At 39.5% G+C, this 57671-nt stretch carries 54 protein-coding genes (2 of these 54 running past the window's edge); 35 read left to right on the top strand and 19 right to left on the bottom strand.

Annotated features, from left to right (window positions below):
• On the top strand, positions 1 to 663 hold the end of the coding sequence (gene rpoN, locus RI561_RS00965) for an RNA polymerase factor sigma-54 (protein WP_395078339.1). Its footprint begins 843 nt before the window's first position; the window shows 663 of its 1506 coding nt (coding positions 844–1506); the start codon falls outside the window, past its left edge; the stop codon is at positions 661 to 663.
• A gap of 5 nt (positions 664 to 668) precedes the next feature.
• Here rpoN and RI561_RS00960 read toward each other — a convergent pair whose 3' ends face one another.
• From RI561_RS00960 to RI561_RS00950, 3 genes are read right to left on the bottom strand one after another with little or no spacing between them, the layout of a single operon-like run.
• The gene (locus RI561_RS00960; protein ID WP_395078338.1) at positions 669 to 3359 is read right to left on the bottom strand and encodes a hypothetical protein; all 2691 of its coding nucleotides are present in this window, start codon (positions 3357 to 3359) and stop codon (positions 669 to 671) included.
• A gap of 1 nt (position 3360) precedes the next feature.
• Entirely contained in the window at positions 3361 to 3927 is a 567-nt protein-coding gene (locus RI561_RS00955) for a hypothetical protein (protein ID WP_395078337.1), read from the bottom strand.
• Entirely contained in the window at positions 3824 to 5407 is a 1584-nt protein-coding gene (locus tag RI561_RS00950) for a hypothetical protein (protein WP_395078336.1), read from the bottom strand. The genes RI561_RS00955 and RI561_RS00950 overlap by 104 nt, the downstream gene beginning before the upstream one ends.
• Before the next feature lie 194 nt (positions 5408 to 5601).
• Between RI561_RS00950 and RI561_RS00945 the strand changes: the two genes are divergently transcribed.
• From RI561_RS00945 to RI561_RS00925, 5 genes are all read left to right on the top strand, one after another.
• A complete protein-coding gene (locus RI561_RS00945) occupies positions 5602 to 6303 on the top strand; it encodes a sugar phosphate nucleotidyltransferase (protein WP_395078335.1) in 702 nt (233 codons plus the stop codon).
• Position 6304: 1 nt separating this feature from the next.
• Complete coding sequence (gene rfbD / locus RI561_RS00940) at positions 6305 to 7168, top strand: dTDP-4-dehydrorhamnose reductase (RefSeq protein ID WP_395078334.1); 864 nt, start codon at positions 6305 to 6307, stop codon at positions 7166 to 7168.
• Positions 7165 to 7710 carry a dTDP-4-dehydrorhamnose 3,5-epimerase gene (gene rfbC, locus RI561_RS00935; protein ID WP_395078333.1) on the top strand — a complete coding sequence of 182 codons (546 nt, stop codon included), beginning with the start codon at positions 7165 to 7167 and terminating at the stop codon, positions 7708 to 7710. Before rfbD ends, rfbC begins: the two co-directional genes overlap by 4 nt.
• Position 7711: 1 nt before the next feature.
• Complete coding sequence (rfbB, locus tag RI561_RS00930; protein WP_395078332.1) at positions 7712 to 8716, top strand: dTDP-glucose 4,6-dehydratase; 1005 nt, start codon at positions 7712 to 7714, stop codon at positions 8714 to 8716.
• An 84-nt stretch (positions 8717 to 8800) separates the two neighbouring features.
• Positions 8801 to 9277: an EVE domain-containing protein gene (locus tag RI561_RS00925; RefSeq protein WP_395078331.1), complete on the top strand. Its 477-nt coding sequence runs from the start codon at positions 8801 to 8803 to the stop codon at positions 9275 to 9277.
• A 30-nt stretch (positions 9278 to 9307) separates the two neighbouring features.
• Here the strand turns inward: RI561_RS00925 and RI561_RS00920 are convergent, their stop codons facing one another.
• Together RI561_RS00920 and RI561_RS00915 are read right to left on the bottom strand one after the other, a co-directional pair.
• Positions 9308 to 9460: a hypothetical protein gene (locus RI561_RS00920; protein WP_395078330.1), complete on the bottom strand. Its 153-nt coding sequence runs from the start codon at positions 9458 to 9460 to the stop codon at positions 9308 to 9310.
• The gene (locus RI561_RS00915) at positions 9453 to 9626 is read right to left on the bottom strand and encodes a hypothetical protein (protein WP_395078329.1); all 174 of its coding nucleotides are present in this window, start codon (positions 9624 to 9626) and stop codon (positions 9453 to 9455) included. The genes RI561_RS00920 and RI561_RS00915 overlap by 8 nt, the downstream gene beginning before the upstream one ends.
• 136 nt (positions 9627 to 9762) lie before the next feature.
• Here RI561_RS00915 and RI561_RS00910 point away from each other — a divergent pair, with 136 nt between their 5' ends.
• Complete coding sequence (locus RI561_RS00910) at positions 9763 to 10557, top strand: bacteriorhodopsin-like (protein WP_395078328.1); 795 nt, start codon at positions 9763 to 9765, stop codon at positions 10555 to 10557.
• 58 nt (positions 10558 to 10615) lie between these two features.
• On the opposite strand, the gene RI561_RS00905 is transcribed toward RI561_RS00910, so the two are convergent.
• Together RI561_RS00905 and RI561_RS00900 are read right to left on the bottom strand one after the other, a co-directional pair.
• On the bottom strand, positions 10616 to 11554 hold the full coding sequence (locus RI561_RS00905; protein ID WP_395078327.1) for a Brp/Blh family beta-carotene 15,15'-dioxygenase: 939 nt from the start codon (positions 11552 to 11554) through the stop codon (positions 10616 to 10618).
• Positions 11555 to 11683: 129 nt separating this feature from the next.
• Positions 11684 to 12601: a hypothetical protein gene (locus RI561_RS00900; RefSeq protein ID WP_395078326.1), complete on the bottom strand. Its 918-nt coding sequence runs from the start codon at positions 12599 to 12601 to the stop codon at positions 11684 to 11686.
• Between RI561_RS00900 and RI561_RS00895 the strand changes: the two genes are divergently transcribed.
• Positions 12600 to 13448: an alpha/beta hydrolase gene (locus RI561_RS00895; protein WP_395078325.1), complete on the top strand. Its 849-nt coding sequence runs from the start codon at positions 12600 to 12602 to the stop codon at positions 13446 to 13448. The two genes, RI561_RS00900 and RI561_RS00895, sit on opposite strands and share 2 nt — an antisense overlap.
• A gap of 98 nt (positions 13449 to 13546) precedes the next feature.
• On the opposite strand, the gene RI561_RS00890 is transcribed toward RI561_RS00895, so the two are convergent.
• Positions 13547 to 14596, bottom strand: a complete 1050-nt coding sequence (locus RI561_RS00890; RefSeq protein ID WP_395078324.1) for a CNNM domain-containing protein — start codon at positions 14594 to 14596, stop codon at positions 13547 to 13549.
• 269 nt (positions 14597 to 14865) lie between these two features.
• Here RI561_RS00890 and rmuC point away from each other — a divergent pair, with 269 nt between their 5' ends.
• Positions 14866 to 16209: a DNA recombination protein RmuC gene (gene rmuC, locus RI561_RS00885; protein ID WP_395078323.1), complete on the top strand. Its 1344-nt coding sequence runs from the start codon at positions 14866 to 14868 to the stop codon at positions 16207 to 16209.
• Between the two features lie 55 nt (positions 16210 to 16264).
• Here rmuC and RI561_RS00880 read toward each other — a convergent pair whose 3' ends face one another.
• Complete coding sequence (locus RI561_RS00880) at positions 16265 to 16957, bottom strand: RluA family pseudouridine synthase (RefSeq protein ID WP_395078322.1); 693 nt, start codon at positions 16955 to 16957, stop codon at positions 16265 to 16267.
• 318 nt (positions 16958 to 17275) lie between these two features.
• Between RI561_RS00880 and uvrC the strand changes: the two genes are divergently transcribed.
• From uvrC to tkt, 9 genes are all read left to right on the top strand, one after another.
• Entirely contained in the window at positions 17276 to 19117 is a 1842-nt protein-coding gene (uvrC, locus tag RI561_RS00875; RefSeq protein ID WP_395078321.1) for an excinuclease ABC subunit UvrC, read from the top strand.
• Between the two features lie 197 nt (positions 19118 to 19314).
• A complete protein-coding gene (locus RI561_RS00870; protein WP_395078320.1) occupies positions 19315 to 19956 on the top strand; it encodes an RNA polymerase sigma factor in 642 nt (213 codons plus the stop codon).
• Positions 19943 to 20482, top strand: coding sequence for a hypothetical protein (locus RI561_RS00865; protein ID WP_395078319.1), 540 nt, complete (start codon positions 19943 to 19945; stop codon positions 20480 to 20482). Before RI561_RS00870 ends, RI561_RS00865 begins: the two co-directional genes overlap by 14 nt.
• A 138-nt stretch (positions 20483 to 20620) precedes the next feature.
• Positions 20621 to 21418 carry a ParA family protein gene (locus RI561_RS00860; protein WP_395078318.1) on the top strand — a complete coding sequence of 266 codons (798 nt, stop codon included), beginning with the start codon at positions 20621 to 20623 and terminating at the stop codon, positions 21416 to 21418.
• A gap of 15 nt (positions 21419 to 21433) precedes the next feature.
• On the top strand, positions 21434 to 22372 hold the full coding sequence (locus RI561_RS00855; protein ID WP_395078317.1) for a ParB/RepB/Spo0J family partition protein: 939 nt from the start codon (positions 21434 to 21436) through the stop codon (positions 22370 to 22372).
• 73 nt (positions 22373 to 22445) lie between these two features.
• On the top strand, positions 22446 to 22979 hold the full coding sequence (locus tag RI561_RS00850) for a DUF5683 domain-containing protein (RefSeq protein ID WP_395078316.1): 534 nt from the start codon (positions 22446 to 22448) through the stop codon (positions 22977 to 22979).
• A 6-nt stretch (positions 22980 to 22985) separates the two neighbouring features.
• A complete protein-coding gene (locus RI561_RS00845; protein WP_395078315.1) occupies positions 22986 to 23690 on the top strand; it encodes a TIGR00730 family Rossman fold protein in 705 nt (234 codons plus the stop codon).
• A gap of 134 nt (positions 23691 to 23824) precedes the next feature.
• Positions 23825 to 24859, top strand: coding sequence for a tetratricopeptide repeat protein (locus tag RI561_RS00840; RefSeq protein WP_395078314.1), 1035 nt, complete (start codon positions 23825 to 23827; stop codon positions 24857 to 24859).
• 155 nt (positions 24860 to 25014) lie between these two features.
• Positions 25015 to 27015: a transketolase gene (gene tkt, locus RI561_RS00835; RefSeq protein ID WP_395078313.1), complete on the top strand. Its 2001-nt coding sequence runs from the start codon at positions 25015 to 25017 to the stop codon at positions 27013 to 27015.
• 7 nt (positions 27016 to 27022) lie between these two features.
• Here the strand turns inward: tkt and RI561_RS00830 are convergent, their stop codons facing one another.
• The 5 genes from RI561_RS00830 to deoC all read right to left on the bottom strand — a co-directional run bounded on the left by RI561_RS00830 (position 27023) and on the right by deoC (position 32314).
• Positions 27023 to 28162 carry a PP2C family protein-serine/threonine phosphatase gene (locus RI561_RS00830; RefSeq protein WP_395078312.1) on the bottom strand — a complete coding sequence of 380 codons (1140 nt, stop codon included), beginning with the start codon at positions 28160 to 28162 and terminating at the stop codon, positions 27023 to 27025.
• Positions 28163 to 28285: 123 nt separating this feature from the next.
• Positions 28286 to 28843, bottom strand: a complete 558-nt coding sequence (locus RI561_RS00825; RefSeq protein WP_395078311.1) for an SPOR domain-containing protein — start codon at positions 28841 to 28843, stop codon at positions 28286 to 28288.
• A gap of 1 nt (position 28844) precedes the next feature.
• Positions 28845 to 29714 carry an aldehyde dehydrogenase family protein gene (locus tag RI561_RS00820; protein WP_395078310.1) on the bottom strand — a complete coding sequence of 290 codons (870 nt, stop codon included), beginning with the start codon at positions 29712 to 29714 and terminating at the stop codon, positions 28845 to 28847.
• A gap of 162 nt (positions 29715 to 29876) precedes the next feature.
• The gene (locus tag RI561_RS00815; RefSeq protein WP_395078309.1) at positions 29877 to 31376 is read right to left on the bottom strand and encodes an aldehyde dehydrogenase family protein; all 1500 of its coding nucleotides are present in this window, start codon (positions 31374 to 31376) and stop codon (positions 29877 to 29879) included.
• A 38-nt stretch (positions 31377 to 31414) separates the two neighbouring features.
• Entirely contained in the window at positions 31415 to 32314 is a 900-nt protein-coding gene (gene deoC, locus RI561_RS00810; protein WP_395078308.1) for a deoxyribose-phosphate aldolase, read from the bottom strand.
• A 200-nt stretch (positions 32315 to 32514) separates the two neighbouring features.
• Between deoC and RI561_RS00805 the strand changes: the two genes are divergently transcribed.
• The gene (locus RI561_RS00805) at positions 32515 to 32934 is read left to right on the top strand and encodes a DUF1761 domain-containing protein (protein ID WP_395078307.1); all 420 of its coding nucleotides are present in this window, start codon (positions 32515 to 32517) and stop codon (positions 32932 to 32934) included.
• 232 nt (positions 32935 to 33166) lie between these two features.
• Here RI561_RS00805 and RI561_RS00800 read toward each other — a convergent pair whose 3' ends face one another.
• The 4 genes from RI561_RS00800 to RI561_RS00785 all read right to left on the bottom strand — a co-directional run bounded on the left by RI561_RS00800 (position 33167) and on the right by RI561_RS00785 (position 39460).
• The gene (locus tag RI561_RS00800) at positions 33167 to 34321 is read right to left on the bottom strand and encodes an ATP-binding protein (protein WP_395078306.1); all 1155 of its coding nucleotides are present in this window, start codon (positions 34319 to 34321) and stop codon (positions 33167 to 33169) included.
• A 73-nt stretch (positions 34322 to 34394) separates the two neighbouring features.
• Positions 34395 to 36431, bottom strand: a complete 2037-nt coding sequence (locus RI561_RS00795) for a cation:proton antiporter (protein ID WP_395078305.1) — start codon at positions 36429 to 36431, stop codon at positions 34395 to 34397.
• 494 nt (positions 36432 to 36925) lie between these two features.
• Positions 36926 to 38968 (bottom strand): S9 family peptidase, encoded by a 2043-nt coding sequence (locus RI561_RS00790; protein ID WP_395078304.1) that lies wholly within the window; start codon positions 38966 to 38968, stop codon positions 36926 to 36928.
• Between the two features lie 6 nt (positions 38969 to 38974).
• A complete protein-coding gene (locus RI561_RS00785) occupies positions 38975 to 39460 on the bottom strand; it encodes a TspO/MBR family protein (RefSeq protein ID WP_395078303.1) in 486 nt (161 codons plus the stop codon).
• A gap of 261 nt (positions 39461 to 39721) precedes the next feature.
• Between RI561_RS00785 and RI561_RS00780 the strand changes: the two genes are divergently transcribed.
• The 16 genes from RI561_RS00780 to RI561_RS00705 all read left to right on the top strand — a co-directional run bounded on the left by RI561_RS00780 (position 39722) and on the right by RI561_RS00705 (position 56056).
• Positions 39722 to 40180, top strand: a complete 459-nt coding sequence (locus RI561_RS00780; RefSeq protein ID WP_395078302.1) for a single-stranded DNA-binding protein — start codon at positions 39722 to 39724, stop codon at positions 40178 to 40180.
• A gap of 135 nt (positions 40181 to 40315) precedes the next feature.
• Positions 40316 to 41695 (top strand): hemolysin family protein, encoded by a 1380-nt coding sequence (locus RI561_RS00775; RefSeq protein WP_395078301.1) that lies wholly within the window; start codon positions 40316 to 40318, stop codon positions 41693 to 41695.
• Between the two features lie 5 nt (positions 41696 to 41700).
• The gene (gene murB, locus RI561_RS00770) at positions 41701 to 42735 is read left to right on the top strand and encodes a UDP-N-acetylmuramate dehydrogenase (RefSeq protein WP_395078300.1); all 1035 of its coding nucleotides are present in this window, start codon (positions 41701 to 41703) and stop codon (positions 42733 to 42735) included.
• 176 nt (positions 42736 to 42911) lie between these two features.
• Entirely contained in the window at positions 42912 to 43148 is a 237-nt protein-coding gene (locus tag RI561_RS00765; RefSeq protein WP_395078299.1) for a hypothetical protein, read from the top strand.
• A gap of 62 nt (positions 43149 to 43210) precedes the next feature.
• Positions 43211 to 44224 carry a hypothetical protein gene (locus tag RI561_RS00760; RefSeq protein ID WP_395078298.1) on the top strand — a complete coding sequence of 338 codons (1014 nt, stop codon included), beginning with the start codon at positions 43211 to 43213 and terminating at the stop codon, positions 44222 to 44224.
• A gap of 1 nt (position 44225) precedes the next feature.
• Positions 44226 to 44861, top strand: a complete 636-nt coding sequence (locus RI561_RS00755) for a DsbA family protein (protein WP_395078297.1) — start codon at positions 44226 to 44228, stop codon at positions 44859 to 44861.
• 370 nt (positions 44862 to 45231) lie between these two features.
• Positions 45232 to 46218, top strand: a complete 987-nt coding sequence (gene argF / locus RI561_RS00750; RefSeq protein ID WP_395078296.1) for an ornithine carbamoyltransferase — start codon at positions 45232 to 45234, stop codon at positions 46216 to 46218.
• Between the two features lie 12 nt (positions 46219 to 46230).
• Positions 46231 to 47526: an argininosuccinate synthase gene (locus RI561_RS00745; protein ID WP_395078295.1), complete on the top strand. Its 1296-nt coding sequence runs from the start codon at positions 46231 to 46233 to the stop codon at positions 47524 to 47526.
• Positions 47527 to 47573: 47 nt separating this feature from the next.
• Positions 47574 to 48890, top strand: coding sequence for an argininosuccinate lyase (argH, locus tag RI561_RS00740; RefSeq protein ID WP_395078294.1), 1317 nt, complete (start codon positions 47574 to 47576; stop codon positions 48888 to 48890).
• A gap of 358 nt (positions 48891 to 49248) precedes the next feature.
• The gene (locus RI561_RS00735; RefSeq protein ID WP_395078293.1) at positions 49249 to 50739 is read left to right on the top strand and encodes a M48 family metalloprotease; all 1491 of its coding nucleotides are present in this window, start codon (positions 49249 to 49251) and stop codon (positions 50737 to 50739) included.
• An 89-nt stretch (positions 50740 to 50828) separates the two neighbouring features.
• Entirely contained in the window at positions 50829 to 52124 is a 1296-nt protein-coding gene (gene purB / locus RI561_RS00730; RefSeq protein WP_395078292.1) for an adenylosuccinate lyase, read from the top strand.
• 162 nt (positions 52125 to 52286) lie between these two features.
• Positions 52287 to 52505 carry a hypothetical protein gene (locus RI561_RS00725; RefSeq protein ID WP_395078291.1) on the top strand — a complete coding sequence of 73 codons (219 nt, stop codon included), beginning with the start codon at positions 52287 to 52289 and terminating at the stop codon, positions 52503 to 52505.
• A 119-nt stretch (positions 52506 to 52624) separates the two neighbouring features.
• Positions 52625 to 52978 carry a helix-turn-helix domain-containing protein gene (locus tag RI561_RS00720; protein WP_395078290.1) on the top strand — a complete coding sequence of 118 codons (354 nt, stop codon included), beginning with the start codon at positions 52625 to 52627 and terminating at the stop codon, positions 52976 to 52978.
• A complete protein-coding gene (locus RI561_RS00715) occupies positions 52978 to 54285 on the top strand; it encodes a type II toxin-antitoxin system HipA family toxin (RefSeq protein WP_395078289.1) in 1308 nt (435 codons plus the stop codon). The genes RI561_RS00720 and RI561_RS00715 overlap by 1 nt, the downstream gene beginning before the upstream one ends.
• Before the next feature lie 440 nt (positions 54286 to 54725).
• Positions 54726 to 54995, top strand: a complete 270-nt coding sequence (locus RI561_RS00710) for a hypothetical protein (RefSeq protein ID WP_395078288.1) — start codon at positions 54726 to 54728, stop codon at positions 54993 to 54995.
• The gene (locus tag RI561_RS00705; protein WP_395078287.1) at positions 54995 to 56056 is read left to right on the top strand and encodes a hypothetical protein; all 1062 of its coding nucleotides are present in this window, start codon (positions 54995 to 54997) and stop codon (positions 56054 to 56056) included. Before RI561_RS00710 ends, RI561_RS00705 begins: the two co-directional genes overlap by 1 nt.
• A 315-nt stretch (positions 56057 to 56371) precedes the next feature.
• Here RI561_RS00705 and RI561_RS00700 read toward each other — a convergent pair whose 3' ends face one another.
• Positions 56372 to 57671 carry the 3' portion of a class I adenylate-forming enzyme family protein gene (locus RI561_RS00700; protein ID WP_395078286.1) on the bottom strand. It continues 206 nt past the right edge of the window, so only the last 1300 of its 1506 coding nucleotides appear in the window; its start codon lies beyond the right edge, outside the window; the stop codon is at positions 56372 to 56374.

Here is a 57671-nt window from a genome sequence, read left to right as displayed (position 1 = left end):
ATTGAACCCGATTTCGAGGTGTATTGGAAAGGGGAGGGTGAGGGCGGTTCGGATCGCGCTGAATTCGTGATCAACTTGAACCAGAGAAATGCTCCGTCCCTTCGAATCTCACCGGAGTACAAGGAGATGTGGGAGGAGATTAAAGCCAAAAAAGAGAAGAATACCGATGAGGAAACGCATTCCTTTATGAAAAACAAGATCAACTCCGCCCAGTGGTTTATCGAATCTATTAAACAGCGCCAAAATACGCTGATGAATATCATGAAAACGATTGTGGCCCTGCAGGAAGATTTTTTCAAGTATGGGGAAGGAATAAAACCCATGATCTTAAAAGATATAGCGGAACGCATTGGGATGGATATATCTACGGTATCACGAGTGGTAAATGGGAAATATGTGCAAACCCATTTTGGGGTATACGAACTGAAATACTTTTTCAACGAGGGACTCGAAACGGAAAGCGGGGAAGAAGTCTCAAACCGTGAGGTGAAAAATATATTACAGCGATTGATTGACAATGAAGACAAACGAAAACCTTATAGCGATCAAAAGCTGACGGATCTTTTAAATGAAGAAGGGTATAAAGTAGCCCGCCGAACGGTAAGCAAATACCGGGAGCAACTGAATGAACCGGTGGCGAGGATGAGGAAGCAGGTTATTTGAAATGTTTATGGTTTTTCGGGTGATGAATCAACTTTGAGGTTGTCTTCAGATTTGTCTTCCCTAAGTTTTGATGTGCTTTTAGGTTTCAGTAAAAAGTTTAGCCCTTCAATAAAATCTCCCTGAGCCTCTGCTTCTACCTCAAAATTAAGCTTCTCAGGCACGGAGATGACATTTAATAACTCAAGCTGAGTTGAATCAATTTCTAATTCATAGGAACCGGGGCGTACTTCGTAGTCATAAAACAGACCATCAGAAAAAGTTCTCAATTCTTTGCGAGTATTGTTATCCAGGTTGGTTAAAAATAACCTAAGCCCGGCAACTGACCTTCTATCTCCGCTTGATATTTCACGTTGTACCGTTCCTTCTATAACCTCCGACATGTAAAATGGAATTTCTACTTTTTTAAAACGATTTGGGTCTGATATAAATCCAAATTTCTCAAACTCCGGAACTAACATGGGATTATCAATGGCTCCCTTGTTCATCTCAATGTTATAGTAAAAGTAGGGCTGCATCTGTGTATAATAAAGTATTCCATTCTTTTGAATGCTGGATGCTCCTGATCTTTGTATTCGAATAGCGGAATTACTTCGAACTATATCATCTTCATCATCATAGGTGCCATTATCGTTGTTATCAACATACATTTGGATAGCAGCACCGGAACGACCTACTTGGTCACGACTTGTGAAGATGAAATTATTATAATTCGTATCGTAACCTATGGAGCCGCGAATATTTTGCGATAAATTACTGCTACCCCGCAGGTTATTGAAGGTGGTGTTGGATCTTACTTTATCAAAATCTACCACTAAGCTAAACCGAACATTACTGTAATTGTTGATGAAATTTCTGCCGAAAGAAATTTGGAATCGTCCCTTTTGGAACACATTACGAGATATAAATGCTTCAGCTGATTCAATCTGATTTGTAGTGGGCTGATATCTCATTTGTGCCCTGAGAAAAACTCCGCGAATATATGTCGGTAAATTTCGATTTTGGCTAATATTATACGTAGCAGAGGATTCCAGATAAGCGGTAGTAGTTGGATTTAATAGATCAATCTTGCCGGTATAACGGTCACTGTACCCTATTCTAAAATTCATTCTACCGATTCTGGAATTTAAATCGGTTCTGAAAGTGGTAGTGGATGAGTTTGGACGAATTCGGGAAAATGTGGAGGTTCGAATATTTAGCGGGACTCCCCAAAAGTTAAAGGGATAAAACGCACTTGCTATAATTCTTCTATTATCATTTGAAGGATTGTAGATATTGGAGTTACTTGAAAACTCGGTGTAATCAAAATTGAGGCTTGCTGAATTTGGGTAAATAACGTTTAGTGTGCCTCGGTAATAGGCTTCCGATGCCGCTTCTAAGGTGAGGATATAATTAGAGAGAATACGGGAAGAAATAGAGGAGGTGAAGGTGGGCACTGCATCATGGAAGCCTTGGTAATATTCCACCCCGGCTTTGGCGGTAAGCCATTCAGTTAATCCATAAGCGCCATTGCCTTGAGCTGTTAGGTCTTGAGTAGTTTCACCAAATACAGGATTATCCAGTTTACCTGCATTTATAGTGTAGTTAAAGACTCCTTTAGGCTGAAAAGTAAAAGGAATCTGAATTCTTTGAGACCGTTCTATGATCTGTCCGGTAGGACCGTAGATTCTAAGATCTAACTGTGAGGTTCCGTAAGTGATGGGAGTTAAAAATCGATAATTTCCCAATTCACCGGCTTGTTGAAAATCAATGAGGGCATTATTTAAGTATAATTCCACTTCAGATTGTGGAATGGTGGAACCTTGAATCTCAAATTCGTCAAAAAGTCTTCGGGGTTCGATGGGTTCATTTGAAATACGAATGCCGGTATAATTATTTCTTGCAAATCCGTCGGTAGTCGTTTGTCCAACAGTTAGCTTGGTGAGCCAGGGCTGATCCCTGAACATGTGACGCCAGCGCAAATTATCAGTAGCAATATTGTTGAAGTTTTGTGAGTAGCTTCCAAAGATATTTCCTTGCAAGTCTCCTCCAAGTATTTGGAGGCCAAGATTGGTATTAAAGTTATAGACATTGTTACTGCCTAAGCTGGAAGAAAGATTATAATCTATAAATCCGCCATCTAAGAAAGGACGTTCCCGTCCATACTTAAGATCATACTGTTCTTGATTAATAATTCGATTTCTGTTTGCTACTTGCCGACGCTGCCTTCTAATAGCTTGTTCTATAGCGGGAAGTTCCTGCTCAGTCTGGAGGTCTAACGTTAGGTTATTGAAGTTGATGGTAAAATCCAGGGCAAAGGCCTTATAAAAGATGTCGGCGCGTAGATAGGAATCCAATTCTTTTACCAGGTAATCATCAGCCGTGAGTTGAATGGTCTCATCTCCAAAGCGGATGCGATTTTCCTGAAAATCAACGCGGTAGGTAGTTTGATTGAGCCCGAAACGACCCTCAATTACCAAACCGTTTATTTGGTGATCAATGTTAAAAAGAGAAAAGAGCTCGGATATGGGAAGATAAAATTCGTCATTTTTATAATAAGCTATAACAACAGAACTTATGACGCCTCGATGACGAAAGTCGAGGTAAACTTCTACCTCTTCAGTATCATTGTTTTGGGCGTATGAAGGCTCATATAAAGCCCCAAAGCCTACAAGAACAATCGATAATTTTAAAAAATAATGTAGCCAACGTTTGTGCACCTTATGGGATAATTACAGTGGTTGTAGCAGTAACGGGTTCCATTTGGATGAGATCATCAGATGAAATATCACTTCTCTGGGATCGAAAATTTATGCTTACAGTATATTGACCGGATTCTAAATCCGTAATATCAAATTCTTCTCTTTGCGTTCCATCGAAGTAAAGAGAAGTAGAGCGGAATCTTTCTTCAATTGTCTCTCCACCCTGTTCTTGTAAAGTTGTTGTTATGGAACCTAAAAATGGGGAATTTCCAGTTCTTTGATAATCTGCAAGAATTACCAATCTTTTTTGGCCGTTTTCTTCAATAATGGTATTTTGAATTTCATCAACTTCAATTCCTGTAGTTACGTCTCCCTTCTTATAAAAAAGGCCTGTTACTTGTTCTATATTAATCCCCACACGTGCAGTTACATTATCATCAGAGCCAACTTCTACGGGTGGACTTTCCGGGGTAGATGTTGTTTTAATGCGGGCCCAATACGTGCCATCTTGCAGTTCTTGAGAAGGATTTACCCTGAGCCGTACTACTTGTCGTTTTCCCGGCTGTTTGTGTCCCGATAGTTCCACCTCCGGATAGTTCTATTTCAAAACCTGCCAGGGTACCTGCGTTGGCTATAGTAAAATCATTACTTACTCCAGAGCTGTTAAGTCCTGTAGCAGAGGCAATAATATTCTTCGTTCCTGTTTGATTGAAAGAGACAGAATTAAATACAGCTGTTCCACTAGCATTGGTTGTGGCAGTATTACCACTAATATTACCAGAGCCACTGTTTAAAGATAAAGTGACAGTTGTATCCTGATCGGATACATTATTACTAAATTGATCTTGAATTTGAACTTCAACCGGGGGTGATAAGGCTGTATTTCTATTTCCATTGGCGGGCTGAACGGTAAAGGTTAATTTGTCAGCTGCTGCCGGGTTAATCGTAATAGAATTGGATGTAACTGAACTGAATCCGGTTGCAGAGAAAGTAAGATCTATAGTATTTGATACTTGATGGCTTAAATTTGAAAATGTAGCTATACCATTACTAACTGTGATTGTTTTGGTGCCTTGTAATGCACCTTCTCCACTATTTCTTGAGGCGGTAATTTGAGTAAGGTTGTCATCGGTAATAACATTGGTATAGTCATCTTGAATTTCAATAACCGGTTGAGTCCCAAAAGTTGTACCTGCTGTAGCTGTGGATGAGGGCTGTGTAGCTATTATTAAGGTAGTGGCATTAGAGGGTATTACAGTAATTGTGCCCGACTGAACGGTGTTTAATGAGCCCACAGTTGCTTGTATATTAGCAGAACCTACTAAATCTCCGGTAAATGTGGCACTTGTTCCGGATGCAGATAGGTCGCTGATAACAACTCCGTCTGTAGTATTTTGAAGCGACCAAGTAGCTGATTCATTGCGTTTAAAGTTATTAAATTGGTCACGAACATTAGAATATACCGAAATAGAATTTCCTGCCTCAAGGTCTTGTACAGCTACTACCGAGCCAGATGAGTTTGGTTGTGTTTCAACTCTCACTTTATTATCCGCACCGGCAACCATACTGATGGTTCCGTAGTTGGTAGTTCCTCCGGGTGCCGAACTTCCGGCATTTCTGATTTCTCCGCTTGCTAAGGGTGAGCCTTGGGAAGGCCGTATTCTGAGGCCATCAAATTCAATTGTATGGGGATTATTTTTTGGAGGACCTGTACTTGTACCGGACAAGTTAAAAACGATTTCACTTGAGCTTCGACTTGATAAAGTCACAGTAATGTTAGTCTTTTTTGGCGAAGTAACATTAAAAGTTGGGTCAGCTCCACCGGTATCCCATTCAAAGCCATTGGGGACTTGAAGTCGAATATCTCCTGGCTGTAATTGACCTGGTGCAGTTTCTTCGATTAAAATATCATTTAGCGTTCTCCATGCACCATTTCCAGCCGGTGCATTATCAGCAGATATTCCGGTTCCATCAGAAGTTGGTGTTACAGTTTGCCCAAACCCTTGTACATTAAATGCAAAGAATATTAAGACAGCTACAGACGATATTTTTAATACACTTCTCATTCTATGATTTTATTCTATATAAATATAACCACTATTAATGCTCCCAACAGGTACATTAATCAATTCTAACTGCATTTAATATTCATTAATCAAAATGATAAACAATTAAAAAACACTTCAAATTCAAAAAAAGAAAGAGTAGTTTAACAGTAGTCAAAGTTATTATCAGAATACCATAAAACTCAATTCAAAAAATGAAAGGAATTATACTCGCCGGCGGAACCGGTTCTCGTTTATATCCGCTTACTAAAGTTACGAATAAACATCTTCTTCCGATTGGAAATAAACCAATGATTTATCATCCCATCAAAAAGTTAACGGAAGTTGGTGTAGAAGAGATACTTATTGTAACCGGTACGGAGCATATGGGAGATGTAGTAAATTTACTTGGGTCAGGAAAAGATTTTGATTGCCGCTTCACGTATAAGGTGCAGGATGAAGCAGGAGGAATTGCTCAGGCACTTGGGCTCGCTAAAAACTTTGCCGGCAACGAACCTATGATTGTGATTTTAGGGGATAATATTTTTGAGGCATCCCTCCAAAAAGCCGTGGATAACTACGATGGTACCGGCGCACTGATTTTGATTAAGGAAGTTCCTGACCCCAAACGATATGGAGTGGCAGAATTGGATGGAGAGCAGGTAAAATCTATCGAGGAGAAACCGGAGCAACCTAAGTCTAATTACGCGGTAACCGGTATCTATTTTTATGATTCAAAAGTTTTTGAGTGTATTAAAACCCTGAAGCCATCCGGAAGGGGTGAACTTGAGATTACGGATGTGAATAATTTCTATATCGATCAGGGAGCGATGAAAAGCTCTAAAATGGAAGGATGGTGGACCGATGCCGGAACCCCGGAATCTTATAAATTAGCAAATGAGTTAGTCAGGGATTAGTATGAGAATCTTAGTGACGGGCGGCACAGGACAACTTGGCAGTGAATGGGTCCGGTTCCTGAACAAAAAGGAAGTTGAATTTATTTCCTTACCACCTTCTGATTTTGATCTTACCGATCATCAGGATGTACGACGGGTGCTAAACAATCTAAAGCCCGGTTACATTATAAATTGTGCGGCATACACTAACGTTGACCAGGCTGAGGTGGAGAAAGAAGAGGCTTTTGCTGTAAATTATGAAGGGGTGCAAAATCTGGCCAACTACAGTGCTGAAAGTGGAGTTAAACTCATCGAATTTTCAACAGACTATGTGTTTCCGGGAAAGGAAAAAGATCAAAAAAAATTACCCAATGGTTATCCGGAGGATTATCCCACCGATCCCATAAATACCTATGGTGCAAGTAAGCTGGCAGGAGAAAATGCGATTAAAGACTCGGGTTGCGACTATATCATTTGTCGCACCAGCTGGCTGTGTGGTAAATATGGAAATAACTTTGTAAAAACGATGCTTCGTTTGGGAGAAGAAAGAAAAGAGCTTAATGTAGTAAACGACCAGTATGGTTGCCCCACCTTCACTGCAAATTTAGTTAAAAACTGCTGGAATTTGGTTGAGGAAAAAAAATCAGGGATATATCATATAACTTCTCATGGAAAAATTACATGGTTTGAGTTCGCTAAAGAAATTTTCAGACAAACCGGAATGCAAGTACAAGTAAATGGAGTAAGTAGTTCTGAATTTCCCACTAAAGCAACAAGACCTGCTTTTTCCCTGTTAAGTACTAAAAAAATTGCTAACATTCCCGGCGCTACTCTTATTGAGTGGCAAGAAGGTTTAAAACAATTGTTGGGCGAATTAGATACATGAATATAACTGAAACAAGAATTCCAGCTGTAAAGATTATAGAACCTAAGGTCTTTGAAGATGACCGGGGGTATTTCTTTGAATCCTACCGTAAAGAGCAACTTTATGATGCGGGGATTGAACATGACTTTGTACAGGATAACGTCTCCAAATCATATAAAGACACTGTTCGGGGATTGCACTATCAAATTGAAAACCCACAGGCGAAATTGGTTCAGTGTTTAAAAGGATCAATCTTAGATGTAGCGGTAGATTTGAGGAAGGAGTCGTCTTCATTTGGAAATTATGTAGCAGTTAAGTTATCGGATGTGAGCAAAAGAATGCTTTATGTTCCGGTGGGTTTTGCCCACGGTTTTTCTGTGCTTTCTGATGAAGCGATTGTATCGTATAAGTGCTCTGATTATTACAATGCCAAAGGTGAGCGAGGGGTTAGATGGGATGACCCTGAAATTAGGATCAACTGGGATGTAAGCAGACCAATTTTATCCGAAAAAGATCGAAAACTTCCATTATTTTCATCATTAAAAGAAAAGGATTTATTCTGATATGCGAGTAATTGTAACAGGGGGAGCCGGATTTATTGGCTCAAATCTAATTTTGCGTTTATTTAAAAATCATGAAGATTGGGAAATCTATAATATAGATAAGCTCACTTATGCGTCTGATCATTCTTATTTGAAATCTTTGAAAGATTCAGGGCGCTATTATTTCAAAAAAGTAGACCTGGTGAATCGCGATGAAGTGCATGACGTGGTTCAGACTTTCAGGCCGCAGGGGGTTATACATTTGGCAGCTGAGTCGCATGTAGATAATTCTATTCAAGGTCCAGAGCCATTTATTCAGTCCAATATTGTGGGGACGTTCAACATTTTAGAGGAGTGTAGATTGCTTTGGAAAGAAGACGAAGAAGCCTGGAAAAATAATCGATTTCTGCATGTCTCAACCGATGAAGTTTATGGAGAATTGGAGGATGATGGATTTTTTACCGAAGAGACTCCATATGCGCCTAATTCACCTTATTCGGCCTCAAAAGCAAGCAGTGATTTCATTGTTCGTTCTTATCATCAAACCTATGGAATGAATGTGGTGACTACGAACTGTTCAAATAATTACGGCCCCCATCAACATGGTGAGAAGTTGATACCAGTTGTAATTCGGAATGCGCTGAATCAGAATGAAATTCCGGTGTATGGTAAGGGAGAAAATGTCCGGGATTGGTTGTTTGTACATGATCATTGTGATGCATTGGAAGTTGCTTTTCAAAAAGGTAAATCCGGAGAAACATATACTATCGGTGGAAACAATGAGTGGAAGAATATTGACTTGGTGCGTAAGATTTGTGATATCCTGAACGAAGAAGTTGGGAAAGGTCCGGATGGAGACTATAAAAACCTGATTACTTTTGTGACCGATCGCCTGGGGCACGATTTCCGCTATGCGATTGATGCCTCAAAAATCAAAAATGAACTCGGTTGGGAACCCTCCCAAGATTTTGACGGAATGCTGCGCCAAACAATATTGTGGTACATGAACAAATATAATTCTAAATGATTAATGTTAAATGCTAAATGTTGTTGGAAACATTTAGCATTTAACATTTAAAATTGAACATAAACAAAAGAATAAATCGAGATTATGGCTGACGACAAACAGTATTGGCTAATGAAATCGGAACCGAGTGATTATAGTATAGATGACATGGAGGAAGATGGGGAAACCCCGTGGACCGGAGTCAGAAATTATGGGGCACGTAATTTTATGCGTGATGATATGAATGTGGGAGATGGAGTTTTATTTTATCATTCCAACATTTCAACCCCCGTTATTGTAGGAACCATGGAAGTTAGCAGCGAGCCTTATCCTGATCCACTACAGTTTGATCCGAGTTCTAAATACTTCGATGAAAAAAGCTCTGAAAGTGAACCTCGCTGGCAATTAGTGGACGTGAAATTTGTTCAGAAGTTTGAAAACCCAGTCACCCGTGATGCCATGAAAGAAGAAGCTGCCTTAGATGATATGGAGCTATTCCGACTGGGACGTTACTCTATAACACCGGTGCGTGAAAGTGAATGGAAAAAAATTCATGAGATGGCCGGGGCAGAAATTAAATAATCAGCGTACCATTTTCGTATCAAGCTGAGATCATTTTTTGATCTCAGCATTACTTTCTTCGGGAAATGTATCTGTTTCACGCTCATCTTTAAGCTCTTTCATTTCCTTTATAGTTAAACCATATCCAATTAAAAAAAGAAGGGTGGCAAATATACCACTGAAAAAAATTATTGAATCATCCATTTTGCCCACCGTATATATTTTTGATATACATTCCGAAGCCTAAGAGAGAAGGGACCCAAAGTCCTACAAAAAGACCCGCTTCCTTGTCTACAGTGAACCATAAATAGATAGAAAGGATCATTGAAATTAAAGCTGATCCTAATATAAATATGTCCGAAGTTTTCATAGTATGTTAATTTTTAGAGTTCGAGTACCTAATGAAATCTGCGATGTAATCATTCCAACAAGAAAAATGCCCAAAGGAACTTTCACTTAAGATTGAAAGTTGTGTAGTAGTTAACATTAACTATAAAGGAGACGCTATGTTGGAACAACCAACTTTAACTATTGGGCAGTATACATTGGTATACAATATGTTATCATTTGCTATAGCTGCCATGATTTTTTCCGGTGTATTTTTTGTATTAGCCAGAGACAGAGTGGCACCCAAGTACAGAATTTCTTTAGTGGTATCAACGTTGGTGGTGGGTATCGCCGCGTATCATTATCTAAGAATATTCAATTCCTGGGAAGCGGCGTACATGATAACAGATGCCGGTAATTACATTGCATCGGGTAAACCCTTCAATGACGCTTACCGATACATTGATTGGCTTTTAACCGTACCACTTTTAGTGGTTGAACTTGTACTGGTAATTGGCCTTGCCAAGAACAAGCAAAGTAGTATGCTTACAAAGCTTGTGATTGCTTCATTTTTAATGATCTTATTAGGTTACCCTGGTGAAATTCTTCAGGCAGATTCCATGATCTCAATGAGAGGTTTCTGGGGACTAGCCAGTACTATTCCATTCATATACATAGTTTATGTATTATGGGTAGAATTGGGTTCAGCTATGTCAGATCAGAGTGGCAAAGTTCAGGTTCTTTTTAGAAACATACGGTTATTACTACTCGCCACATGGGGTTTTTACCCAATCGTCTATATGGCACCATTTTTTGGATGGACCGGAGCCGAATCAGAGATCGCAATTCAGGTAGGTTATTCAATTGCTGATGTACTTGCTAAAGCGGGTTATGGTGTTATGATATACGCAATAGCCAGAGCTAAGTCTGAAGCGGAAGGATATGAGGTTGGCCAGAAAGCAGTTGCTGGTTAAAGTCTGAATATTCATTAAGAGAGCAAATAAAACCCTGCTGTATATCCAGCGGGGTTTTTTATTCCGTGGAATAAAAGTTCTCATACATTTTTTCAACAACAAACATATGGGGAAGGGTAAGCACACTTATCAAAATAAATAGCAAAGCAACAAGTAGTTCCTGATTACCAAAAGCTTCTAAGATGAAATAAAGAATTCCCAGCCCGGCATATGAAATAATGGAATACAAAAAGGTGTTTTTATAAAACCAAATGAATGAGGTCTCTTGTCCGTATTGACTTATAAATTCCATCATGGTTTTGCTGTGATTAAATGCATGCCATACACCAAAGTAAACTGAAAACGCGAATATAGGTTCACACAACGAAAATATCAGGGATACAATAACTGCATCAAGGGTAAACCAACTGGTTACTAACTGAGGTTCTTTAATAGCTATGATAGCTAAATAGCATAGTGGATATAGCAAAACGAAAAACAGGGTCAAATATCCGGGGCCAATAAAAGCAAAGACGTTATTAACCAGTGAAAATCCTGTTACTTCTTCGATAATAGATGATGAATAGTAAGGGTCGCTGCCAAACAATATCAATCCAACAACTGTTAGTCCTCTTGAATACAAAAGAATGCTCTTCGATATTCCGGAAAAAGAAAACCGTTCGGCATCTGCCTGTCCAAAATGATAGAGAGTCATCATTAAAAAGAAAGCAAAACTTAGAAGAGGGAAAAATATCCAAAAAATCCCATATAAAACTATAACTCCTAAATACGAAAGGTAAAAGATCCATTGGGTTTTAGAATTCTTAGGTACCTTGTAAGCTTTAAATGCTATTATATGATCGAGGGCACCATGAGGCATGCCAATAATTAATATTACCAGTCCAAGTATCCAAAATCTGAACTCATAAATGACATCAGCAAACAGAAGGTTTATAAGAATAGCAAAAGCGCCCGCCAGAACCTGATATTTTAACAGCGATGAATAAGTTTTTCCCAAAAGAATGTTGATCTATTAATAAGTTTCTAAATAACTTCATTACATAGAAATAGGTTCCTTAAAGTGGTTTGATGTCAAGATAGTTAAAGAAGAAAAAAGTACCTGAACTGTTAGGTCCGGTATAACTGATTATAAATAGGAATAACTTTCTTTAGTGCTTTCACCTTTGTCAATTTTATCATACAGTGAATAGAGGTAAAGAACTATGACCCCAAAACCAACACCGGTGACCAGGAGAACAATATTTGCTAAACCACTGGTTGAAAATGCTATTCTAATCAGTACAGTAGTGATCACAAAACCGGTGTTACGAATGATTAAGCTATATCGGTCAGTATATCTGAAGGAGGCAATTAGGATTAATACATCAACGATGATCAGTGCAATGAAGAATTCATTATAAAATATTTTATTGAAATCAGTAATGACTGAAATATTACCTAAACTCAGCTGATTTAGTTCAATAATCCAGGTACTGAAACTATAGATAGAGAGGAAAATGAAAACAGGTACCAATAGTATGCAAAGTAGTTTTTTATAGACTATAAATCCCTCGATATTTGGCGTTATGGTGTGATTTTTACGTTTCACTAGCAGATATCTGAACAGGAATATGAGGAAGAATAGAATCAAGAACCCGGTAATGTCATACGCTAATTCCAAGTTCTGAGTACTCAAAATATTAACATCCTTAATATCAATATTTGAAATATCTTTGAATATTCTTCTTATGACTATGAGGGATACAATTTCATATTGTTTGGCGATGGATACAGAAAACGACCTTGGTAAGTAGTAGATCAGTAAATACACTTCATAAAACAGGATAAAAGAGAAAGGGGTATATATAGCTGAAATTGGGTTTGCAAGAAAAGGCGCTAACTGAGGATGTACTTGGATTACTTCGGTCATGTTTAAGAAAACTGCGCCTAAATGAATAAAGAAACCCAAGGTGGCTACATATAGTGTAGCTAATTCAATTTTTTGTTTAAGTTCTTCGTTGAAGAATTTTTTGAAAAAAATGTCTATAAATTGTTTGCTTTCCATGAAAATACAACCCCAATTCCCCTGTAATTGTTCATTAAATGGAAAAAAAAGTTTTTTAAAATCAAGCCTTATTGTATTGGTAGGCTCTTACATACTTATTTGCAGCTACTTTTATCTGATTCAAGAGTCCATAATTTTTCACCCCAGGGAGCTGCCGGAAAGTGCCGAATACGGTTATAATTTCGACTTTAATGAGCGATGGTTTGAACCGGAATCGAATGTAAAAATTCACGCTATTCATGCATTTACTGATCCCGATTCAGCCAAAGGACTGGTGATGTACCTACATGGTAACCAGGGAGCCAACCGGACCAACGCAGATACATACACCCTCTTTTTAGATAATGGCTACGACATGATATACCCTGATTACAGAAGCTATGGGAAAAGCCGGGGCGATTTGGATAATGAGGATGACTTAGTTGGTGACATTAAGTATGTATTTAAAGAAATGGCGGCAATATATGGAGAGAAAAATATTGTGTTGGTGGGCTATTCGTTGGGTTCAGGAGTGGCGGCTCAGGTTGCAGAAGATTTTAATCCGAAGAAGCTAATTTTGTGGGCTCCCTTTTACAGCCTTGTAGATGTAAAAGACAGTCAATTTCCCTTCCTGCCTGATGCTCTGGTTAAATTCCCACTAAGAACAGATTTGGCAATTCAACAAATTGAGGAGCCCATCCATATTTTTTATGCCGGTGAGGATGAAGTGTTACCATTAGAACACTCTTTTAAACTTACGGATTACTTGAAAGGGGGAGATTCTTATAAAGTGATTCAAGGGCAGGGGCATGGGGGGATTTATCGGCATCCGGAACTGCAAGAGGGTTTGCAAAGATTGTTGGATTGATTTTTTAATCGTGTGGTCGCGAAGCATTTATCTCTGTGGACCGGGTGGCCCACGCTGGCGTTCCCAACCGGGTGGTTGTGGAACGAGTAGAAGAAGACCTATTCCTGAGCATCTAACACATCCAGGGGGTCCTCTGCACTTCCAATGATGGTTTCCAGGGCATCGGTCAATGTTACCAATCCAATGGTACGGCCATTTTCTTGAATGAGGGCAAGTTCCTGATGCTCCTTCTGAAAAAGGTCAATCAGTTTACTAACCGGAAGTTCTTTATCGATAACCAACCGAGGCCAGTCGAAATCATCCAATTCTTTAGCTCCTTCCAGTAAGTCATTAATATTAGCGGTAATCTGAGGAGTGTACAATATACCCTTGAAATCATCGAGGGTTTTTCCAACCAGTGGATATCGGGCATGCATGTTCCTTTTAAGAACTTTTAAATTTTCCATGAATAACCTTTCGGTACTCATACTAACTATGTTTTCTCTGGGAATCATTATTTCCTGTACGGAAATTTTGTCGATGTCGAGGGCATTCAAAATTTCTTTTTGACGGTCATCTTCAAGATTGCCACTTTTTAACAGCTCGGCCATCTTGCTGCGGATATCTTCAGTAGAAGATGATTCCTGACGTAACCAGCTTCGCTCCATTTCAATATTGAATAATTTCAGTGTGGCTTTTCTGATTCTGTCGCCCAGCAAAAGAAACGGATATATAACATAGGTCCACCAATATAAAGAGCGGGCCGTGTATTTAGCCACTGATTTCGCGCGTTCAACACCAAGGTAAGTTGGTGCCTGTTCGCCCCAAATGGTATGAACAAAATTAATAACCACTACAGAAAGGGTGATAGAAATGATATGAGTTGAAATTCCACCTAAGGTTTCGGTAGTGAATAACAATTCTATGATGTGGGTAACAGCCGGTTCAGCAATTACACCAAGTAAAATGCTGGTTGTGGTTATCCCAATTTGGCATGAGGTGAGATATATTTCCAATGTTTTGGTCATTTCCCAGGCACGATCCATTCCATTATTACTACCAAGTTCTCTCCTGTCGTATTGCCTGAGTCGGGTGAGCGCAAATTCAGAAGCTACAAAGAAAGCATTCAGCAACAGAAGTATAAGGCCACTTAATAAGCGAATGGTCATTTCCATGATGTATGACCTGTGCCAACTTTTTGTGTATGTGAGATAACTCAATTATTTTCTATACTTATAACTTGGACTACCGGGAAAGCATTCCGTTTGTTCTTTTAAAACATTTGCTGATACTTTACTAAAAAGAAATTGATACAAAATAGAGATCGATAATCCGGGCCGACATAAGTTCCAAAAGAGTTTGAAAACCATGACAATAACTGTCACCTGTGGGTTTTATATTTGAGCCAGAATAAAAGCTGAATTAATCAAAATAAACTATGGAAATTGCTTTGGTCATTGCCGGGCTTATTATCGGGGGCATTGCCGGATATTTAATCGCCCACTTCAAATCGAAATCTGAAACTTCGCGGCTGGAGGAACGCAATATCAGCCTAAAAGAGCAGCTTGAGGAAGTAGAGGCAGAATACGATCAGCTTCAACAGAAAAGTGAAAAGGACCTTGTCGAAGAGCGTGAGCGGGCCAATGAATTGGATCGAAAGCTGGCCTCCCGGGAAGCGGATTATAAGAACCTGCAAGAACGCCTGAACGAACAGAAAAAAGAATTATCCGAAATGCAGGAACAGCTCACCACGCAGTTTGAAAACCTGGCTAATAAAATCCTGGAAGAGAAATCCGAAAAATTCACCAAGCAAAACAAGGAGCAGATTGATCAGTTGTTGAATCCATTGGGTGAGAAACTGGAGGCTTTCAAGAAGAAGGTGGAGGAGACACATAAAGATGAAGTGGAAGCCCGTGGTTCGCTCAAACAGGAATTAAAGCACTTGATGGAGCTCAATAAAACCATGAGTGAGGATGCTAAGAATCTCACCAAAGCTTTAAAAGGGGACAATAAAGCTGTGGGCGATTGGGGAGAGGTGATATTGGAACGCATTCTGGAGCGTTCGGGACTTACGAAAGGAAGAGAATATGAAACTCAAAAAGGGTTTTCAAAAGAAGATGGAATGGGTCATAACAAACCGGATGTGGTGGTTTATCTGCCGGATGAGAAATTTATGGTGATTGATTCGAAAGTCTCGTTGAAGGCCTATGAAAAATACAGTTCTGCTGAAGATGAAGTTGAGCAACAGCAATTTCTGAAAGAACATGTAAACTCTATTCGCGCCCATGTAAAAGGCTTAAGCGGGAAAAATTATGAGCAAATTCATGGCGCCCAAAGCCCGGATTTTGTGTTACTCTTTGTACCCATTGAACCGGCATTTAGTGCAGCCCTTCAGTATGATTCGAATCTTTATTACGAAGCCTTTGACCAAAATATCGTGATCGTCAGTCCTTCTACCTTATTGGCAACGTTGGCAACCATAGATAGTGTGTGGAAGCAGGAGTATCAAAATAAAAACGCGATGGAAATTGCCAAACGGGGTGGGGCATTGTATGACAAATTTGTGCTATTTGTGGAGAGTATGAATGATATAGGCCAGCGAATTCGTCAAACCCAAGATAGTTACGATGAAGCCATGGGGCGGCTTTCAACGGGGGCCGGTAATTTGGTTCGTCAAGCAGAAATGATCCGGAAACTCGGAGCTAAAACTTCTAAACAACTGCCGGGTAATATTACCGATGAACTTGATGATGAGTTATTAGAAGAGGAGACTGATTCCTGAAAAATCACTTAGATTTCTTCGCATTTAGAGATCATGCTGTTGAAAAGATCTTTTTTCAATACTCAAACATATTCCAGGGCTTGCCGGTGGGTTTGGGAGCTTTAAAAGTCATCAGCTCTTTTAAGGTAGGATGCTCCAGCTCCAGTTTAACAGCTCGTAACGCGATGTCTTTTCCCTTTGTTTCTTGGGGATCTCCATATTTATGATCCCCCCAAAGCGGATGACCTTCCTTAGCAAATTGCACTCTGATTTGATGGGGTCGCCCCGTGATCAGATCTACCTCAATTACACTAAAATTAGCATTCATTTTTATGGTGATGAATTTCAGTCTCGATTCCTTAGCGTTTCTTTTGGGCGATTCATAAGCTTTTACGGTATTAGACCGGTTGTCTTTTTCCAGAAAATGAACTAATTCTCCATAAACCGGAGCCTGTCCCTTAACAAGTGCCCAATACGTTTTATTAATCGTTCGTTTCCGAATTTGATAGGAAAGTCGTGAAGCTGCTTTCGAGGTTTTAGCCAGAACCATCACTCCACTTACGGGGCGATCCAATCGGTGTACTAAACCCAGGTATACATTTCCCGGCTTCTTGTATTTCTCCTTTATGTACTGCTTACACAAATTTAGCACATCCGGGTCTCCGGTGTGATCTTCCTGAGAAAGTACTCCTGCCGGTTTATCAATAACCAGCAAGTGATTGTCTTCAAAAATGATGGGAATGTTGGGCGTAGTCTGCGTTGTTTCCATGGGTCAAAATTAGGCATTCTGAGAACCAAAAATGAGATGATTTGCCACTAAATCGTCTGGCAAATGAATAAAAAATAAAAACAGAATCCGAACAAGAAGTGATCTGATGAATGAATAAGGGTTTTTTATGACTAAGGAATGGAACGCGGATGACTCGGATTGGGCGGATGATCGCAGAAAGTTTATAAGGTGCTCTGTAAATATTTAATTCCGTGTACATCCGCAAGATCAGCATCATCTGCGTTCCATTCGTATGTAGCAACTGGAAAATTTGTGCATCTTATTAATCTGTGATCAAATTTATTTTATCTTTGGGATATGAGTAAAGATGGACAAGTTAATCTCTCTGAGAAAGTAGCCAATTTACCAACCTCTCCCGGTGTCTATATTTACCGGGATTCCTCTGGAACGGAGCTATATGTAGGTAAGGCTAAGCGACTGAGGAACAGAGTGCGGTCTTATTTTCAGGATTCCCGACCGGCGGATGGACGAATCAAAACCATGGTGTCTAAAATTGATGACATCGAGGTATTTGTTACAGATTCAGAAGCCGAGGCTCTTATCTTGGAGAATAATCTTATCAAGCAGTATCAGCCACGGTATAATATTATGTACCGGGATGATAAGTCGTATCCGTACATCTGCATCACCGATGAGACTAAGCCACGTGTGTTTCCTACCCGAACGGTGGTTAAGGATAGAAGTAAATACTTCGGTCCTTATGACAACGTGGGTGCTATGAAGCGAATGCTTGAGACTATACGAAAAGCATTTGGTCTTTGTACCTGTGCCGTCTCTCAAAAAAATATTGACAAGACCAAGAGCGTCCCCAACTGGCATTCCTGCTTCGATGATTACCTCGAAAATTGCTCCGGTGACTGGGATGATGAGATCTATCAAACTACCATCAAGAAAGTAGAACGGATGCTGAACGGACAAACCGATCAACTGATTCGTGAACTAAAAGAGGAAATGCAGATTGCTTCCGATGCATTAGCGTTTGAAGAAGCTGCTCAACTCCGTGATAGTCTGGAAGCTGTTAAGCATTACAGTCAGAAGATGAAAATGGTGGTTTCTAAAAAAGTTGATCGTGATGTGTTTGCCATTCGCAAGGACGAAGAAATTGGTGAGGCTTGTGGTGTGTTGTTCAAAGTTCGGGAGGGGAAGATGATCGGGAAATTCCATCGGTTCCTGAAGAATATAAAAGGTCTTGAAATGGGAGAGATGCTGCAATCATTTGTGGAAGATTACTATACCGGGCAATATATGGCAGCCATTCCTGATGAAGTTTATTTGAGTCATGAGCTGATGGAAACCGAACCTTTGGAGCAATACCTTGAGCAAGAACGCGGAAAAATGGTACCTGTAAAAGTTCCACAGATCGGAGAGAAAAAGCAGCTTATTAAAATGGCACAGGCCAATGCAAAATTACACCTTAATGAAAGGGCACTCGAAAAAGCTAAAGCTGAACGAGATCGAATTCCGCATGCTGTGAAGGAACTTAAAGAGCATCTTAAACTGGATCGCCTTCCCCGAAGAATTGAGTGTTTTGATAACTCGAATCTGCAAGGCAGTGACCCGGTAGCATCTATGGTTTGCTTCGTTGATGCCAAGCCTCGTAAGAGCGAGTACAAACGGTTCAATATAAAAACCGTTGAAGGACCAGATGACTTTGCTTCTATGAAAGAAATTCTGACCCGAAGATATTCCCGGGTTATGAAAGAAGGACAGCAAATTCCTGATCTCATAATTGTGGATGGGGGAAAGGGGCAGCTAAGTTCTGCAGTAGAAGCCCTTAAAGAAATTGATTTCTACGGAGAATGTGAGATTATCGGGCTGGCCAAGCGTCTTGAAGAAGTATTTTTGCCTGGAATGTCAAACCCTATTATGATTCCCAAGAAATCCTCAGCGCTAAAATTACTTCAGCATGCGAGGGATGAAGCGCATCGTTTTGCCATTAATTTTCACCGGCAGAAAAGAAGTAAGCGTACAGTAAAGACAGAGTTAGTTGAAATAGAAGGTATTGGAGATAAAACTGCTCAAAAGTTGTTGCAAGAATTTGGGTCTGTCAAAAAAGTTAAAAAAGCAGAGAAAAAAGAAATTCAAGCCCTGATTGGTAAATCAAAAGGAGAGAACGTGTACAACTTTTTCAGGCAGTAATTCGTCTGCATAATGTAAAAAAGGATGTAACATTAATATGTTATATGAATAGAAAAGTGCGGATACTATAATTTCGCAAGCCGATAAGTTAAAGGCTAACGAAACGCTTTCAGCAGTCATCAAGTTTTAAGGAACAAAAGGATAGTATTAAAGTTTGACTTGTTGTTAGCAGAATCCCAAATAGTAGGGTGATTATTATGAAACTGATTAAAAGACACGTTGATAAACCAAATTATAAAAATCTCAAAGACAGAGAGCTGGTAAAGTATTTCAGAAAAAATGGTGATGAAGCAGCTTTTAATGAACTGATGAATCGTCATCAGCAAAAAATCTATTCTTATATTTACAGTATGGTGATGAATCCTGAAATCGCCAACGATCTTTTCCAAACTACCTTCACTAAGGTAATAACTAAGATGGATGATACGTATAATGAACAAGGCAAATGGATTGCCTGGGTGATGCGTATTGCACATAATGCAACGATTGATTATTTAAGAAAACAAAAAAGATATATCGACGTTAGTGGATGGAGTGATGAGGATTCCTCAACCGATTATTTTGATCGGATGGAAGACGAAAGCAATGTGGATGCGGATGAGAAATTGATCGAGTCCGAAATGAAATCAAGTTTAATGAAACACATTGCCAAACTTCCTGAGGAACAGCGCTCAGTGGTTTTGTTAAGGCACTATTATGAAATGCCATTTAAAGAAATAGCAGAGCTCACTGATGTTTCCATCAATACTGCATTAGGACGCATGCGGTATGCACTCATAAATCTTAGAAAGTATTTTGAGGAAGAACGAGAAGAAGAGCAAAAACATGCACACGGATGAACACAACACTATTCGCTATTTGATGAAGGAAATGGATCCTTCAGAAGAAGCGGAATTCGAAAGGAAAATGCGGGAGGATGAAGATTTATTGATCGAAGTTGAAAGTTTGCGGGCTACTAAACGCAAGCTTTCAAGCCTTCCGCAAAAAAAACCACCTAAAGAAATAACAAACCAAGTACTTAATGATATAAAACAGCTACAATCTAATAAATCTACATTTTTAAAAACCTTTTCAACTTTTGCTAAAAGAGGATTGGCTGCTGCAATATTGTTGATGAGTATGACGGTTGGGTATTTCTATTTTATGGGTAATTCTGCTACCACACAGGAAACAGCTATTCCAAGTGATTCTGAAACGGTAGAACCTTGGGTAGATAGAAATGAGGTACTGAGGTTTACCGGGGGAGAGCAATCTTCGGTTCAGTCAGAATTCACCAGAAGTTATGAAAAGTTGCAGTTGGTTAATGATCCTTCTGCTAATGGCAGTGCCAATAATAGTATTTTACTTACCGGATCATCTAACTAAGTATATGCTAACTAACACTTTATCCTAAAAATGTGGATAACTTTGCCTTGGAATGTGAATAAGTATTTTTGTATAGCAGTACACCTCGCTTTATATTAGAATTTATTGGAATTACATAACAAGTATAAAGCAGGATTAATGGGAAAAGTCATATCAATTGCCAATCAAAAAGGTGGAGTAGGAAAAACAACTACGGCAATAAATTTAGCCGCTAGTTTAGCTGCTGTTGAACACCCTACACTGGTAATAGACATCGATCCACAAAGCAATACCACAAGTGGTTTAGGTATTGACTCTAAGACGGTATCTAATTCGGTGTATGAAATGATGATTGGCAGTGCTGACATAGACGATACAATTCGTCAAACTGAATTGGATTTCCTCGACTTGGTCCCGGCTCACATAAATTTAGTGGGAGCTGAAATTGAGATGATTGACCGCGAGGAAAGGGAGAGAATCCTTAAAAAAGCCATTTTAAGCGTTAGGGATAAATATGATTTTATCATTATTGATTGTCCTCCTTCTTTAGGTTTATTGACAATCAATGCTTTAACTGCCTCAGATTCAATTGTTATTCCGGTGCAATGCGAATATTTTGCACTCGAAGGATTAGGACAGCTTCTGAATACGATCAAAATTGTTCGTCAGCATTTAAACCCTGAGTTAGATATTGAGGGAGTGTTGTTAACTATGTATGATACGCGTACAAGACTCTCTAACCAGGTTGCAGATGAAGTGAAACGTTATTTTGATGACCGGGTCTTCAAATCTGTAATTGCAAGAAATGTGAGGTTGGCTGAAGCTCCCAGTTTTGGTAAGCCGGCTTTACTTTATGATTCTACCAGTGTGGGAGCTAAAAATTACTTGGCTTTATCTCGAGAAATCATCAAGAAAAACAAGAAATTATTTAAGGACAGCCCGGTCCTGACAAACTAAGAACTAAGTTAGATTATGGCTTCCAAAAAAGTACTTGGACGTGGTTTAGGAGCTTTCTTTCCGGAATATAAAGAAGAAGGCAAAGAGTCGGTTGAAGGTTCGGATGCTGAAAAAGAAACGCTCGAAAAGAATATCGTAAAACCAGAAGATCGGGTAAACATTGTTCTTTTCGTACCGGTAGATCATATTCGTAAAAATCCTCATCAGCCCAGGAAACAATTTAATGAAGAACGTCTGGATGAACTGGCTGATTCTATAAAGGAACATGGGCTTATTCAACCTATTACCGTCCGATACATTGGTGAAAAGCGTTTTGAGCTTATAAGCGGGGAAAGACGGTTGAGGGCTGCCAAATTAGCCGGACTAAAGGAAGTGCCGGCCTTTATACGTGAGGCCGATGATGAGCAAAGTATGGCCTTTGCGCTTATTGAAAACATCCAGCGGGAAGAGTTAAATCCGCTTGAAGTTGCTTTAGGATATCAGCGACTGTTGGAAGAATTTGATTATACCCAAGCCGAGGTCGCTGAAAAGGTTGGCAAAAACCGATCAACGGTTACGAACATGCTTCGTCTGTTAAATTTGCCGGACTTCATTCAAACGGCTCTGAAATCAAATCAGATAACTATGGGACATGCAAGGGCATTAATTACCATAGAGGATGAGGAGATTCAACAAAAAATCTTGAAGAAGGTATTGGATGAAGGGCTTTCAGTTCGTCAAATTGAACAAGCCGTACGGGATTTAGAAAAATCCGGAAGTAGTAAAAAGAAAAAGAAAAGTCCCCGGAAAGATCCTAATAATCCGTTCTATGAAGAAATTTCGGCCAGACTTCGCCGTACATTTAGTACAAAAGTTAACATTAAACCCAAAAAGAAAGGCGGAGAGATAAAGATTGAATATTACTCCGATGATGACCTTGGACGCTTACTTTCTATATTTGATTCGATCGATTAGCTTGGGTTTGGTATTTGCGCTAGGTTTTATCTTGTCCGGATTTGCCCAGAATAGCCAATCTTATGAAAGTTTTGTGCCAAAGAACTATTCAATTCGCTCCTCATTTATAGATACTGCTGAAACAGATATAACTTATCCTGATCCTAAAAAAGTTTTAAAACAATCGTTAATGATTCCGGGATGGGGACAGGTGACAAACAAGCAGACGTGGAAAGTTCCTATTGTTTATGGATTGATAGGAGGTTTAACATACTACAGTGTTTATTTACACAAAAAATATCACGATTACAGGGCTGCATATTATAATCTAAATCCCGATACACCGGATGATAACCGGTTTGGAGACACTCCTGATTATATTCCTGATAATGCCAATTTAAGTGCCCTTCAGCAAAACAGAAACTTTTTCCGAAACCGAAGAGATTTAGTGTATGTTTTTGTGGGGCTATCCTATGCATTAAATGCAATCGATGCTTATGTTTTTGCCCATTTACGATCATTTGATGTATCTGACGATCTCTCAATGGGAGTAGAAATTCAGCCTGCTATTATAGCAACGAATTATGCTACTCACGCCCCATCTATATCATTTTCAATTAATTTTTAGGAATATATGACACCAGAACAAAGAGAATTTCAGGCAAAGAAGCCTCAATTTAACGGCTATGACCGGGATATTTGGAGTATTTTTAAAGTGATGGGAGAATTTGTGGAAGGCTACGACAAGCTTTTCCAAATTGGCCCTTGTATTTCCATTTTTGGTTCAGCCCGTACTAAGCCTGAGAATAAATACTATGAGTTGGCGGTGGAAACTGCAGACAAAATTACCAAAAAGGGATTTGGCGTAATTACCGGTGGAGGTCCGGGAATTATGGAAGCAGCTAACAAAGGAGCCGAGAAGGGCAATGGAAAATCGGTTGGATTAGGAATCAGCTTGCCATTTGAACAAGGAACGAACCAATATGTGGACCCTGATTTCACCATTAATTTTAATTATTTTTTTGTGCGCAAGGTTATGTTTGTGAAATACGCTCAGGGCTTTGTGGTATTTCCGGGAGGATTTGGAACCCTTGATGAACTTTTTGAAAGTCTCACACTCATACAAACCCGAAAAATAGATCAAATTCCTATTATCTTATTTGGAAGTGATTACTGGAAAGGCTTAACAGAGTGGATTGAAAATACTATGAAGGAATGGGGCACCATCTCGGACAATGATACTGATCTTTTTCACGTTACTGATTCCACAGATGAAGTCGTAGATATAATATGTGATTTTTACAGTAAAAAAGAACCGATGCCAAATTTCTATTTCTAAATTATAGAGTGGTAAACGGGCCGAAAAGTGTAAATTTATACTATTTAGCTAAAAAAAAGGTGTTATAATTTTAAATTCAGTGTCAATTTTTATTAAATTCGGCGCTGCAACTAACTATCAAAACAAAAAATGATATGAAGCTTTTAAAAATAAGTTTTAGTGCTGTCTTAATCGCTATGATGGCATTTCAAGTACATGCACAAGACCAAACGCAAGCAGTAGAGCTATACAACAAGGGATTAGAACAGGCACAAGCTAATGAGTACGATGCTGCTATTTCAACATTTACTCGGGTTATTTCGATGGGAGAGCAACTTGGTCCCGAAGGAGAGGAAGTTAAGAATAACGCAGAATCCCAGATTCCTAAAATGTATTTTGCTAAGGCAAGAGCGCTTTATCAGAATTATCAAAGAAGTAAAGAACTCTCCACACTTGAGGATGCAATCGATGCCTTCAAGAATGTTATTGATGTAAGTGAAGAGTATGGTGATGACAGATACACACCTACTGCAAGAGGGGCAATTCCACAATTATATTATGCTAAATCTGTCCTGCTTTACAGCGAAGAAAATTATGAAGTTTCGGAGCAAGCAGTCGATGAAGCGCTCAACTTAAATTCGAACTATGCTGCTGCCTATTATCAGAAAGCTAAGATTTTCAAAAAAGTGAATGACACTGATGGTGACGGTATCATAGATCAGAATGTAGAACAGATGCTTGAGTGGTACGATCGCGCTATTGATGTGGGACAAACGACAAATAAAGGTACGGTTGTAGAAAATGCTAATGAAGCTGCTCATGATGAATTATTGGCTGTAGGTACAAGAGCCTCGGAAGCAAATAACTTAGATTATGCATTTCAAATGCTTGAAACAGCTTTAAATTATAATGCCCAATCAGCTGATGTCTATTATCGATTAGCAGAAGCACACAACAAAGCTGGTAATCCGGAAGAGGCAATAGAGGCTGCAAATAATTCTCTTGAATATGAAACCGGTGGACGTACCGATAAAGCTAAAATTTATTTTGAACTGGGATATGCCCATCAAACCTTAGGTAATAAGGCTGAATCTTGTGATGCATTTTCAAATGCAGTATATGGTCAATTTAAGTCTGCTGCCGAACACAAAATGGAGTTTGAATTGAAGTGTGATTCAGCAACCGAGTAGAATTTTACATTCATAATGTTATCTAAAGCCACACTTTTTTTTAGAGTGTGGCTTTTTTATATATAGCCTCATTTATCTTTTTATACAAAAGGTGCATTTGCTATCTTTGCCCATCCGTTTCCTAATCAACCTAACCTTTAATAATTTCTTCATACATGCCAGCTTCAAAACTTGATTCACTCTGTGTCAACACCATAAGAACTTTATCTATCGATGCCGTTGAGAAGGCCAATTCCGGTCACCCCGGCATGCCTATGGGAATGGCTGATGTAGCTTATATTTTATGGACTAAATTTTTGAAGCATATTCCAAATAACCCAAATTGGTTTGACAGAGATCGTTTTATTTTGTCTGCCGGACACGGTTCGATGCTTATCTACAGTTTATTGCACCTTAGTGGATACGATCTTAGTCTTGATGAGATCAAGAACTTCCGCCAAATGGGGAGTAAAACCCCGGGGCATCCTGAATACGGAATGACACCCGGTGTAGAAACTACCACAGGGCCTTTGGGACAGGGATTTGGAACCGGTGTTGGAATGGCCATGGCTGAGCATTTTATAGGAGCCAACTTCAACAAAGAGGGGCACGAAATTATTGATCACTATACATATGCTATTGTAAGCGACGGGGATTTAATGGAAGGAATTTCCCACGAGTCTGCTTCAATGGCAGGGCATATGGGACTTGGAAAACTTATATATCTTTATGATTCAAATAGAATCTCGATTGAGGGTTCTACTGACCTTGCCTTTACCGAAGATGCAGTAAAAAGATTTGAATCATACAATTGGCATGTAGTTGAAATTGATGGTCACAACCATGATGAAATAACTTCAGCAATAGAAGAAGCTCAATCAGTAACAGATAAACCTTCCATTATTATTTGTAAGACACATATCGGATTTGGAAGTCCAAACAAGCAAGATTCAGCTTCGTCACATGGGTCTCCACTGGGCGAGGAAGAAATTAAACTTACCAAGGAAGCTTACGGTTGGGACCCTGAAAAGAAATTTAATATACCTGATGAGGTCTTAAGTAAATTCAGAGAATCCGTTGATAAAGGAAAGAAAGCAGAGGAAGAATGGAATCAAAAATTAGAAGCTTATAAAAACGCCTTTCCCAAAGAAGGTAAAATGCTTAAAGCCTGGATAAACAGAGAAATTTCTAATGAACTGGAATCTAACTTACCGGTATTTGAAGAAGATGAAAAAGGAATGGCGAGTCGTGCAGCCTCCGGAAAAGTGATTAATTCTTTAAAGGAAGTAGTGCCAAATTTATTTGGCGGCTCAGCTGACTTGGGAGGAAGTACTAAAACGGATATCGAAGGATATGGATCTTACATCGTAGATAAACCTACCGGCAGAACGGTTCACTTTGGTGTGAGAGAGCACGGAATGGGAGCAGCAGTAAACGGTATGGCTATACATGGTGGAATGGTTCCCTATGGTGCTACTTTCTTTGTATTCACCGATTATATGAGACCCGCAATTCGATTGGCAGCACTTATGAAAACCCCATCAATTTTTGTACTTACTCACGACAGTATTGGTTTAGGTGAAGATGGTCCAACTCATCAGCCCATTGAACACCTTGCAAGTCTCAGGGCCATGCCAAATGTTACAATTTTACGTCCCGGCGATGCTAATGAAACGGCCTACGCCTGGAAGGCTGCAATTGACAACACCACAGGACCAACTCTTTTGGTGCTCACACGTCAAAACCTTCCAACTTTGCCAAGATCAGAGCAGAATTCAGCCAAAATGGTACTTAAAGGTGGATACGTGTATGCAGATTCAACCCAAAAAACTCCGGATGCTATTTTAATTGCAACAGGTTCGGAATTACATCTTGCTGTACAAGCTAAATCGAAATTAGCAAAACAAGATGTTGACGTCCGTGTAGTGAGTTTACCAAGCTGGGAACTATTTGAAAAGCAGAGTGATGCTTATAAGCAATCCGTATTTCCTGATGAGGTAATCAATCGAGTATCTATAGAAGCTGGTGCTACTTTTGGGTGGGAACGATATATAGGAGCAAAAGGAAAAGCAATTGGATTGAATCGATTTGGTGAATCTGCTCCTTATGAAGATTTGTTTGATCATTTTGGCATTACTGTTGAAGCAGCAGTTGACGCAGTACTTGAGGGAAATTAGAGGCCTTTTAAGAAGGTCGATGGATACAAGTAAAGGTTATGTCGTCTAATGGATCTACAGAGCCTATAAAAGCTTCTAAGGAGGACTGCACCTTGCCGATGATAGTTTTGGCATGGAGGGATCCATAAATCTCCATCAGGGATTCGATGCGTTCTTCACCATATTCTTCGTCTCGGCTATTACGGGCTTCATTGAGGCCATCAGTGTAAAACAAAACTGAATCACCGGGGTTGAAGTGAAATTTCTTTACTTCCATATTTTTATCAAGCAAACTGGTGGAAGTCATCCCCAAAGCAAATCCATTTGATTTCAGTTTAAAAGTAGTGTCTCTGTCTTTGTTATAATAGATCGGAATGTTGTGTCCGGCCCTGATGTATTCAAAATAGTCTTCATCGTTGGGGAAGTAAGCAACGCAACCTGTTACAAAAGTTTTGTCTTTACTGTTGCTTTTAATGTAGTTGTTGAGTTGTAAGAATAATTCTTTTGAAGTAGGATGTTCTTTTTCAATGATCATACTAACCAAAGCCTGTAGGCGAACCATATATAAGGCCGCGCTTAAGCCTTTTCCGGATACATCGGCTATTACAACATATGTTCCCTTTTCCGTATCGATTACATCCAGGTAATCACCGCCGACTTCTTTTGCGGTATGGGCAAAGGAATATACTTCAAGGTTTTTCTTGTTTAGAGAGGTTCCCGGTAATAAGCTCAGCTGTATATCACGGGCGAGGTCAATTTCTTTTTGTACATCCGATTTTTCGAGCAATTCAATCAGCAAGAGCATAAACATGGAAATAAATCCAAAGGGGAGAAGCAGGTTGCCAATCAAGAAATACTCAATAATCCCAAAAAAGTTGAGCACGTAATAGGCTACAAAACTTACTGAACCAAGGCCAAATATTAATCTCCGGGTAGGGTTGAGGCGTTGCGTTAAATCCGAGAATAGCCTCATGAATTTTACATGACCAGGCAGCTGTTGCCCTTGTTGGCGTTCAATATCTTCAACAGCTTCTCTATAAACCAGCTTTAGCCGCTCCGTATCCGCTGAAAGCTCTTTGGAAAATCGTTCACGGCTCATTCCGGAAACATATTCCTGGTAGAATTTCTTAGTCCCGTAACCGGATTGCGCTTCGTTTTTTAGTCCCAATGAATCACTGATCTATGTTAATATTTGATCCTTCTTCGTAATAATAAACAAAAAGTTTTAGTTATTTCGGTTTGATTGGATTTCGAATCATTGAAAAAACAAAAAAACTTTACCTGTACAGGATTATTTGCTTTGAATAACGGTAGTATCTGCCGGGACTTTAAAAGGGTCAACGCGGTCATAAACAACCCATGCTCCCCTAAAATAACGTTTTACGATATTAGAAAACTTAATGGCTCTGTCGCGTTCATGGAAATCACCCACATGTACTCTGTAATAAGGAGTTCTGAAAAACACATAGGTTTCAGGTTGATAACTAACTATGGTAGTATCTGCCCAGGCTCTAAAATTAGCAGCCATCGTATCAGCTCCAGCTACATTCGTGCCTGAAAAGATTTGAACCCGGTATCCCTCATATAAGTTTTCTTCTTCTTCCTGCTGAACTTTTATTCGGTTGAAAGCTTCAGGAATTTGATTTTCACGATAAGCGTAGGCATCGGAGAGTTGCGTTCTATACCGCTCCAATTCTGTTGAAGAAGAAGTATTATTACTTATGTCATTACTTGTTGCTTCATCTTTTTCTTCAGTGGTTTCCGTTTCACTAACGGTTGGTTCTGAAGTGGAGCATGCCCCCATAGATATCGAGAAACACAGTAAAAAGACAGCGATTAATCTCATCATTTTAGAATCCTACCGGATGCCATGTGGTTTTAGTTTCTTGGAAATCAGTAACGAAATAAGGCGATTGTGCATCTTCTTCATACCAATCCTTTATGTGGCGCTTCACGATGCGTTTAACGTTTAACGAGGCATTCTCGTCTATCAATTTCTTCATTTCTTTGGGAAGATTATCGGTATAGCACATGGCATTTACATCCATGTGAGTACTAAAATGTTCCAATAATTCTTCTCGAAATCCGGTTAAAATATTCACAACTCCTCCGGGCACATCCGAAGAGTTCAATACTTCAGCAAAACTGATGGCCGGTAAAGGTGCTTTTTCGGAAGCTAAGATTACACATGTATTACCACCTGCAATGATAGGGGCAATAACGGAAACCAAACCAAGCAAGGGACTTTCTTCAGGCGCAAATGCAGCAACAACTCCTGTTGGCTCCAGCATACTGAAATTGAAGTGTGAGCTGGCTACCGGGTTAATAGAGCCAAATACTTGCTGGTACTTGTCCGTCCAACCTGCGTAGTAAATACATCGGTCTATAGCCGCATTTAATGTTGCTTCTGCTTCAATGGTTGTCATCCCAATAGGACCAAGTTCTTTCATAAATTGATCCCTTCGGTCTTCCATCATCTCAGCAATGCGGTATAAAACCTGTCCTCTGTTATAGGCGCTGCGACTACTCCATCCATCAAATGCGCTCCGGGCTACTTTCACCGCATCTCTGAAATCCTTACGAGAACCTTGACAAGCATTCGCAATCAAATCTCCTTCAGAATCCAGTGCTTTATAGGTACGTCCGGATTCACTGCGGGGGAAATTCCCGCCGATATACATTTTATAGGTTTTTTTAACGTCAATTCTTTCTTCTGTCATGATCAGTATTGGTTAATGGTGTAATGGTTAATTCGTTATTAGTTCACTTATTTATTTTTAAAGTATATGAGAACGAATAACAATTAACCAATAACTTATTCTCGTAGGTTATATGAATATTGATAATTTTAACAACTCGAATAATGAATTAAGATTTTGAGTTTAGTTTCGAATATATGCTGCGAGTCCGTGCATTCCACCTTCTCTGCCAACACCACTTTCCTTATATCCGCCAAAGGGGGAGGTAGGATCAAACTTGTTGTATGTATTCGCCCATACTACTCCTGAACGCATTTTGCTGCCCATTTTGAATATCTTCGAGCCTTTGTCTGTCCAGACTCCGTTAGCGAGTCCATATGGAGTGTTGTTGGCTTTCTCAATCCCTTCATCAGCTGTTCTAAAAGTTTGAACCGTAAGCACAGGACCAAAAATCTCTTCCTGAACCACCCGGTTCGATTGGGATACATTCGTAAACAGGGTAGGACGGATGAAATAGCCGTTTTCAGGAATATCACATTTAGCCTGATAGATATCTGCGCCTTCTTCGACACCTAATTCTAAATATTTGTTGACGGTTTCAAACTGCTCTTTAGAATTTATAGCACCAATGTCGGTATTTTTATCCAACGGGTCTCCAACAATGAGAGATTCTAGCCGGTCTTTTAGTTTTTGAATTACCTTATCTGCTACTCCTTCCTGCACAAGCAAACGAGAACCGGCACAGCATACATGCCCCTGGTTGAAGTAAATTGCATTGATTATTCCTTCGACTGCCTGATCTATTGGAGCATCTTCAAAAATAACCAAGGCTCCTTTACCGCCAAGCTCAAGGGTATATTTCTTATCGGTTCCGGCCAGTGATTTTTGGATGATTTTACCAACATTGGTTGAGCCGGTAAAAGCAATCTTATCTATATCTTTGTTATTTACGATTTCTGCACCGGTTTGTCCGGCACCGGTTACAATATTTACAACCCCATCAGGCAGCCCACAATCTTTGACAAGCTCAGCAAATTTAAGGGCTGTTAAGGAGGTAGTTTCAGCAGATTTAAGTACGACGGTATTTCCGGTAGCAAGGGCAGGTGCTATTTTCCAGGCTAACATTAACAGCGGAAAATTCCAGGGGATAATCTGTCCACACACTCCATAAGGTTTCGGTTTTTTACCTGGAAAAGCATATTCCAGTTTATCTGCCCAACCTGCATAGTAAAAGAAATAAGCGGCTACCAATGGGATGTCCACATCACGGGATTCTCGAATGGGTTTACCGCCATCCATACTTTCTAATACAGCAAATTCACGGGCACGCTCCTGAATCATCCGTGCAATGCGATAAATATATTTTCCGCGTTCTTTGGCCGAAATTTTTGCCCATTCCCCCTCATATGCTTTCCGGGCAGCTTTAACGGCTTTGTCGACATCTTTTTGAGTAGCCTCAGCAAATTCTGTTATGACTTCTTCAGTTGCCGGATTGGTACTCTTGAAGTATCGACCCTTGGAGGGTTTTACAAATTTTCCTCCAATGAATAAATCATATTGATCCTTGACTTCAGCAAAATCAGAATCTTGTGGAGCCGGGGCATATTCCCAAAGAGATGCAAAATCTAACTTAGAATTAGGGGAAGTTGGTTTGTAAGATTCTTTCGTTTCAGTATTGGACATAACAGTAATTCTTAATTCAAATATTTTTTCGATTCAGATCAATCGTTACTAAAGTAATCGAGAGATTGGTAATGACCGGTTTTTTGCTTAACAATTTGCATCAGCAGGTCATTAGTGAGGGAGCTGGCTCCAAAGCGGAAGTAATTTTTATTGAGCCATGCAGCTCCTAATGTTTCCTTTACCAGTACTAAATATTGGATAGCTTGCTTAGCCGTTCTGATACCACCCGCCGGTTTCATGCCTATCATTTTATCAGTTTCATAATAAAAATCCCGAATGGCTTCCAACATTACAAGAGTTACGGGTTGAGTTGCAGCCGGACTTACTTTACCGGTAGAAGTTTTTATAAAATCAGCTCCGGCATGCATGGCTAAATCGCTTGCCTTACGAACATTTTCAAGGGTGTGTAGTTCTCCTGTTTCTAAAATCACTTTTAAATGTGCATCTCCACAAGCTTCTTTAATAGCTGCTATTTCATCAAATACCAGATTGAATTCTCCATTCAAAAAAGCTCCACGACTGATGACCATATCAATTTCATCGGCGCCTTCTTCTACAGCAAATTTTGTATCCTCAATTCGCATAGAGAGGGGAGATTGACCACTTGGGAAAGCCGTTGCTACACTGGCTACGTTAATATCTGTTCCCTTTAGTTCATTTTTAGCAACTCGTACCATCCTTGGATATACACATACCGCAGCAACAGTGGGCAGATCGGGCAGAGCCGGATGAGGTTGTTTTGCCTTTTTGCACAATTGAATCACCTTACCCGGGGAATCTTTACCCTCAAGGGTAGTATGGTCAATCATACTGAGTGCCAATTTTAGCGCTTGTATCTTAGACTCTTTTTTAATGCTTCGGGAATTGAGTCTTGCCACCTTTTCATTAACACCCACTTCATCAATAGGCACTGTCTGATTAAAATCAGTATACTTCATAAGGTAATTTTATTCGCTGAATTTTTCCCAAAGGTAAGAAATCTTAAGGAAAAGCTTGTCAGCTATCAATGGATTCCAAAATTTAAATTAATTCATATTTTATGATTAAAGTAAATTTACTTAATTCTATGGTGTTCAAGGAGTAAGCAAGAATCCCGGGACAATAAAAAGCAAATAAAACATGAGGTAAAACTATGGAAATGGCAGCAATTAATTGGCTGGCGGTTATAGCCGCCACTTTGGTTGGTTTCGCAATTGGCTTTATTTGGTACGGCCCATTGTTTGGAAAAGCATGGATGAGTTCTGTAGGTATGACAGAAGAAGACGCTCAAAAAGGAAATATGGCTAAGATTTTTGGGTTTACCTTAATCTTTCAATTTATCATGGCGTATTGTTTGGCCATGTTTTTCTATGGAAGTGGAGATCCGGAAGCAGCAGAAATGATTACTGCAGGAACCGGATCGTTCTATGGATTTTTAACCGGATTTGGTTGGGTGGCTATGGCTATAGCTGTTAATGCTTTATACGAGCAAAAATCCTGGCAATATATTTTTATCAATGGTGGATTTTGGGTGGTTGTTTTCACCCTAATGGGATTGATATTGGGAGCCTGGAAGTAAGAACTAACTTTGATTTTGGGAGTTAAAGAAGAATTAACTCTCATGCGTTTACCAGTTTTAAAATAAACCTGAGGTAATCTTTGGGCAAATTAACCTCGCAGCGTCCGAAGGTCCTGCGAGCGTTACAAGGACATGGCTGAAGTGCCGAACGCTGCGAGGACCTGTGGACGCTCGCAGGTTCTCTGTACGATGTTTTAAAAAGGTATTTGCGTTAACTCTCTAAAATATTGCTTTAACTTAGAGGCAAAGTGAAGGAAAAATTAGCCCCTTTGCCTTGGTTATTTTCAGCCCAGATAGAGCCTCCATGAAGCTCCACAAAGTCTTTGCATAGAAGTAGCCCAAGCCCTGAACCTTTTTCACCGTTGGTACCATCAGTTGATTTTGAATGTTCGATTTGGAAAAGCTTACCAATTTTATGTTCAGGAACTCCTGTTCCATTGTCTGAGACTGAAACGAGAGCTTCATTTCCTTTAACTTTTGCTTTTATTTGAATGTTTCCGTGGTTGGGAGTGAATTTAATGGCATTTGAAATTAGATTTCTGAGCACAGTATTGAGCATGTTTTTATCAGCTTCTACAGTAATCAATTTAGATTGTGAGTAGGAAATGGTAATTGATTTTTGAAGAGCAGAATCTTTTTCGAGGCGAATATTTTCTTCAATTACCTTATTTAGTACTATCGACTCAGGACTATAATCGATACGCCCGGATTGATTTCGCGCCCACATCAAAAGGTTATCGAGTAACTCATTAATTTGCAGGGTAGAGTCATGAATGATGGAAGCAAATTGTTTTGCTTGTTCGGTATCACCACTTTGCAAAACATCTGAGAGGAGATCACTAAAACCAATGATACTGCTCAACGGACTTCTTAGATCGTGAGCTATTATTGAAAGTAATTTATCCTTTCCGGCATTAAGTTCTTGAAGGCGTTCTTGTTTACTTCTTAATTTTTCTTCTGCTTCCTTGCGTTCAGTTATATCTCTTACGTTTAATACTATAGCTTCAATTGCAGGGTCATCTAACAAGTTGTTTCCAACTGCTTCTAAATAGACCCAGCCTCCTTTTTTATGCCAGTGTCGATATTGAATTCCACCGTGATATTTTTTACGAATGACACGCATAAAGGCCGATTTAACCTTTGGTCTATCATCGGGGTGAATCATCGTTTCAATAACATCAATTCCAACCAGCTCTTCCGGTTCATACCCCAAAATATATTTGCAAGATTCATTCACAAAAAATTGAGTTCCTGTATCATCCAGCATCACAAGCATGTCAAAAGAATTCTTAATCAACTGGTAAAATGAACTCTCGTAGTTAGTTCTAAAATGTTTAGGTTGGAAGGAATTTTCAGTTAGGGTATATGTGCCGTCTTGCTCTTTCATAGTCTTGGTATTTTGGAGTCCTACTTATAGCTATGAAAATCTTATTAAGAATACATGAAGGGAACAGAAATATTTATGAAATTTCATCTTTCAGTTCTTCCGGAATTTCCGCTTCCCGGAAAATTTCGGCTGCTTCCGCAAACCGATCGGCCAGACCAACCATAACCAGTCTGTCACCGGCTTTCAGCGTAAATTCCCCGGCCGGGTTCCCAATATTATTATTCCCTCGCTGAACGGTAAGGACCGTAATTTGATACTTGTTTCTCAGCATCAAATCGGAGAGTGATTTACCGGCGGCATAGGATCCTTCACGTACCAAAACAGCACGAGTATGCAGCCCTTCTTCATCCAGTCCTTGCAATACCATAAGATGAGCCTCCTGAATACTTCCCCGCATAATTTGATAATCCTCTGCCCGGAGTTCCTGAATGTGCTGTTGAATTTCTTCTTCCGGAATCATGTATGCACTGAGTACAGTTGAAAATAGCCGTACGGTTGTTTCCATTTCTTCGGGTACAACTTTATCGGCACCGGCGTTTTCAAGGAAGTCTGCCTCAGCAAGATAACGGGTTCGTACCACGGTTTGAATGGTCGGGTTGAGGTATTTAGATAGTTTGATGATTCTCGGACTTGCATCTGGGTCGTTGATGGCGATCACACAAAGTTTAGCTTTATAAATCTGGGCATGTTCAAGGATATGGGTTCTGGATGCATCTCCATAAATAGCTTTAATTCCTTCTTCATGCATCTCATTGACTGACTCGGGATTCATCTCGACGACTATAAAAGGAATACCGGTTTCTTTAAATACCCGAGCAAGATTTCGTCCTGCGTGACCATATCCCACCAAAATCATATGGTCTTCTAAATCAATTTTTTCTTCTGGCGATGGAGATTCCGCTTTTGTCTGTCCAAATTTTCGAAGTGGGGTTTTAGATAACATCTCTCCAACTTTGGGGCTCACATGAAGGAAGAGGGGAGTGAGCAGCATCAAAATTACTGAAACGGCGATAAATGTTTGGGAACCGATATCTCCATATCCACCGGGTGTCAAACCGGCCGCACGACCGGCTCTTTCCAGTACAAATGAAAATTCCCCGATCTGAGCAAGTACCAAACCGGTAGCGGCAGCTATTCGAATTGGATATCCAAGAACAAGTAAACTAATGGAGCTCAAAATAAACTTCAGAACTAACACACCGGCAGCAATACCTAACAATAATAAAGGATAATCTAACACAAATTGCAGATCCAGTAGCATACCTACCGATACAAAGAAGACCGCATTAAAGATAGTCTTGACCGGTAAAATTTCACTTAAGGCATGATCACTGTAATGACTTTCACTTACCACTAATCCGGCTAAAAAGGCTCCTAAAGCTAAGCTTACATCGGCAAGATTGGTAATGGCTGCTGTTCCAAAACAGATGGCCATCACGGTTAGAATGAAAAGCTCCTGTCGTCTTGTTTGCGCTACTTTTTCCAAAATCCAGGGAACGACTTTTCTTGCCAATAACACAACAATGGCAATAAGCGCAACGGCTTTCCCAAGAACTACAAATACATCAGAAATGGAATCACTCTCTCCGGAAAGAATAGGTATAAGCAGGACCATGGCGATAATAGCCAGATCCTGGAATATCAAAACAGCCAGTGAGAGTCGGCCGGAGGGAGTGTCGGTTTTGCCCTGTTCACTTAGTAAACCTAAAATGATGGCTGTAGAGCTCAAGGCAACCAAACAGCCGGTGTAAACAGCTACTTTCCATTCTACCCCAAAAAAGAGCAGGATACCTACCACAGCGGCTACTGATAACGAAACTTGTAATCCACCCCCCACAATAATCGCTTTTTTAATACGAGCGAGTTTCTCTAAACTGAATTCAATCCCAATGGTAAACAACAATAGAATGATGCCTATTTCGGCCAGCATATCTACCAGCTCAATATCCTGAACCAAGCCTAAAGCATTTGGACCAATGATTACCCCTGCAATCAAAAACCCGGCAATAGGCACCAGTTTGATTTTATAACAAATGTAAGCAATGAGTACACTGACTAAGAATAGAGCAACGATCTCATTTAAAAATGGAAGACTTACCGCAAATAGCATCTAAATGTATGTTTGGAGGTGGAATTTCTAAGGCGTAAAGATATTGAATAGTGGTAGGATAAAGAAGTGTTTATTGGAAAAGCAGTCAGCAGTCAGCTGTCAGCATTCAGTCTTTAGAAATTCAAACTTTTTTACTCTAAATAGCTGGTAGACTGAACACTGATTATATTTGGCTAAAAATTAGAATTATATTCAGGATGATTCCAACTCTGGGCATCATATTGCATACTTAAAACCTGAGTTTTAGATAAAAGCTCTCTGAAGTTGTCATCCTGAGCGCTTAAAAAGGTAAAAAATATATCACCTTTGTTGAACGCGAAGGATCTCAATGAATAATACTATCGGGTATCTTGAACTTTGAGACCTTTCGCGGAATAATATGGAAACCTAATTATACTTGAATGCGCTCAGGGTGAAAACCCATTGCTAACTATTACTCGAACGCAGGATTAAAATAAGACTTTCCCTGAAAGCTGACGGCTGATAGCTGAAAGCTAATTTTTGTACTTCTCAAACCATCCCGTTATATATCCAACCTTGCGGAATAAATTACTCGGCTTTCCTGCGATTCCGTGGCCTGAACCCTGAATACGAACCATTACAGCATCGATATCTTGAAGTTTAAGTGCTGAATAATATTGTTCAGTCTCACTCATAGGAGTTCGGTAATCCTGTTCGCCGGTAAGCATCATGGTAGGAGTAGTTACATTTCCAACCAGGGAAATGGGAGAGTGTTCGAGGTATTGTTGAGGATCGTCCCAAGGCTTTTCTGTAAACCAGTATTTGCTGAAAAATGGAATACCATCCGCTGTGAGTACAAAGCTGTACCAGTTGATTACCGGTTTTGCCACTACGGCAGCTGTAAAACGATCGGTCATTCCTATACTCCAGGCGGTCAATACTCCGCCACCGCTACCTCCGGTTATGAACAAATTATCTTCATCAATATAGCCCTGATCAATCACATAATCGGTGGCATCCATAAGGTCGTTGTAGTCTTCACTGGGGTAATTATTGTTGATGTAGGCTGCAAATTCTTCACTATAACCGGTACTACCACGGGGATTGGTGTAAACTACTACATACCCGCGACTGGCCATAAGCTGAAGCTCAGGAGAAAACTGAGGTCCATAACTGGACCATGGGCCTCCATGAATTTCTAATATCATGGGGTATTCTTTATCCGGATCAAAATCAGGAGGAGTGATAATCCAGCCCTGAACCCGAAAATCATCTACGGAAGAATCAACCCAAAATTCTTCGACTTCTCCCATATTGTTGGCCTTTAAAAACTGCTCATTCAAATTTGTAAGAGTTCGAGCGGCCATGCGTGTAGGGAAATGAACTACGCCAAGTTCGGCAGGTGTGGTTGCAGTTCCTACACTATAAGCTACCCGTCCATTATTAGCTACGGAATAAGAACCACCGGAGTAGGGTCTTCCAATAGTAGCTGAAGACAGATTTTGAGCAACTTCGGTATAATCACCATTGAGTTTAATATTGCCCACTTTTGCTTTACCATCTTCTAAATAACTGAAAAACAACGATTCACTATCTGAAGCCCAATTTATACCGGAAACATCTTGTGGGACTTGTTGTGAAATTTTTCTGAGGTTCGATCCGTCCCGGTTCATGATATATAATTCGGTAAGCTGATATCCTACAAAACGATCTTCATATCCGGTGTATGCTATTAAATTTCCATTAGGAGAAACTTTAGGATTACTATGCGGACCTCTTTTATCCGTGAGCTGAGTTAGTTCACCGCTTTCAATATCCATTTCATAAATCTGTGCATTATTGGGATCAAGTTCTGCATTTCCGGATCTATCGGCTGTAAAAAGAATGTTTCCATCGGGAGTCCATGATGGGGAACTGTAATTATAATCCCCGGTCGTGAGTTGACGGGGAGCACCACCTTCAGCTGAAATAACAAAAATATGATTAAATCCATCCGGGATATAGCCTCCGCCATCGCTGCGATAAGCGACTTTATCAATTACTTTAGCCGGTTGTTCCCATTCTGCTCCTTGAGGTGGGGTGGGCATATCTGCGCGCACTGTTGAAGATGAGCCCAGTACAAATTTCGAGAATAAAAGCTTAGTTCCATCGGGGGACCAGCTCAGGTTACCGGGGCTTTCGGTCAGGTTAGTAATAGAAGTTGAAACTCCGGTATCCATCCAACGCACAAAAATTTGGTTTGATCCTTCCTCGCTGGAAGTATAAGCAATTCGATCTCCACTTGGTGACCAAGCAACATTCCCATATCCACTTTTACCGGAAGTCAGTGGTCGGTGATTCTCCCCGGAAAAAGAAATGGTCCAAAGATTCGTGAAACGACGATCGGTCATTACATCAAATTGATGTCGTTGGTAGATAATAGTATTTCCATCAGGGGAAATTTCAGGATTGGCGACCATGACCAAATCAAAGACATCCATATAATCAAAATAGGACTCATCAACCTGTGCATGTACGTTAAATAAGGAAGTTGTAAGAAGCAGAAAAGCTATAAGAGGAAGTTGCTTAATTTTCATAACGAATCAATTTAAGAGGAATATTGAAAAATTGAGTACCGATGCAAATAGTACCCAAAGTAAATAGGGAATCAAAAGCCATGCCGCAATTGGTTTAATCTCCTTGAATTTGAGGATGGTAATTACAATGGCAATCAGTAAAATAATGATTTCAATAAAAGCCAAAAGCGGACTCTGAAATCCAAAAAAGAGAAATGACCAGATTCCATTCAGCCCCAACTGAATTCCAAAAATTGCCAGCGCGTATTTTACTTTTTCATGCCGAAAACCTTGTTGCCAAATCATAGCTGCTGCAATACCCATAAAGGTGTAAAGCAAAGTCCAAACAGGACCAAAAAGCCAGTTAGGAGGATTGAAAAAAGGTTTATTCAGGTTAACGTACCAATCAGAAATAGCCGGCAGCGTGACACTGCTTGCCATTAATCCTATCAGATTACAGACGATAATCCCCAAGACAATTTTTAACCAAAAAGGAATTTTAGAAGAGTTCATGTTCGATGATAAAAAATTCGGGCTTTAATAACGAGCAATCAAACGAGTTCAAAAGAAATCAAAATGATAGAACAACTACTACTTTATACTAATCTGTAATAGGGATTTCTGATTTTTTTTATTTATTGTAAAAAACTGATTTTATTAAAATAAGTGCTATTATAAATTCAAAATTCCTAAATTCCCTAAAATTTTTTTGTAAGGAATTGTTCTGAAGTAACTCTTACATTGCAAACAAACAATAAAAAAATCGAATACGTTATGAGTTCACTAAACAAAGCAATGATTATAGGAAATCTGGGTCAAGATCCGGAGGTACGCTATACACAGAACAACACAGCCGTGGCTACTTTAAACATCGCAACCAGCGAGCGTTATAAAGACAGTAACGGAGAATACCAGGAAAACACAGAATGGCATCGTGTGGTAGCCTGGGGAAGAACAGCTGAAGTTTGCCAGCAGTATTTGAGCAAAGGCTCAAAAGTTTATATCGAGGGGCCAATCCAAACCCGCCAGTGGGAAGACAAAGAAGGTCAGAAAAGATATACCACTGAAATCAAAGCGCTCCGCATGGTGATGTTAGACAGTAAAGGCGGAGGAGGCGGAAATGCCCAGGGCGGCGGACAGCCTCAAAAACAAAATCAAGGCGGCAAGCCAATGAGCAACAATGTTGAATTGGACAGCAACTTTGATGATATGGATGACGATCTTCCGTTCTAAAGCAGAGTTGTCAAATTAATTTAAAACGACACAGGAAATTCTTGTGTCGTTTTTTTATTTATAGTCCTGTTTAATCTAAAATGGTATATTTTAGCATTCACAATTATTTACCACTCAAGAAAAAAGCTATAATCATTGGATAGCATCGAAGACCCTTTTACTTTGGTACAAGATACGCTAACTACACTTGGGGATAACCCGGTTTTTGCTGAGATCGACCTATGGGTGTTAGGAATTCAGTTGGTCATTTTATTTTTGGGACTCGCCTTTTCAGCATTGTTCTCAGGATCTGAAGTTGCCCTTTTCTCTCTTTCAACCCGAATGGAAGACCTGAATCAAGGCCAATCGGAAGGCTCGGCTGATGAACGCATCATAAAAATGCTTGAAAAGCCAAGGCGATTGCTGGCTACCATTTTGATAGGCAATACTTTTGCAAATATTATTGCCTCCGTATTAGCGGCTGTTATTACCGGTGATTTGGTGGCAGCCTATGGTTTATCAGAAGTGATTGTATATACTGTGGAAGTTATCGTGCTGACCTTTATGATTTTGATACTTAGCGAGATTACGCCGAAGATTATTGCCATCAACAATCCCCTTAAAGTTTCCCGTACAAACAGCGCGTTTATTTATGTGTTGTTCATATTACTAAAACCTTTTGCCAAATTGATTGCTGAAAGCACCATTAGCCTGGAGCGCTATTTGCCAAAACCGGCCAGTAAAATGACCCAGGAAGATATTCGTACGATGGCGGAAGTTAGTGAGCAAGAGGGGTCGATAAAAGAAGATGAGCGGGAAATCATCGAAAACGTTATTGGTTTTGGGAACATTACCGTGCGGGAAATCATGACTTCACGGGTCAACATTGTGTCGGTATCTTTGAATGAATCGCTTCAGGAAGTCTTGGTAAAAATTCGGGAAAACGGTCTATCCAGAATGCCGCTTATTGATAATGATTTGGATAACATTCAAGGAGTACTTTATGCCAAAGATGTACTCCCTTATTTGAATGCTGAAGAAGAAGAGCCATCCCTGAATTGGAAAACGGTATCCCGTAAAGCGCTGTTCATTCCGGCTACCAAAAAACTGGATGACCTGTTACGAGATTTTCAGCAAGAAAAAACGCATATCGCCATTGTAGTTGATGAGTATGGGGGAACAGAAGGAATTGTAACTATGGATGATATCCTCGAAGAAATTGTGGGTGATATTACCGATGACAGTGGGGAAGAGGAAACCCTTTATACTCGTTTTAAGAGTGGAATTTATATTTTTGATGCGAAAATTGATCTTGATGACATGGAAGAGATACTTAACTGTGATGTCACTACTGAGGATGATGAATATGAAACCCTTGGCGGATTGATCTATCACCTGACAGAAAGTTTGCCGTTGGTAGGAGAGCGACTCACCTATAAGAACATGGAAATGACTGTACACTCTGTCAAAAACAACAGAATTAAGAAAGTTCGAGTGAAGGTAGAAAATCCCAAAGTTGAAACGCCTGCCGAGTAGAACACATGTCTAATCTGCCTGCTATTCATGAATATTTTGATCTTACCGACTTTAATACAATGGGAATCTCGGTAGAAGCCCGCTACTTTGCTTCTGTTGAAAATGTTGAACAGCTCCAGGCTCTTTTAAAGGATCCTCAATTTAAGGAAGTTCCCAAAATGATGTTGGGTGGAGGCAGTAATGTTTTGTTTGTTGACGATTATGAGGGACTTATCATTCATTTGGAGAACAGCGAGTACCGGGTTGATAAAGAGACGGAAAACGAGGTTGTAATCACTGTTGGGGCAGGAAAAAACTGGCATGAACTGGTTTTAGAATGTGTGGAAAAAGAATGGAGCGGGATTGAGAACTTGTCTCTTATTCCGGGATCGATGGGGGCAGCACCCATTCAAAATATTGGAGCATATGGGGTTGAGCTGGAGGAGGTTTTTGTAAAGCTCCGAGCCGTTGATATTGTAACTGGAGAGATTCGGGTTTTTAATAAAGAAGAATGCCTTTTCGGCTATAGAGACAGCATCTTTAAAAAAGAACTGAAAGGTAAATACATCATCACTGATGTAACCTTAAGGCTCAATAAAAATGGGGAAGTGAATACTTCTTACAGAGCGCTTTCTGAAAAACTGGATGAAAAAGGAATTACTAATCCCACTATTAAACAGGTCAGTGATGCAGTGACCGAAATTCGCCAAAGCAAGCTGCCCGATCCAACTGAAATAGGAAACACCGGCAGCTTTTTTAAAAATCCGATTATTGATAAAGTTGACTTTACCAAGCTCCAAAAGAAATTTCCTGAGATCCCTCACTATCCATCCGGGAATAGGATAAAAATTCCTGCTGCATGGCTCATCGATCAGTGTGGATGGAAAGGGAAAAGGGTGGGAGATGCAGGGGTACATAAAATGCAGGCGCTGGTAATTGTGAATTATGGAGGGGCTACAGGACAGGATATTTGGGAGTTAGCAAAAAAAATACAGCAATCGGTTACAGAGCATTTTGGAATTACACTGCGTCCCGAGGTCAATGTAGTTGGGAATGTTTAAAGCAGAGGTAATTTCCCTAAGTTTTAAAACCCTTCAATTCTGACTTATTTTATAGTGCTTTGTCTATATAAAATTAACCATAAATGATATACTGATATAACAAATAATAAATATTTTGTAATATTTATATATATATATATATTAATATTTTAAATATTAACTAATGAGGATCAAATATGAAAAAGGTAGCATTAAACTTAACTCTAGTATTTGCAGTTGCGATTGGAGGGTTTTTCGCTTTGCAACCACAACCAGCACTTGCAAACGCAACATGTACGGTTGGTACTTGTCCAGGTTGCTTTGATCCAGATTGTGAAGATGATGAAAGTTTACCAATTTATTGTGGGGCTTATTCATCTTCTTCTGGTGGAATGACATGGTGCTATAAGCCTACGAGCACTATTCCAGAATAATAAAAGCATAGAAATAGAAATGAAATACTGGCTTTAGCCCGTATTTTTAATAAAACAAAGTCATGAAATATTTAATTGGATTAATAATATTGGTTGCTTCGTGTACGAGCAATTCATTAGATGAAAAGCCTTTTAACTGGGCAGATGATACAAATATAGAAAAGAAGAGATTTTTTGAATCTTCGCAAATCGAGAGTAAAATAAATCTTGATTCTCTTGAATTTACTAATGTGTCAGAATTAAAAATAAGTCAAGAGAATTTTTTTTTAAATCAAAGAGCAGGTAAAACAGAAATAGTGGTTATTAATAAAAATAACAAAGATGATAATTATGTTATCGATATACCTGAGGGAAAGGGGCCAGGAGAACTTACGAGTATGGTTGATTTTGATGTAATTGAGGATCAAATATTTATTGCGGATAGAAGCCAAAGTAAAATAGCTCTTTATAGTGTTGAGGGAGAGTTTATAAAAGAATTTAGAGTTCCTGTATTCATAGATCAGATAGCCGCTATTGATAAAAATACTGTTTTATGTTACTCAATGAGGGTAGATGACTTTCTATTTACTGTTTTTGGTGAAAATGGTGACATTAGGAATTCATTTATAGAAAGCGAGTCAGAATTAAACATGATGATGTATACCGGAGAAATTCATGTTAATACTGATAATATATATTTTTCTGGGTACTCTGAACCTATTATAAAAAAGTATTCAATTGAAGAGGAAGTTTTAAAATTTTCTGAAGAAGTCGTCGATAGTTACGAAAGTAAAAATAATTACAAGTTCGGTGCAGATGGAAGTTCTTCTGTTCAGGGATTCTCGGAAGATGCGATTTACAATACAAATGGTATGGATGTTTCTGGAAATATCATTGCTAATGTTCCACATCATAACGGAAGAAAAGGGTATAAATATATAGACCTATATAATATTGAAGATGGAGAATATCTTAAGAGTATCGAAATGTTTGGATATCCATTAATCAATGGCATCCAAATTGATGACAATTATATTTACAGCTTAGAAATGGATTCAAACAGAACTAACTGGCTGATTAAGTATGAAATCTATTAGGATGATTAAACTATTAAGTCATAATCTAACGCTTCCTATCCTTCTGGTAATTGCTATATCAGTTATTATTATTGCAATAAAAAAGAATAGGACTTCTAAAAAAGCTTTATCCTCACAAGTATCAGTAATTGAAGATTGGAAAGATGTTTTAGTCGAAAAACCTGAGTATGAAAATATAAAAACTGGTAATCATATTTTGTTCTTCCACAATTATCAATGTCCTTTTTGCAAATCAGTGAATTCTAAAATTGAAAAGCTTAAAGAAGAATATGATTTCAACGTATCATATTATAACAGGGTTTTTGCTAATGATGAAAATATAATTAAATCTTCTTTAGCCGTTGAATGTGCAAAAGAGCAAAATATTTTTCAAGATTATAAAAATCTTCTTTATGACAACTTTGCAAACCTCGGAGAAACCGATTTCACAAAATTAGCATATCAATCTGGAATACAGGATACCAGCAAATTTAGAATATGCTTAGAGAATCAAGAGAAACTTCCAATTCTACATAGAGATACAAGAATAGCTGATTCATTAGGTATTACAGAAGTGCCAACTCTTATAATTAACGGTAAGATGATTACAGGAGTGGCAAATTCTGAACTTTTAGAGTATTTGCTCAGTATAAATTGAGCTGGATATCAGCTTACACTACGCCCCGAGGTAAATGTTGTTGGGGATGTTTAAAGCTGAGGTAATTACTTTAATCCATCTTCAAAGAAGAATGTTTTTTTCGTTAGCTATTGCATGTTAAAACGAAAAGGCGTTAATTTGAAGTCATGTTAAAAACTACACCACATAGAATAACTCTTTCTCTTCGCCGTCGCCGCCCTTAGGGCGTGTGATAACTGTGTAGTTTAACTACTAAGGATTTATTACAAGCCCTGATTAATAAACATAATCGGGGCTTTTTTTATGTCTTCACTTTTCATGAAGATCGCACATCTTCAAATCCTGAACCCGACCTCTCTATAACTTCTATTAACATTAATACCAATACATCATGAATCAATTATTAACTATAGGTGAACTAAATACTAAACAAATACAAACGATATTAACACTCAGCGAAGAGTTATCTGAATCAAATGAACCTTTGCTCCACGGAGTAAATGTGGGTTTCGTTTTTGAGAAACCTTCACTTAGAACAAAAGTAGGCACAGAGGCTGCCATTAATCAGTTGGGAGGCAATGTAATAGAAATTGACCCTGACTTACTTCTGGCTAATGGTAAAGCCGTTCCCTTTACCTGCAGGGAGTCGCTCAAAGACGCAATGATGAACGTATCGCAATGGTGCGACGCCGTTTTTGCAAGAGTTTATTCACATGCTACGTTGGAAAAAATGCAGCAGTATGGGACTATACCTGTTATAAATGCGCTTTGTAATAAACACCATCCTATGCAGGCACTTGCCGATATGCTTACCATTTACGGAAAGTTTGGCAGCGACAATAAAGCTGTCATTACGTTTATAGGGGACGCAAATAATGTAGCATTTTCGCTTACCGAAATAGCCCTGATTTTAGGGCATCCCGTACAGTTTTCGGGGCCAACTGAGTATTCCTGGACGAATGTGCAGCTGCAATATTTTCAGCTTCTTGCAATTCAGTATGGAGGAGAATTCATCATGATTGAGGATCCATACGAGGCCGTAAGATCTTCCGATGTTATTTATACCGATACATTTATATCAATGGGTGAAGAATATCTATATGAAGAGAAGATCAAGCATTTTGAGTCCTATCAGGTAAATGGAAAACTATTTTCCACTGCGCCAAAAACAACCGGATTTATGCATTGTCTGCCGGCTCACAGAGGAATAGAAGTGACTGATGAAGTGATCGATCATCCAAATTCCTGGGTGTACAATCAGGCCAAAAACAGAATGATTGTATCGAAGGCTGTTTTTGCGCTCATACTAAATCCATCATTTAAACAAGAATTTTGGCCGGAGTCTATGCCGGTTTCGGAATCTATTACAGTGCAATAAATGAAATTAAAAATGAATTATATAAAACAGTCAGCCATGCTAAACCAGGAAACCACCTACAAAAAAGTTGCATCTCATGAAGCTCATAAAGGAACCTTTAAAACATGCTTGCTGCTCTATTCGGGCGGACTCGATACCAGCGTAATGCTCAAATGGATTCAGGAAGTATATGAATGCAATGTTATAGCCCTCACGATTAATATTGGCCAGAAGGCTGACAATCTGGAAGCGATTAAACAGAAAGCCCTCGAACTGGGAGCCAAAGATGCTATCATGTATGATGCAAAAGATGAATTTGCCGAGCTATGTATGGAAGCAGTAAAAGCCAATGCGGATTACCAAGGGGGATATGCTTTGGGGTGTCCGTTGGGTAGAGTAATGATCTCGGAGATTGCGGTAAAATTTGCTGCAGATTTCGGGTGTGAAGTGATTGCCCATGGGTGTACCGGTAAGGGAAATGACCAAGTACGCTTCGAAAGTTATATCACCACGCTTAATCCTGATTTTAAAATAATTGCCCCCGTGCGTGAGTGGGGCATGGGCAGGGAAGAGGAGATTGAATATGCTCTTGAACACGAAATTCCCGTTGAGCAAACCCAAAAATCTCCCTACTCATACGATGAGAATATGTGGGCAAATACCGGAGAAGGAGGAGAAATTGAAAACCCGGAATTGGAGCCTCCGCTTGAAAATATTCTTAAGTGGAGTAACACCCTACAACAGGCGCCGGATAATCACGAAAGTATAACCATAGGTTTTAATAACGGTAAAGCCGTTAACCTTAATGGGGTGGAATATGCTACAAAAGATTTGATTCAACTGCTGAACGAAATTGGCGGAAAGCACGGCGTGGGCGTTTTCCATCTGATTGAGGACAGAGTCGTAGGGCTTAAAGTAAGGGGGATTTACGAAAACCCGGCTGCGCATATCCTTATACAAGCCCATAAAAACCTCGAGCAACTCGTATCCACCAGGGAAGAGAACGAGCTTAAGGCCTTTATGGATCAAAAATGGGCATACCTGATATACGGTGCAAAATATTACGAGCCGGTGATGGATAACATCCGTGCCTACATCAATGAACAAAACAAAAAGGTAAGCGGTGAGGTAACCGTGAAGCTGTATAAAGGGAATTGCGATATAGTGGCACTCAAATCTCCATATTCTTTATTTGATGAAAATCTGGCGACATTCAATAAATCAGCTGCGTTTAATCAAAATGCTTCGTCTGGGTTTATTGAACTATGGAATTTGCCGCAGAAGACAGCCTATCAGCTAAAGAAAACGGTTAAAAAACAGTTTGCTTAAACAAGTCTATATCGCAAAAATTAATTATTAAAATCAAGATGTAAGAAATGTCAAAGCTTTGGGAAACGAAAGATCATAAAGAAAAAAGTGAAGCAGTAAAAAAAGTTGAGGCTTTCACGGTTGGCAACGACTATAAGCTCGATCAAATACTTCTTCCTTATGATATACAAGCATCTGTGGTGCATGCTAATGCGCTGAAAAGAGCAGGGATGTTGAAAAATAAAGAGCTGGAAAAACTAACGTCGACCCTCTTAGAAATAAAAGAAATTTGGGAGGAGGGACAATTTGAGATTTTACAGGAGCATGAAGATATGCATACCGCTATCGAGGTTTATTTGACTGAAAAACTTGGAGACCTTGGGAAAAAAATCCACTTGGGACGATCCAGGAACGATCAGGTATTGACAGCCATGCGTCTTTACGAGAAGAAACAACTTTCTGAAATATCGAAGTTGCTGCAATCTCTGATTAAAACACTACTCGAATTTGGCGCCAAGCATGAGAAAATTCCACTTCCTGGGTTTACGCATACCAGAAAAGCGATGCTGAGCTCTGTTTCGTTGTGGGCGGGTGGCTATGCAGAGCTGCTGATAATGCAGCTGGAGATGAAGGCAGGAGTACTTGGTTTGATAGACCGCTCACCACTTGGCACGGCCGCCGGCTATGGCACTACACTGCCAGTTGATAGGAAAAAAGAAGCTGTCGATCTCGATTTTGGGCAGCCGATGGTTTGTTCAACAACGGCCCAACTTTCCAGGGGATGGGTGGAAACGCAGTTGGTACAATACTTGAGTAGCATTACCTCAGTCCTAAGCAGGCTGGCCTCAGATATTATTTCGTACAGTAGTGAAACGCACCGGTTTTTTACTCTTGATAAAATGGTTTGTACCGGTTCATCCATAATGCCACAAAAGCAAAATCCTGATGTAGCAGAATTGATTCGAGGTAAACACGCAGAGCAGACAGGACTTCAGGCGTCGCTACAGTCAATAGGCATGAATCTTGGCGGTGGATATCATCGCGATTTACAGCTTACTAAGGAACCGGTGATTCGTTCATTCAACATTACCGGACAAGTCTTAGAAATGGCAAAATTATTGATTGAATCTATTGAGGTGAATGCTGAGGAGTCGGAAAAAGCTTGTACTCAAGAACTCTTCGCTGCAGAGGCAGCCTATCAAATTGTGAAGAAAGAAGGATTGTCATTCAGAGAGGCTTATAAAAAGGTTAAGGAGAATCCGAATGAAATCCCGGAGTATTCCGCAAGAGATTTTTTAAAAGCATTTTCACATCTTGGCTCACCCGGAAATACCGGCCTTTCTATCCTAAAAGCCCAATTAGACCGTTTAGGTCAGGGAAAATAGTTTAATCCCCATTCAAACACTGACTCTTGAATTACTAGATTACTTTTTAGCATAGTAGTCTTAACTTATACTTAGCGCGATGTTGAAGGAACAGAATTTTGCAAAGTATTAGTTTTCCATAAAAGTGTCCTGTAAGTTGAGGCTTATTCTATTTGATGCTTGGGAAAGAACATTGATACAACTGACATACGGGTTTTATATAAAAAACTTTCAGAGCTTAAACTAATTAATCAAAATGTTAGATTCTTCATCATATAATTGATTGTTCTTAATCCCAGAGTATAATTTCTGGGATCAGGAACATTCCGGCCGGACAACTAATTTATACTAAGAAAACCCAAAATTATCTAAACCAGATATGAGACCAAGATCCTTTTTCGGTACGCTTACTTTAACTTTTGCTATTCTTATCAACGCTTGCGTTACCATGGAAGTAAACCCTGTTTCCGGGAATAAGCGAGTTTTTGGATATACCTGGGAACAGGAAGTTGAACTTGGTGAAAATGCAGATAGTGAAATTATAGCACAGTATGGTCTGTATGAAAATGAGGCATTAACAGACTATGTATCAGAACTTGGGCAGGAGCTGTTGAAAGTGAGTCACCTTAGACGGGAGGGGGTAGCTCAAAAGTTTCAGGAAACCGAATTTACATTTAGAGTTTTGAATAGTCCGGTTGTAAATGCATTTGCACTGCCCGGTGGTTATATCTACGTGACCCGTGGGTTACTCGGCCATCTCAATAACGAAGCCCAGCTGGCTATGGTAATAGGGCATGAAATAGCCCACGTGGCTGCCCGACATGCATCCCAGCGTGCAGCAACACAGCAAATCGGTCAGCTTGCCATTATTGGTGGAGCTATTTTGGGAGAATCATTGGGGTATGATGGAGGGGATATATTACAGCTCAGCAGTCAAACAGCACAACTTTTATTTTTGAAATACAGCCGCGATGCCGAGCGTGAATCGGATGCTTTAGGAGTCGAATATTCGGCAATGAAAAATTACCAAGCTGCGGAAGGGGCTGATTTCTTTACTTCTTTAAAACGCATCACAGAAAATCAGGGAGGGGGAATACCTACTCTGCAATCCAGTCACCCCGATCCCGGTGAGCGTGAAGAAACAATCCCAAGACTGGCACAAGAATGGGCTGAAAAAGGATATGAACAAACGATTCTCGATAAGGAAGAATTTTTATCGATGATCAGCGGAATTGTGTATGGTGAAAATCCGCGTGAAGGATTCAACAGGGACGGTATGTTCTATCATCCTGACTTGGAATTTCAGTTCCCGGTTCCAGAAGGATTCAACCTGCAGAATCAAACCTCAGCAGTGGTGATGTTCAATGAAGCTCAGGATGCCATTATGCAATTTACCATTGATTCGGAGAATGAGTCACCTGAAGCTTCTGTGAATGCATTTTTAGCGCAAGAAGGCATCACAGTTATTGAACAGCAAAATATTGAAAGCAGCCGATACAATGGCTATCGGGGAGAGGCAACAGCACAAATGGAAGATGGAACCATGCTTACCCTTCAGTTGACAGCTCTTGCCCATCAGGGGAATGTTTACCGCTTTCTAAGTTATTCGACTTCAGATCAGTTTCCTGATTATGAGACTATATTTGAAGAAGTCTCTTCAGGGTTTGAAGAACTCACAGATACAGAGGTCTTAAATATTCAACCGGTTCGGTTAGAACTCATGACGACTTCAAGCCGAGCAACCTTTTCAGATCTGCTGCCTGATGAATTGCCCATGAATATCACCCCGCTTGATATGGCTATTGTTAATCAAGTGAACCTCGATCAGACCATTGAAGCCGGTACCACATTGAAAATGCCGGTGCAATAGCATTGTTACGGAAAGTTGGAAATCCGGGCTTATTCTGTTAGGATAAAATCATATCTTTGGGCTGAATTTTAAACCCTAAAGTATATTCAATGATCTCTCGCTATTGCCGCAAAGAAATGTCCGATCTTTGGACCGACGAACAGCAATTTCAAGCCTGGCTGGATGTAGAACTCGCCGCTTGTTGGGCATGGGCTAAACTCGGTAAAATTCCGATGGAGGATGTGGACAAGCTCTATGAAAATGCGAGTTTCGATGTGGATCGGATTAAAGAAATTGAAGCAAAAACCCGTCACGATGTAGTAGCTTTCACACGAGCGGTTTCAGAAACATTAGGTGAAGAGAAGAAATGGGTTCATTATGGACTGACTTCCACGGATGTGGTAGATACCGCCTGGGGAGTTCGTCTCAAAAAAGCCAACACAATCTTGTTGGAGGGGATCGAACGAATCATTGATGTATTGGCTGAAAAGGCCAAAAAGCATAAGTACACGGTGATGATGGGGCGGACCCACGGTATCCATGCTGAACCGACTACTTTTGGGTTGAAATGTGCGCTTTGGTATGCTGAGATGAACCGCAATCTCGAGCGATTCAAAAAAGCGGCGGCCGATGTAGAATTTGGGAAATTATCCGGGTCGGTTGGAACCTTTGCAAACATTCCCCCGGAAGTGGAAGAGTATACTTGTGAAAAATTAGGATTGTTTCCGGCGCCTATTTCTACCCAAACTTTACAGCGTGATCGCCACGCTTATTACCTTTCCACGCTGGCTTTGATCGGCTCAACGATGGAAAAAATGGCGGTGGAAGTTCGTCATTTACAGCGCAGTGAATTGAGAGAAGCAGAGGAAGCATTTCGAAAAGGACAAAAAGGGTCTTCGTCCATGCCACACAAACGGAATCCGGTTAGTTCGGAGAATATATCCGGATGTGCGAGGGTTTTGCGTGGGTATATGGTGACTTCTTACGAGAACATCCCACTTTGGCACGAACGCGATATCTCTCATTCTTCAGCAGAGCGCATTATCCTTCCTGATGCCACCACTCTGCTTGACTACATGCTAAATCGTTTTGCCGGAGTGATCGAGAACCTGGTGGTTTTTGAGGAGAATATGGAATCCAATATCTGGAAAACGCAAGGACTGGTATTCTCACAACGACTCCTTCATAAACTCATAGACAAAGGAATGCCAAGAGAGCAGGCTTACGATACCGTTCAGCCACTGGCAATGAAGTCCTGGGAAAACCAAGAGCTGTTCAAACCCATCGTGGAAGCCGACGAAACTATTCAGAATTCACTGACTCAAGAAGAAATCGATGCAGCCTTTGACCTGGATCACCACACCCGAAATGTGGATGTTATTTTTGAACGGGTTGGGCTGAAGTAAGTTCGTTTTGGTTTTTTCTCTTTCTCTCTGTCTGACGGCTTAAAGCCCGTCTGACCGATTGCGAAGTCTGGCGGTGGGTGTTGGTGCTAAGGGCAACACCTCTTTTACTATCCTATTATCCCCATTAGATTTGATTCTGAGTTGTATCAGGCTACACTTTCCTTGGCACCAACACCCCTCAAAATCAGTCAGGAACAACTGACTGATTTATCTCCCCTCCCCGATGGTCGGGACGCCAGCGCAAGGGGAGACTTTACTTTTTCAACATTTGTCAATGAATTGCATAACATCTACAAGACTGACTTAGACCACTTTGATAAAGCAATTTCTGATCATCCGACATGTGTGAAGAGCAACGAAAAATACTCATTATATGAATGAATATTCATTCATTAAAGTAAATAATTAAAATAATGAATGAAATATAATACAGAAATTAATCCAAATAATTGGTACATTATGAGTGGTTAATCATTCAATAATTTATAAAAGAGGTTCTTATGAGTGATAGTTCATACACCGATTGGTACTCCATGAGTGATCAGGCTGTGATCAAACAGTTGGGAGAGTTTGTAAAACATCATCGGCTGGAGCAGAATAAAACCCAGCAAGAGTTAGCCAAAGAAGCTGGTATAAGTCGTTCTACTCTGAGCTTGTTGGAGCGGGGTGAGACGGTAACTTTAAGTACTTTTATTCAGGTTTTGAGAGTGTTGGGGCAATTAGAATATCTAAACGCTTTCAAGGTAGAGGAAGTAATTAGTCCCATTGAGTTGGCAAAAAAGGAACAACAAAAACGAAAAAGGGCGTCCGGTTCAAAGAGTAAGACACTGGATAGTCGGGAGAGCGACTGGTAATGATCACAACAGCTTTTGTAAAAGTATGGGGCAAAACCGTGGGTGCGGTGGCCTGGGATCAGAATCGGGGATTGGCCTCGTTTGAGTATGACCAATCGTTCAAAAACACTGGGATAGATTTGGCACCACTCACCATGCCAATTCATGCCGGAAGGAATATCTTTACTTTTCCCAATCTTAGAAAAAAAGAGAATTCTAATCTGGATGCATTTAGAGGGCTTCCGGGGTTACTGGCCGACTCACTACCGGATAACTATGGGAATCAGCTGATCAATGTATGGTTGGCACAACAAGGGCGACCACAGGACAGTATGAATCCGGTTGAGAAACTATGTTTCATTGGAAAACGGGGAATGGGTGCGCTGGAGTTTGAACCGGCTCAAATGGAAGGAAATAAGCAAACGTTCAGTATTGAGGTGAAAAGCCTGGTTAAGTTGGCGAGTGAAATGTTATCAAAGAAGGAGAATTTTTCTACTCAATTGGATAAGGATGAAGAGCAGGGAATTCGCCAGATATTGAGGATAGGTACTTCAGCCGGTGGGGCACGTCCTAAAGCAGTAATTGCCTACAATGAAAAAACAGGAGAGGTGCGATCGGGGCAAACCAAAGCCCCAAAAGGATTTGAACACTGGCTTATAAAGCTGGATGGAGTCAGCGACGTACAATTGGGCAAAACGCAGGGATATGGGCGCGTTGAAATGGCTTACTATCATATGGCAAAAGACTGTGGGATCGAGATGATGCCTTCCAGGATGTTAGAGGAAAATGGGAGAGCTCATTTCATGACTAAAAGATTTGACAGAGAGGGAATGAAAAAAAAGCACCATATTCAGACTTTATGTGCCATTAAGCATTTTGATTTCAATGATGTGCTTAGCTACAGCTATGAACAACTTTTCCAGACCATGCGAGAGTTACGTTTGACTTATCCTGAAGCAGAGCAAATGTTTCGCCGAATGGTATTTAATGTAGTCTCCCGTAATTGCGACGATCATACCAAAAATTTCTCTTTTAGGTTAAAAGAAGGAGGGAAATGGGAGCTCGCTCCGGCCTATGACCTTTGCCATGCTTACCGGCCGGGAAGTGAGTGGGTCAGTCAGCATTCGCTTAGTATAAATGGGAAGCGGAAAGAGATTACAAGAGAAGATTTGCTAACGGTAGCAAAGTCGATGAATATCAAGAAAGCGAAGTCTATTATTGATCAAGTAAATGAAATAGTTAATGATTGGGATGAATATGCAAAAGAGGTGGGGGTGGAGTCGAGATTGAGAGAGGCGATCGGAGAAACTTTAATTAGAATGGAATAGCCAATTATTGATTCTAATTACCTGACTGTTACTTTGAATTTGTGGCCGATAAAAAATCAGAGGAATCTCAAAATCCTAATAATCATGGTTCTAAAGTAAAGCTATATGACAGTAAAACCCCCACCAGACAAATACCAAACTCCCACAGGGATACATATCAGCCGAATCACTTCCAGGGCGGTAAGCCACTTGTCATCTGATTCAAACATTAGCCCGAACATGACACTGGAAAAGATGATCCATCCCGCAGCAACGAGAAACTATCATAGTTGAATAGGAAGTAAGCGACTACCAGCATGGTGATTGCAAATTGAAACAAGATGTACACTTTGGTCCAAATGAGACTACCACTTGGGAAAATTAGATAATAAATATAATTGATTGTTTTTTTTTTTTTTTTCATACAATAAATCATTGTTTCTAATAAAAATTATATACCCATGAAAAAAATAGTCGCTTTAATAACAATTTTAATTTTAATAACCTTGCCATTTGATAAAGTTGGTAATGCTCAAGATCCTGGTTGGTTTGGAGACACGTATTTATGTGCAACTGATTATTGCGATGTACGTTTATATCAAAATAAGGTGTTTTTTGTATTTCATGAGCTAAAGGTTTCATGTTTTATTAATGGAAAATGGGAACATGAAACATACTATGGAAAAGGGGTATACTCTGGTTCATTATGTAATGGTGATATAGCATTATAATGGATCATAAAACGTTTAACAGTTCAATTAATATTGGCATATCCCTGTTGTATACAGTGCTATTCTTGACAGGGTGTGCCAATTCAAATAATGATCATGAATTATTCGAAATAAAATTATCAGAAAGTAAAGTTGATAAGGTAGTTGTAAGTAGTATGAATATGAATGAACCTTATCAGTTATCCTTTTTTTCATTGATACAAGCAAATAATTCAGGTTTAGTAGTTACTCATACCCAAAGCAATTCAGACGTAGTTTTGTCTTATATTGATCAACAGAATTACAGTCCTTGTTGTGTCGAATTTACTCCCTTAGTTGAAAAAGGAAGAGGTCCGGGAGAGGTTACAGATATTGCCGCTAGTAGTAAATCATTCAATTCAGATACGTTAATATTTTATTCACTGGCAGAGGCAAAATTTATTCTATTTGACAGGGAGCTGAAATTAATAAATGAGTTAAATTTTTTCCCTGGTGATGTTTCTGTTCGTCACAATTTTACTTTAGGAAATGGGAAATTGATTATTTCTTATAACCCACAAGTAAATGAAAATAATAAATTATTAAAAATATTTGATTTAGAATCAAATAGTGGAGTTGATGTTATCGAACCGAGGGTGCCTGTTGGATATGAACCAGTGATAAGAAATATTGCAGGTGCTATAGGATCTACTCCAAATAACATTTTAGTTGCGTTGATAGGTGATCGTGAAATTAGAATCCTAGACTATGATGGTAGTCAAGTTGGAACAATTAAACTAGGAGTAAATGATCCAATAGGTGAACCTTTTAAAATAAACAGCCAAAAAAAATCTACAAGAGCAACAGCCTATATATCTAAGATTGAACATTATAAAGACCATATTTTTGTTCTTTATCAGACTGAATTATTAATATTTGATAGGATCAATTTCTTACTTAAGAAAAGAATAAAGTTCTATTCTGATATAGAAGATAGTTCTTTGAGCGTATCAGATTTTTCGGTCGGACGAGATGTATTATATATTAGAGAAGGTAGAAATAATTTGTACGAAACAGTAATCAACCCAAATTGGGTTCAATAGTAAATTCATTATTAGTATGATAGTATTTGGTATACCGGAAATAATAGCTATAATAATTATTGCAATTATTTTAAGTCTCGTAGTTTATTTTATTAAATCTCGCTCTGAATAAATAGTATTCTATAAAAAATTTAGAATAATATATTCCCATTCTACTAGTATGATTTAACTTCTGTTTGAAGTATAGGAAAGAAACTCAGAATGGGATTCATGGTTATAACCACCAACGATCCCACATTTCACTCAGAGATATTACCCCAAATAAGTACCTTGGATATAGTAATTTTTAATTTAAAGTCTTTTATTTGTAATCATTTACTTTGATTTTAAATATTTGTGTAGCATTTTGATCAACTCATCCCGTTTAACTTTACCGATATTAGTTTTGGGAATTTTATCGACAACTTTTAAATCCTTTGGTAGCTTAAAGTCGGATAGATAATTTTTGAGTTCTGCCCGAACTTCCTTTAGCTCAGGAACTTTCCCATTTTCAACAGTGACCACTGCTGCTACTTTTTGCCCCCATTCCTCATCCGGCACCCCAATTACAACAGCTTCTTTAATGGATAAGATTTTTTGAAGAGCTTCTTCAACTTCTTTTGGGTTTACATTTTCACCACCAGTTATGATGAGATCGGTTCTGCGTGATTCGATAAACAAATGACCAAATCCATTAACATGACCATAGTCTCCGGTGTTGAACCATCCATCTTCATCAAACTTGCCTTCGTTATGCTTAGCATGGTAATAGCCATCAAAAACCTGGGGACCTTTAAGCCATAATTGTCCCGACTGATTTTTTCCAAGTACTTTCCCATTCTCATCCCTTATTTGCATTTCATTAGGCGGGAGAGGCTTGCCTACGCTGTTTAACGGAGTGTACATTCCTGAGGGTGCCAAGAGTGGATTTGCAATTACCTGAGCACACGTTTCCGTCATACCATAGCTGGAAACAATAGGGATACCTCGTTCCCGGGATTTTTTTAATAACCCTTTATTAACCGGTCCGCCACCCAGTAAAATAGCTTTGAATTCATGATGTGTCTTAAATAACGGATCATCAAGCAATCTTTTGAGCATAGTAGGAACCAGGGAAGCCACCTGGAATCGGCTATTTTCTCCAAGAAACTCCTTAATCATATCTCCATGAAATTCACTCAGCCTGTAAATGGAAGAACCATATAATATGGATCGCAAAATGATTGAAATTCCCCCTACATGATTTAAAGGAAGACAAAGCATCCAGAAATGATTTTTATCCGGTTTGAAATTAGCAGCGGAAGCTTCGGCAGCTGAAATTATTTGGCGTCTTTTCAGCGGCACAATTTTGGGCCGCCCGGTGGTTCCTGAGGTAAAGAAATACCCGAAAACAGAAGATTGATCAAAAGCATCAGGATCGGGGAGTTCCATATTTCGTATATCGTGGGTGAAGGAATTCAGGAAAAAATTCTCATCCATCTTTATGACATTATCACCCTCAATACGGCTTCTGTTTGCATTGTCACAGAAAATAAGCCCCGGCTTTAGAGCATTAAGATATTCTTTGAGCTCATTATCGGTAGAATTTGTGTTTATTGGAATAAATGGAATTCCGAGCCTCCAGCATGCAGCAATA

The organism is Gracilimonas sp., from assembly GCF_031581265.1.
Classification (GTDB): Bacteria; Bacteroidota; Rhodothermia; order Balneolales; family Balneolaceae; genus Gracilimonas.
The sequence above is the reverse complement of the archived record's forward strand: the minus strand, read 5'-3'. Positions and strand labels throughout refer to the sequence as shown.

Excerpts from the sequence above, each read along its gene's own strand:
- RI561_RS00710 (WP_395078288.1), top strand. The coding sequence starts at position 54,726 with ATGAAAAAAATAGTCGCTTTAATAACAATTTTAATTTTAATAACCTTG.
- RI561_RS00855 (WP_395078317.1), top strand. The coding sequence starts at position 21,434 with ATGGCTTCCAAAAAAGTACTTGGACGTGGTTTAGGAGCTTTCTTTCCG.
- RI561_RS00790 (WP_395078304.1), bottom strand. The coding sequence starts at position 38,968 with ATGAAAATTAAGCAACTTCCTCTTATAGCTTTTCTGCTTCTTACAACT.
- RI561_RS00760 (WP_395078298.1), top strand. The coding sequence starts at position 43,211 with ATGAAATATTTAATTGGATTAATAATATTGGTTGCTTCGTGTACGAGC.
- purB (WP_395078292.1), top strand. The coding sequence starts at position 50,829 with ATGATCTCTCGCTATTGCCGCAAAGAAATGTCCGATCTTTGGACCGAC.
- RI561_RS00745 (WP_395078295.1), top strand. The coding sequence starts at position 46,231 with ATGAATTATATAAAACAGTCAGCCATGCTAAACCAGGAAACCACCTAC.
- RI561_RS00785 (WP_395078303.1), bottom strand. The coding sequence starts at position 39,460 with ATGAACTCTTCTAAAATTCCTTTTTGGTTAAAAATTGTCTTGGGGATT.
- tkt (WP_395078313.1), top strand. The coding sequence starts at position 25,015 with ATGCCAGCTTCAAAACTTGATTCACTCTGTGTCAACACCATAAGAACT.
- murB (WP_395078300.1), top strand. The coding sequence starts at position 41,701 with ATGTCTAATCTGCCTGCTATTCATGAATATTTTGATCTTACCGACTTT.
- RI561_RS00720 (WP_395078290.1), top strand. The coding sequence starts at position 52,625 with ATGAGTGATAGTTCATACACCGATTGGTACTCCATGAGTGATCAGGCT.
- rfbD (WP_395078334.1), top strand. The coding sequence starts at position 6,305 with ATGAGAATCTTAGTGACGGGCGGCACAGGACAACTTGGCAGTGAATGG.
- rmuC (WP_395078323.1), top strand. The coding sequence starts at position 14,866 with ATGGAAATTGCTTTGGTCATTGCCGGGCTTATTATCGGGGGCATTGCC.
- RI561_RS00950 (WP_395078336.1), bottom strand. The coding sequence starts at position 5,407 with ATGAGAAGTGTATTAAAAATATCGTCTGTAGCTGTCTTAATATTCTTT.
- RI561_RS00705 (WP_395078287.1), top strand. The coding sequence starts at position 54,995 with ATGGATCATAAAACGTTTAACAGTTCAATTAATATTGGCATATCCCTG.
- RI561_RS00815 (WP_395078309.1), bottom strand. The coding sequence starts at position 31,376 with ATGTCCAATACTGAAACGAAAGAATCTTACAAACCAACTTCCCCTAAT.
- uvrC (WP_395078321.1), top strand. The coding sequence starts at position 17,276 with ATGAGTAAAGATGGACAAGTTAATCTCTCTGAGAAAGTAGCCAATTTA.
- RI561_RS00825 (WP_395078311.1), bottom strand. The coding sequence starts at position 28,843 with ATGATGAGATTAATCGCTGTCTTTTTACTGTGTTTCTCGATATCTATG.
- RI561_RS00795 (WP_395078305.1), bottom strand. The coding sequence starts at position 36,431 with ATGCTATTTGCGGTAAGTCTTCCATTTTTAAATGAGATCGTTGCTCTA.
- RI561_RS00820 (WP_395078310.1), bottom strand. The coding sequence starts at position 29,714 with ATGACAGAAGAAAGAATTGACGTTAAAAAAACCTATAAAATGTATATC.
- RI561_RS00945 (WP_395078335.1), top strand. The coding sequence starts at position 5,602 with ATGAAAGGAATTATACTCGCCGGCGGAACCGGTTCTCGTTTATATCCG.
- rfbC (WP_395078333.1), top strand. The coding sequence starts at position 7,165 with ATGAATATAACTGAAACAAGAATTCCAGCTGTAAAGATTATAGAACCT.
- RI561_RS00915 (WP_395078329.1), bottom strand. The coding sequence starts at position 9,626 with ATGAAAACTTCGGACATATTTATATTAGGATCAGCTTTAATTTCAATG.
- RI561_RS00925 (WP_395078331.1), top strand. The coding sequence starts at position 8,801 with ATGGCTGACGACAAACAGTATTGGCTAATGAAATCGGAACCGAGTGAT.
- RI561_RS00920 (WP_395078330.1), bottom strand. The coding sequence starts at position 9,460 with ATGGATGATTCAATAATTTTTTTCAGTGGTATATTTGCCACCCTTCTT.
- RI561_RS00900 (WP_395078326.1), bottom strand. The coding sequence starts at position 12,601 with ATGGAAAGCAAACAATTTATAGACATTTTTTTCAAAAAATTCTTCAAC.
- RI561_RS00765 (WP_395078299.1), top strand. The coding sequence starts at position 42,912 with ATGAAAAAGGTAGCATTAAACTTAACTCTAGTATTTGCAGTTGCGATT.
- RI561_RS00890 (WP_395078324.1), bottom strand. The coding sequence starts at position 14,596 with ATGACCATTCGCTTATTAAGTGGCCTTATACTTCTGTTGCTGAATGCT.
- RI561_RS00755 (WP_395078297.1), top strand. The coding sequence starts at position 44,226 with ATGATTAAACTATTAAGTCATAATCTAACGCTTCCTATCCTTCTGGTA.
- RI561_RS00880 (WP_395078322.1), bottom strand. The coding sequence starts at position 16,957 with ATGGAAACAACGCAGACTACGCCCAACATTCCCATCATTTTTGAAGAC.
- deoC (WP_395078308.1), bottom strand. The coding sequence starts at position 32,314 with ATGAAGTATACTGATTTTAATCAGACAGTGCCTATTGATGAAGTGGGT.
- RI561_RS00845 (WP_395078315.1), top strand. The coding sequence starts at position 22,986 with ATGACACCAGAACAAAGAGAATTTCAGGCAAAGAAGCCTCAATTTAAC.
- argF (WP_395078296.1), top strand. The coding sequence starts at position 45,232 with ATGAATCAATTATTAACTATAGGTGAACTAAATACTAAACAAATACAA.
- RI561_RS00910 (WP_395078328.1), top strand. The coding sequence starts at position 9,763 with ATGTTGGAACAACCAACTTTAACTATTGGGCAGTATACATTGGTATAC.
- RI561_RS00715 (WP_395078289.1), top strand. The coding sequence starts at position 52,978 with ATGATCACAACAGCTTTTGTAAAAGTATGGGGCAAAACCGTGGGTGCG.
- RI561_RS00870 (WP_395078320.1), top strand. The coding sequence starts at position 19,315 with ATGAAACTGATTAAAAGACACGTTGATAAACCAAATTATAAAAATCTC.
- rfbB (WP_395078332.1), top strand. The coding sequence starts at position 7,712 with ATGCGAGTAATTGTAACAGGGGGAGCCGGATTTATTGGCTCAAATCTA.
- RI561_RS00865 (WP_395078319.1), top strand. The coding sequence starts at position 19,943 with ATGCACACGGATGAACACAACACTATTCGCTATTTGATGAAGGAAATG.
- argH (WP_395078294.1), top strand. The coding sequence starts at position 47,574 with ATGTCAAAGCTTTGGGAAACGAAAGATCATAAAGAAAAAAGTGAAGCA.
- RI561_RS00800 (WP_395078306.1), bottom strand. The coding sequence starts at position 34,321 with ATGAAAGAGCAAGACGGCACATATACCCTAACTGAAAATTCCTTCCAA.
- RI561_RS00735 (WP_395078293.1), top strand. The coding sequence starts at position 49,249 with ATGAGACCAAGATCCTTTTTCGGTACGCTTACTTTAACTTTTGCTATT.
- RI561_RS00860 (WP_395078318.1), top strand. The coding sequence starts at position 20,621 with ATGGGAAAAGTCATATCAATTGCCAATCAAAAAGGTGGAGTAGGAAAA.
- RI561_RS00895 (WP_395078325.1), top strand. The coding sequence starts at position 12,600 with ATGAAAATACAACCCCAATTCCCCTGTAATTGTTCATTAAATGGAAAA.
- RI561_RS00805 (WP_395078307.1), top strand. The coding sequence starts at position 32,515 with ATGGCAGCAATTAATTGGCTGGCGGTTATAGCCGCCACTTTGGTTGGT.
- RI561_RS00840 (WP_395078314.1), top strand. The coding sequence starts at position 23,825 with ATGAAGCTTTTAAAAATAAGTTTTAGTGCTGTCTTAATCGCTATGATG.
- RI561_RS00780 (WP_395078302.1), top strand. The coding sequence starts at position 39,722 with ATGAGTTCACTAAACAAAGCAATGATTATAGGAAATCTGGGTCAAGAT.